We start from the raw sequence: 57,535 nt of genomic DNA on the forward strand, positions 1-57,535 counted from the left end.
CCCCCTCAAGATGAGATTTCCCAATTAGTAAGACCCCTTGAAGACGACGAGGTTGATAGGCCTGGGGTGGAAGTGCAGCAATGCATGGAGCTGACAGGTACTAATCGGTCGAGGGCTTATCCAAAAACAACTCCAAAAAGTGGCGTCAGGCTGAACAAGCCGATCTGAGCACTTGAGGAGACTAAAACGCAAATACGTTTCGTATCCAGTTTTCAGGTGATCAAACATCTGAACACGTTTGGTGGCGATGGCGGAGGGGTTCCACGCGTACCCATCCCGAACACGACCGTTAAGCCCTCCAGCGCCGATGGTACTTGGACCGAAGGGTCCTGGGAGAGTAGGACGTTGCCAAGCGAACTTTATTCCCTGATAGCTCAGTTGGTAGAGCACTCGACTGTTAATCGAGTTGTCACAGGTTCGAGTCCTGTTCGGGGAGCCATTTGCTCTCATAGCTCAGTAGGTAGAGTGCATCCATGGTAAGGATGAGGTCACCGGTTCGATCCCGGTTGAGAGCTCCATTTTCTTGACTGGCCCGTTGGTCAAGGGGTTAAGACACCTCCCTTTCACGGAGGTAACAGGGGTTCGAATCCCCTACGGGTCACCACCCTTCATTTAATAAAAGCTTCAAATACATATGGAGGCTTAGCTCAGCTGGGAGAGCATCTGCCTTACAAGCAGAGGGTCGGGGGTTCGATCCCCTCAGCCTCCACCATATTGTTAATGGGGATTAGCCAAGCGGTAAGGCAACGGACTTTGACTCCGTCATCCATAGGTTCGAATCCTATATCCCCAGCCATCTTTTTTCTTGTGATTGTATGAGCCATTAGCTCAGTTGGTAGAGCACCTGACTTTTAATCAGGGTGTCGAAGGTTCGAGTCCTTCATGGCTCACTTTTTGAAATGCGCGTGTGGCGGAATTGGCAGACGCACTAGACTTAGGATCTAGCGTCTTTGACGTGGGGGTTCAAGTCCCTCCACGCGCACCATTAATGCGGACGTGGCTCAGCGGTAGAGCATCGCCTTGCCAAGGCGAGGGTCGCGGGTTCGATTCCCGTCGTCCGCTCCATATTATGCGCCCTTAGCTCAGCTGGATAGAGCGTTTGACTACGAATCAAAAGGTCAGGAGTTCGAATCTCTTAGGGCGCGCCACTTTTCAATTTCATAATGGATAACCATCTTATTTCGGGACGTAGCTCAGCTTGGTAGAGCACCTGGTTTGGGACCAGGGGGTCGCATGTTCGAATCGTGTCGTCCCGACCATTATAAGGTGCGGGTGTAGTTCAATGGTAGAACTCCAGCCTTCCAAGCTGGTAGCGTGGGTTCGATTCCCATCACCCGCTCCATTTTATGACAGTAACATCATCCGGTCGATGATGTTTTTTGTTATAACCGGAGGTTTTTTTTAATCTTGCATTTTATTGCTTCACCGTGTTAGGGTAATTAGAGGGTTATCACTCGCAGTTAACTTAATGTTACCTATCCATTTCGCCGAGCAGGACGCCAAGCGTCTTCTTCTGGGGATTACTTCAATTGGAGCTGCGGCATGTACTCGTCAAGGCTCTTCCGCTTTCCTTTAAATTCCTTACAAATAAAGTGAAGATTTTCAGGGAAGTTTATTGTATTATGGTAGGAAAGCTTTTAGAGACGGAATAGGGATGAAATGGGGGAGAAATATGACGGAATTAACGGTAGCAGCCGGCAAAACAAACACCAATAACCTTCTTCGGCGCGATATACGTTTTTTGGGCAATATTCTAGGAGAGGTCCTGGTTCATCAGGGCGGCAATGAACTCTTGGATATTGTCGAGAAGATTCGTGAAGCCAGTAAATCATTGCGTGCCGTATTTTTGCCGGAACTCCACGAAGAGTTCAAGGGAATGATCAATTCCCTCGAGCCGGAAATCCGACACCAAGTAATCCGAGCATTCGCCATTTATTTTCAATTGGTTAATATTGCTGAACAGAATCACCGGATTCGTCGGAAACGGGATTATGAGCGTTCCGCGGGCGAAGCGGTACAAACCGGATCCATCGAAGCCGCGGTGAGAGACTTGAAAGAGCAGGGCTTTTCATTTAGTGAGGCGCAGGAAATTTTGGAGAGCATGTCCCTGGAGCTCGTCATGACAGCTCACCCCACGGAAGCGATGCGCCGTGCGATCTTGGATATTCATAAGCGGATTGCCGACGATGTGATGCAGCTCGATAACCCGACACTGACGTTCCGCGAGCGCGAGCAGCTTAGGGAGAAGCTATTGAACGAAGTCATCACCCTTTGGCAAACCGACGAGCTGCGTGATCGTAAACCGACCGTGCTTGATGAAGTGCGAAATGGGATGTACTATTTTCACGAAACTTTATTTCATGTCTTGCCCGAGGTTTATCAGGAACTGGAACGCTGCCTTTCGAAGTACTATCCGGAGCACTTGTGGCACGTACCTACGTACCTGCGGTTCGGCTCGTGGATCGGCGGGGACCGGGACGGTAACCCTTCTGTAACGGCGAACGTAACCTGGGAGACGCTGAAAATGCAGCGTAAGCTTGCGATCCGCGAGTATCAAGGTCAACTGTCGGAACTGTTCAAATACCTCAGCTTCAGCACTTCCATCGTGGACGTAACGGATGAGTTGCTTGCTTCGATTCAAAGAGACCGACTGCAAGTCACGCTGAAGAAAACGCCGCAATGGAACAATGAGAAGGAACCGTATCGCATCAAACTTACCTACATGACGGAGAAGCTTCACAACGTGCTGGATGAGGCGAAGAAAAATACTTCCGAACGTTACGCCGATGTGAACGGATTAATTGAGGATCTGAAAATTATTGACCGCAGCTTGCGTCATCATTATGCGGATTACGTTGCGGATACGCACATCAAGAAGTTGATCCGTATGGTGGAGCTGTTCGGATTCCATACCGCTACCCTGGATATACGTCAGCACAGCAAGGAACACGAGAACGCCATGACGGAAGTTTTGGCAAACATGAATATCGTCAGCAACTATGCGGAGCTGGGGGAAGAGGAGAAGGTGGCACTGCTGGAACGTCTTTTGAACGATCCGCGTCCGTTGACCTCCCCTTATCAGGAATACAGCGAGAGCACGACGGAGTGCTTGAATGTTTATCGGACGGTTTTCGAGGCGCAAAGAGAGTTCGGCAAGCAGTGCATCACAAGCTACCTGATCAGTATGGCCGAAGCGGCCAGCGATATTCTGGAGGTTATGGTATTCGCGAAGGAAGTCGGACTATTCCACAAGGAAGCCGATGGCACGGTCGTATGCACGCTGCAATCCGTCCCGCTCTTTGAAACGATCGACGATCTGCATGAAGCGCCAGGTATTATGCGCCGACTGTTCAATATGCCGATCTATCGCCAATCCGTAGCGGCTATGAATGACTTGCAGGAAATTATGCTTGGTTACTCCGACAGCAACAAAGACGGCGGCGTAGTGACCGCGAACTGGGAGCTTCGGGTTGCTTTGAAGCAAATTACGGCAGCGGCAAAAGATTTCGGCGTGAAGCTGAAATTCTTCCACGGCCGGGGCGGTGCGCTAGGACGCGGCGGAATGCCGCTAAACCGCAGTATTCTGGTCCAACCTCCCGAAACGATCGGCGGAGGTATCAAAATCACCGAGCAGGGCGAAGTGATCTCCTCCCGTTATTCGTTGAAAGGCATTGCCTACCGCAGCCTCGAAACGGCCACATCGGCGCTGATTACATCGGCGATTCAGGCCAAGCTGCATACGGACCATCATCCGGAAGAGGATAAGTGGGACGCGATTATCGCCGGGATCTCGGAAACCTCGCTGAACAAATATCAGGATTTGGTATTCCGTGAGCCGGATTTCCTGAAGTTCTTTAAAGAATCGACACCGCTTGGGGAAGTCGGCGAACTGAATATCGGCTCCAGACCGTCCAAACGCAAGAATAGCGACCGCTTTGAGGATTTACGGGCTATCCCATGGGTTTTCGCCTGGACGCAAAGCCGCTACTTGTTCCCGGCCTGGTACGCTGCCGGAACAGGTTTATTTAACTACTATCAAGGCAAGGAAGAGAACCTGAAGGTGCTTCAGGAGATGTACCAAAATTCCACGTTCTTCAAATCCTTGATCGATACGTTGCAATTTGCCCTGATCAAGGCCGATCTGGTCATTGCCAAGGAATACGCCAAAATGTGCAACGATGCGGAGGCGAAGGAACGGATTTTCGGGCAGATCGAACAGGAATTCCTCCTTACCAAGGACATGATTCTAAAGATTACCGCGGTATCGGAAATTCTGGACAACAACCCGGCGCTGCAGGAATCCATTAAACAGCGGAATCCCTATGTTGACCCGCTAAGTTATCTGCAAGTACAGCTGCTTCTTGAACTGCGCGCCATTCGCGATGCGGGGCAGGATGACCCGGTATTGCTTCGCGAGGTGCTCCTTACCATTAACGGAATCGCCGCAGGGCTCCGGAATACGGGCTGATCCTCTCCAGGGCGACTAGAGGGAATTTAAAAGCAGGCAAGCCGGTCCTTTCCGATAGGAGAGGATACGGCTTGCTTTTTTTATCTTCGATGATTTTGATAATGGCGAGATGCGGGAATAGTATTGCAATTTACATAGAGTTGAATTAACATTTGAATGAAGTGCCGACGGCCGGAGTTACGTTAAAGGGCTCGGGAAACGGAAGGCCGGATAAGCAAGTGTCCCGAATACGCCCATCCAAGGATTTGGGGGAACATATGGTGGTGGACCATTTCGAAGCGAGACTGGTAAAGCTGGCCCGTAAAGGTGATCAGGGCGCTTTTGCCGAGCTCGTTGATTTATATAAGGATAAGATTTTTCATTTGGCATACCGGATGTTGTCCAATCGGCATGAAGCGGAGGACATCGTTCAGGAGGCTTTTCTTCGCGTTTACAAAAATTTTCACCGGTACGACGACAAACAGAAATTCTCGACATGGATTTATCGGATAGCAACCAACCTGTGCATTGATCGCTTGCGCAAAAGAAAGCCCAGCTACTATCTGGACGCCGAGGTCAACGATCAGGAGGGGATGGACGGCTATACGTTGATTCCCGGAGACGAGAGAACGCCGGAATCGGAGTATTTGCTTTCCGAGACGCAACAGATGATTCATCAGGCGATTGAAGGCTTGCCCGCGAAATATAAGTCGGTCATCGTGCTGCGGTATTTGCAGGATCTGTCGCTGCAGGAAATCGGGGACGTATTGGACATGCCGGTGACAACGGTAAAAACCAGAGTTCACCGCGGGCGCGAATTTTTACGGAAGAAGCTTGAACACAAGATGAACTGAGGGGCTCGTTTAATTTAACTATTGTTGCGATTTTTTTATGAAACGCTTTGTTCGGTCGAACGTAATGTAAGATAGGACGACTATGCCAATAGAGAGTATTGGTTATCCATAGATTGAACTGAAAGGATTGGCGGATATGGATTGCAAACATGCCTCTTCCATGATACATGATTATCTGGACGACGATTTAACGCAGGAACAGGCCCTGAAGCTGAAAGGACACCTATCAGGCTGTTCGGCGTGCAGTGCACGGTTTCATGAGCTGGAGCAAACCGATATGATGTTGTTTGCAACCCTCAGACACAACGCTGTTTCCGCATCGGATGAACTCGTCGACCGGATCATGGGGAACATTCCGAAGCAGCGAAAGCAAGCGGCCTGGATCGGCTGGATACGCCGGCACCCGGCTTTGACGTCTGCGGCCATATTCCTGGTAGTGATGCTCTTCAGCGCGATTTCTTTATGGGATAGCGATGATCAGTTAGTTGTGAAGACTGCGGATCTGGATCAAGTGATTATTAACGGAGATACGGTTACCGTACCGAGCGGTTCAACCATTGCGGGAAATCTGACGGTAGAGAACGGGAAGGCGGAAATTTACGGCGATGTGCAGGGCAATTTAACGGTCATTGACGGTTCTTATTATCAGGCCTCTACGGCACATATTGCCGGAGAGGTCAAGAGCATTGACCAGGCTTTGGACTGGATATGGTACAGAATTACCAATCTGTTTACGGAAGTCGCCTACAAATAGCGGTAAGGACGCAAGCGGCGCCTCCCTTAAGGGACGGGGGGCCGTTTGTTTTTTTAACTTTAGGAAAAAATTTCTTGTAGTGACGAATCATTCTAATTTTCTCGGGTGCTTGCATCTGCTTGGGGAACGTTATAACCTAGAAGTTAAGGGGAACATATAAAGACGAGGTAACAAAGGGATGTACATAAACGTTTCTTTTTCGACGGGTCGTCAAACGGAAACTTTTTGGGGGTTGCACCATGGATTATTTTGCAAACTTAACGTGGCAGGATTACATCAAAGACATTATCGATATCCTGATCGTTACCTATATAATATATCATTTGATTTTATTGGTTAGGGGAACCAGGGCGATTCAACTGCTCAAAGGGATATTAGTCCTTGTGGTCATTTGGGCGGTAAGCACCTGGTTTGATTTGTATACGTTGAAGTGGCTCATGAATCAAATGTTTACGTTTGGCGTCCTGGCAATCTTTATCATTTTCCAGCCGGAGCTGAGAAGGGCTCTTGAACAGCTGGGACGGGGCAAACTATTCGGCCGGAGCACCGCGGATGAGGAGGAATTCGGCAAGCAAATCGGTGAGGTCATTAAGGCAATAAACTTTTTATCCCGTAGAAAAATCGGGGCATTAATTGTATTTGAGCGTAACACGGGACTGAACGAATACACCGAATCAGGTATAAAAATGCAATCGATGATCTCCTCCGAGCTCTTGATCAATATTTTTATCCCGAATACGCCGCTCCATGACGGAGCCGTTATCATTCAGGGGCACCGAATAGCGGCCGCGGCATGCTACCTCCCCCTGTCGGAAAACCCGTTTATCAGCAAAGAGTTGGGGACCAGACACCGTGCGGCTATCGGGATCAGCGAAGTGGGCGACGGCATTTCAATCGTAGTGTCTGAGGAAACCGGGCAAATCTCTTTAGCGATAGAGGGACAAGTGGTTAGAGATATTAATGAAGAATCGCTGATTTCCAAACTTTATGAGGAGCTCGGCCCGAATTCGGGACAGAACGAAAAGCGCAAGCCCTTCTGGAAGAAGAAGGGGGGCTTGAAGTAATGGATAAGTGGATCAACCATAACAATTTTGCCAAAGTGATCGCTCTTATTATCAGCGTTATTCTTTGGGCTATGGTTCATATCGATAGCGGAACACCGGTTGCTCCCACCACTATGATCAAATCCAAGGTGATCGATAATGTGAAGATACAGGTGACCGGCTTCGACAGTGATAAATATGTACTCTATGATCTGGAACCGGACAAAGTCAGGCTGGAAGTCAGCGGGAAGCGGACGGACTTAACCACCAATTTTTCTGATTATAAAGTGAAGCTGAATTTGAAAAATATAGGACCGGGGACGATTACCCTTCCATTGACCCATGAACTTCCTCCCGGAGTTGAGCTGATTTCCATGGAGCCTTCCATTATAAAAGTAACGATTGAAGCCAAGGAAACCAAAGAGGTCCCGGTGACGATCGTAACCAAAGGGAGCCCGGGGGGAGGCGTGCAGGCCGGCATTCCGTTAGTCGAGGGAGCCGGTACGGTTCAGGTGACGCTGCCGGAAAGCGAAATCGGCGAGCTTCAAATGGTGCAGGGAACCGTGGATATCACCGGGCTTACAGCCCCGTTAAAAGGCAAAAGCGTCAAGCTCACTGCATATGATAAACAGGGGCAGGTCATGAAGAACGCGGAAATATCGCCGGGCTCCGTGGATGTGAGTGTCCCGATTAACAAGCTTTACAAAAATGTGCCTCTGGAGATTCGGGAAGTCGGGAAGCTGCCCGACGGCTATGTCCTGGCCAGTGTGAATTCAAATGTGGAAGGGGCTGCAATTTATGGGTCGAAAGAAATGCTTGAGGGCATTTCTTCCTATCCGGTCACAGTAGATTTGAGCCAATTTCAAGGCACTACGGAGACCAGGTACAAGGTGGACTTGACTCCTCCAGACGGTTTTGAGAAAATCGAGCCGAGCTCTGTTGAGATCACCGTCAAAATTGAACCTGCCGGGCAGAAGCTGATCGAGAACGTTCCGGTCACCTTGCTGAACGTGAACGATACACTCACGGAGAAGTTCCTTCATCCGGCCAATGCGAAGGTTTCGCTGACGGTTTATGGAGCGAAGGAACTGCTGAGTAAGCTGAGTGCCGAGGATCTTACGGCGACAGCCGATCTATCCGGGCTGGGCCAGGGAGTCCATACGGTTCCCGTCATCGTGAAGCTCCCGCAGTTTTTGGAGTTGTCGGAACCGGGGAAATCGTTGACGGCTAAAATTGAGCTGTCGCCGAAGGGGAAGCCTGCAACGACAGTGCCGGAGGAAGAGAAATCCACAGGGACTGAGGCGCCGGAGATTCCGCCTCCAGCGGAGGAGCAGCCGGGGCAGAACAGCTCGGGCGGCGACGCGGGGAATTCTTCCGGCAGCACCGGCGGAAGCAGCGGTGAGACCGGAAATGCCGGGAATGCGGGGAACTCCGGGAATGCCGAAAGTACAGGAAGTGCGGGGAACAGTGAAAACGGTGATAAAACGGAAGCGGACTCATAAAATTCGAGCAAGTCAATCCGAAATACCAGGCAGAAAATAAAGAACCAGCGGGAAGAGAAAAACCATGAAGCTGCCGCTATACAACAGAAACGGGCGAAGCTTCAGAACATGTCGAAGGAGTGAAATCATGGGCAAGTATTTTGGCACGGATGGAGTAAGAGGAATCGCAAACAAGGAATTAACCGCAGAGATGGCTTATCAAATCGGCCGCTGCGGGGGCTATGTTCTGGCTGGTCAGGTGCCGAAGCCAAAAGTCGTTATCGGGATGGATACCCGAATCTCCGGGGTCATGTTTGAATCCGCTCTGGTCGCCGGGCTGCTTTCCATTGGCGCGGATGTCATTCGTCTGGGGGTCGTTACAACGCCTGCGGTGGCATATCTGACCAGACTGCTGAAAGCGGACGCCGGCGTTATGATCTCGGCTTCGCACAATCCGGTAGAGGATAACGGGATTAAGTTCTTCGGCAGCGACGGGTTCAAGCTTTCCGACGAGACTGAATTGCGGATCGAAGAATTGATGGATAAAGAGGTAGACGAGCTTCCTCGTCCGGTCGGTGGGGGATTGGGTACGGTAACGGTAGATAATGACTCTAAATTTAAATATCTGGCTCATCTGAAAACCACGATTAGCACTTCCTTCGAAGGATTGAAAATCGTGCTGGATTGCGCCAACGGCGCAGCTTATGAATTGGCACCGAAATTATTCCGGGAATTGGGCGCCGAAATCCATACGATCGGGGCGGAGCCTAACGGCTTGAATATCAACGACCATTGCGGCTCCACGCATCCGGAGAAGCTCAAAGAGGAAGTGATCCGGCTGGGAGCGGATTTGGGGCTCGCTTTTGACGGGGATGCGGACCGTCTGATCGCGATTGACGAAAAGGGAGAGGAAGTCGACGGTGACTATATCCTCTGCATTTGCGGCGACGCCATGAACCGGGCGGGCAAGCTGAAGGACAGCACCATCGTATCCACAGTGATGAGCAATTTCGGTTTCTATAAGGCGACGGCCAAGCTGGCGCTGAATACGCAGCAGACAGCTGTCGGCGACCGTTATGTCATGGCTGAAATGATCCGTGGCGGCTATAACCTCGGGGGAGAGCAGTCCGGCCACGTGATCTTCCTGGATTACAATACGACGGGCGATGGCATTCTCACGGCGATTCAATTGGTGGACACGATGAAGGCGGCCGGAAAACCGCTTAGCGAGCTGAAAAAAGTAATGAGACAGTATCCGCAAGTGCTCGTTAATGTGCGCGTTCAGGATAAGAGCCGGTTTGCGGGCAATACGGCGATTGAAGAGGCCATTGCCAGCGTGGAGCGGCAACTTGGCGACAACGGCCGTGTTCTGGTGCGTCCATCCGGTACGGAGTCGCTGATCCGCGTCATGGCGGAAGGCCCTGAAAAGGCGGAGCTCGAGCAGCTCGTGGCCCATATCGCTTCCGTGGTGGAGAAGGAACTGTCCAATAAGGATGAATCGGTTGTTCTGTGACTTTTTGCATAATTTCAAAAATAAGCCGCTGGCACTGGGAATTTCCAGTTTCAGCGGCTTATTCTTTGGGTAAGCCTGAAAAGGGCGGGTCATGTTGATCAGGACAACATGATCATTGCCAAATGTCTCAAGGATGCATATAATAAGCATATTCAATAAAAGAAAGTGAGGGCAGTGAGGTTGTCGGAAGTGAAAAGCGCCAGAGCTTCATTTCGCGCGAGAACGTTCTCCGGGTAGCGGCAGGTAGGCAAGTTGCCTGTAACTGCGGGAAATCCGGAATCAGGGCGAATCGGCAAAGGGAAGCTGACGAGGTGGAGGTGTTCGAGTTGTTCGGCGGGGGCCTCCCGGTGATGCATCGCACCGTGACCGCAAGGGCAAAAGGAATGGGCGACCGTTCTCACAAACCTTACGGGCCGATGTTAGGATCCATAGTTGGATCCATCGAGTCGTTTATTCATGAGTGTTTGCAGGAGACGCGGAAATATCGCGGTGAACGGAGAAGCATGGACATTCATGAAAGTAGGCATTGTTACGTGTAACTTTTCTGATTTTTCATAAAAATTGAATAGTTCTTTCTCTGTGGAGCCGCGCTTATCTCTCCGCTTGTTTTCTCCTGCCCTAAAAAATTTGGGTGAGATGAAACGGAGGATATATATATTATGTGTGGTATCGTTGGATATATCGGGAAGAGAGACACGCAGACGGTTTTGCTGGAAGGACTTAAGAAGCTGGAGTACCGCGGGTATGATTCGGCGGGGATTGCGGTGTTTACGCAGAACGGACTGCAAATTGCCAAATCGATCGGCCGCCTGGCTAACCTCGAGTCCAAGCTGGAAGGAGCTCCATTGGTAGGTACGGCCGGAATCGGTCATACCCGTTGGGCAACGCACGGCAAACCGTCGGATGTCAATTCGCATCCGCATACCGACCATAGCCAGAAGTTCTCGGTCGTGCATAACGGCATTGTCGAAAACTACCTGGACCTGAAAGAAGAGCTGATTTCCCAAGGTTATGAGTTCGTTTCGGAGACGGATACGGAAGTCATTTCCCATCTCGTGGCTCGCGAATACGAGGGGGATATCGTCAAAGCGGTTCAGAAAGCGATCAGCTATATGCGCGGCGCTTTTGCTCTGGGCGTATTAACGGAGTACGAGCCGAATAAACTGGTAGCCGTACGTCAAGCAAGCCCGTTGATTATCGGTCTGGGCGAAGGGGAGAACTTTATCGGTTCCGATATCCCGGCAATTCTGAACTATACGCGGAATGTGTATATTTTGAATGATGGGGAAATGGCCGTATTGACCGAAGACGCTGTCGAATTGATGACCATTGAGGGGAATTTTATTTCTCGGGAAATGATTTCTGTCGATTGGGATGCCGTCACTGCAGAAAAAGGCGGGTATGACCATTTCATGCTGAAGGAAATCCACGAGCAGCCGAATGCTTACCGGAACACGATGCTGGGCCGGATCGACGAAAGCGGACGCAAGGTCGTATTCCCTGGTCTGAATCTGTCCGATGAGAAAATCCGCTCCATCAACAGTATTCATGTTATCGCGTGCGGTACGGCTTATCATGCCGGTCTCGTTGGCGGAGCTGCTATCGAACGTCTGGTTCGCATTCCGGTGGCGTTTGATGTCGCTTCCGAATATCGCTACCGTTCGCCATTGATTACGCCGGAAACGCTGGTTATCGTCGTGAGCCAATCCGGTGAAACGGCAGATACACTGGCTGCCCTCCGTGAAGCTCATGCGAACGGCGCTCATGTTCTGGCCGTCACCAACGTGGTCGGCAGTTCGATCGCTCGCGACGCGGACGATGTTATCGCAACGCTGGCTGGTCCGGAAATTGCCGTGGCTTCGACCAAAGCGTATACTTCCCAGTTGATTGCATTCTACCTGTTCGGCCTTTACCTGGCGCAAGTACGCGGTACGCAAACCGAAGAGGAAATTGCCCATGTGATTGCCGCTATGCAGGCACTGCCTGAGCAAGTGGAGAGCATGCTGGAGAACTCGGATGCGATCAAAGCCTATGCCGAGCAAATTTCCACGCATGAGCATCTGTTCTTTATCGGCCGCGGTCTGGACTTTGCCGTTGCGCAAGAGGGTTCGCTCAAGCTGAAGGAGATCTCTTACATTCACTCCGAAGCTTATGCGGCCGGTGAGTTGAAACATGGTACGCTGGCGCTGATTGAAGAGGGAATTCCGGTCATCGCTCTGGCGACCCAAGAATCCGTCCTGGAAAAAATGGTCAGCAACATCAAGGAAGTGAAGGCGCGCGGCGCCGACGTTATGGCAATTACGCATGAAGAGCATGTCGCCGGCTTGCTGAAATCCGTCGATCAAGCCTTCGCCATTCCGAAGACACTGCCGCTGTTGACACCGGCTCTGTCCGTCGTGCCGCTGCAGCTTCTGGCTTACTACGCTTCCCTGGCCCGCGGCAACGATGTCGACAAGCCGCGCAACCTGGCGAAGAGCGTGACGGTTGAGTAAACGTTAGAAGTCGTAAAAGACAGGGAGCCCGAGCGTTCGATTCGTGGCTCCCTTTTAAAATGCTAAAAAAACATTATACATACTTTATAATTGGTGGTGAAAATGTTGAATGACATTGGCCATAAAATAAAATGTATCCGTAAAGAAAACAATTTAAACCAAGTTCAATTTGCAAAAAGCATAGGAATTTCTCAAGGGAACCTGAGCGAGATTGCTTAAGCGATACGGTATAAAGGCTAGTATGTCCAGAAAGGGAAACTGCTGGGATAATGCCTCCATGGAGAACTTTTTCAGCCATTTTAAAACCGAGTGTTTCCATCTCCACTCTTTTCACTCTGCCAAGCAGGTGAAGCATGCTGCCCAGCAATACATTCGCTTTTACAACCATGCACGTTTCCAGACGAAACTAAACAACCTGAGTCCGTATGAATACCGCACTCAGGCTGCTCTTTTTTCATTTGCGCCCTTTTCCGTCCAAAGAAATAAACTATACACTGAGAAAAGAAAGTATTAGACAGGAGGAAACACTTCATTAAGTCCGCTTCAAGGAGTACGGATTGAGAGGTAATACTGGTCAGATAAAAACAACTATGTCGAATCAAGAACCAAATGGGGTATGACTATTTTTGAATAGATCGACGATGTGAGTCAGGTAACTACATAAAAAATGCCCCGGATTTTCACCGGGGGGCAATAAAATTAATCTTCGAATAGCTCCTCCATTAATTCGCTGATTTCTTCTTTACGTGACTTTGTATCCTCATTATCAATCGTGATCTTGTTCTTTTGGAATATAAGAGAATCACCGGCCTTAACCTCTGCAGGTAACTCTGACTTCAGGATATCTTCGGTTTTTTCGGTCAATCTCAATAACAGCATATTCACCTTCGAAGCGATCAATTATGCCCTTCCGCATTTCTTTGGCCCCCTCATTCAATTAAATATGGTTACAATGTGTAGAACTTAGATAAGGTAGCTAGCAAAGAGCAGTAAAGGTCTGAACCCGGAAGGAAAAGCGGAATTTAGAACTCTGCTGCTCTTTTTTAAATATCGTTAGATTGAACAAGCATTTTAGGAATTTACGGATATCATGTAAGAAGTGGATGAAATCACGTTGAAATGAAAGGATTTGACCTTTTTTGTGGTTTGACAATCTTTATTGGGTAGGCTTAACATGTAATTAATTAAATAAATTACCATAATAGGGATGTTAAGGCTGGGATGTAGTGATGTCTGAGACTGTTTTTGAATGCCAGGAGAAGGTGCGAAGACTTGCCGTTAAGATTGTGAAGCATTATCGCGGAAAAGGTCCGGAGAATGTAAAGGTTAGGATGGAGGATGACTCCTTAATCATTATAGAGATTCGTGGAATTCTCTCCAGTTTATCTGAAATTTTGCTCAAAGAAGGTGCAGTACATTTAGTTACAGAATACTGGAAGGTGCTGAAGCCTTATTTGGAGAGAGAGTTTATGGCAGAAATCGTAGAAACGCTTGGCAGCCCGTTTACATATACCTGGAAGATCGAAGACCCGAATCCAGGGGATAGGGCAATTATTATTCAATTGAATAAATCGGTTTGATTAGAGAGAATGGACGTTTGCTCCTTAGCTTTTTAATAAGCCAGTACATTGTGTATTTCTGATTATACCTTGTATTGGCTTATTTTTTTGTTGCTATAATTGTGCAAAAAATCACAAGTAGAGGTGAGGAACTATGGAGAATAAAGTGCTGACTGTATGTCCGTATTGTGGAAGTGGTTGTCAGATGAATTTAATAGTTGAGGAGGGGAAAATCGTAGGCGCTGAACCAGCGGATGGAAGAACGAACGAAGGGAACCTATGCCTGAAAGGTCATTATGGATGGGATTTTCTGAATGATCCGCAGATTCTTACCGCCCGAATCCGCAAGCCGATGATTCGTAAAGCAGGGTCACTGGTAGAGGTATCTTGGGACGAAGCTATTCAGTATACGGCCGAGAAACTAACAGCAATCAAGGAAAAGTACGGACCGGATGCAATCATGGGAACCGGTTCAGCCCGTGGCCCGGGAAATGAAGCCAATTATGTCATGCAAAAATTTATGCGCGCTGTTATCGGAACCAATAATGTTGACCATTGCGCTAGGGTATGTCACGGGCCGTCCGTAGCAGGGCTTACCTATTCGCTTGGGGATGGCGCAATGTCCAATTCAATTCCTGAAATTGAGGACACGGATCTGTTGTTTATTTTTGGATACAATGCAGCGGTTACCCATCCCATTGTGGCGAGAAGAATTGTGAGTGCGAAGCAGAAGGGCGCAACGATCATCGTAACCGATCCCCGCAAGACGGAGTCGGCCCGTATTGCAGATACTTGGCTGCCCCTTAAAGGCGGCACGAACATGGCGCTTGTCAATGCCTTTGGTCATGTGTTAATTGCTGAGGAGTTATACGACAAGCAGTATGTTGAGAAATATGTGGAAGGTTTTGCGGAATATAAAGCCACTGTACAGAAATATACACCTGAATATGCGGAGAGCATTACAGGTGTGCAAGCGGCTGAAATCCGCAAAGTAATGAGGCAATATGCGAGTGCGAACAAGGCGATGATCCTGTACGGTATGGGGGTATGTCAATTTGCCCAAGCCGTGGACGTTGTAAAGGGCCTGGCTTCACTGGCGCTTCTGACCGGTAACTTAGGCAGACCTGGCGTCGGGATTGGTCCGGTCCGCGGCCAAAATAATGTACAGGGTTCCTGCGATATGGGGGCATTGCCAAATGTCTACCCGGGGTACCAGTCTGTTACGGATGACAAGATCCGCAAAAAATTTGAAAAGGCCTGGGGAGTGGCTTTGCCCCGCAAAGTCGGGTATCGGATTACCGAGATTCCTCATCTCGTTCTAAAGGAAGACAAGGTGAAAGCCTATTATATTTTTGGCGAAGATCCGGTGCAGAGCGATCCGAATGCTTCAGAAGTGAGAGAGACACTGGATAAATTAGAATTTGTAATTGTCCAGGACATCTTCATGAACAAGACGGCCCTGCATGCCGATGTGATTTTGCCGGCCACCTCCTGGGGTGAGCATGACGGGGTCTACTCTTCAGCCGACCGTGGATTCCAGCGGATTAGAAAGGCGATCGAGCCGCCGGGTGAAGTGAAACCCGATTGGCAAATTATCAGCGAGCTTGCCACAGCGATGGGCTACCCGATGTCCTACCGGAATACGGAAGAAATATGGGATGAGATGAGGGGGCTCTCCCCATCGTTTGCCGGAGCCAGTTATCGGAAGATGGAAGAGCAGGGCAGTGTTCAGTGGCCATGTCCGTCTGAAGACCATCCGGGCACACCGTATTTATATGAGGGTAACCGGTTTACCACTTCCAGCGGTAAAGGACAGCTGTTTGCCTGCGAATGGAGGGCACCGCTGGAGCAGCCGGATCAGGAATATCCGTTGTCCTTGTCCACCGTGCGTGAGGTAGGGCATTATTCAGTTCGGACGATGACCGGCAACTGCCGTGCCCTCAGTCAACTGTCGGATGAACCTGGTTTTATCCAAATGAGTCCGGAGGACGGGTCAAGCTTAGGGATTGAAGACGGCCAGCTTGTACATGTGGTATCCCGCCGGGGCAGAGTATTAGCCCGGGCACAGATCAGCAACCGTGTAAAAACCGGGGCCACCTATATGACCTACCATTTCTGGATTGGGGCCTGCAATGAGCTGACGGGTGACTATCTGGACCCGGTATCCAAAACCCCGGAATACAAGTATTGTGCGATCCGTATCGAGAAAATTGCAGATCAGCTGCGTGCGGAACAACAGGTTCAGCAGGAATATGAAGCGCTCAGAGCGCAGATGCATGTGGAGGCGAGACCGGTATGAATAATGTACAGCCGAATCCGTTTGTCATTGCCGAAGCGGGCAAATGTATAGGCTGCAAGGCGTGTGAACTGGCATGTTTCGCGGTTCATAACGATCACAATGGGGTTGGGGCGGCGGTGGGTACCGTTACGGTACCGGTTATTCCCCGCCTGCATGTCGTTCGAACAGAGAGCTTCACATTGCCGGTCCAATGCCGCCAGTGCGAAAATGCGCCCTGTGCGGAAGCTTGTCCGGTTCAGGCGATTCGGCGGGTGGAGGGGACGATAGTTATTCATGAAGAGAGCTGCATAGGCTGCAAAGGCTGTGCTATGGCTTGTCCGTTTGGAGCTATCAGTCTGAACAAAGCATTCAGCAACGGCAAGGTAGTCCCGCAGATTCACCTGAAGGAGCGGCAGCATAATGCGATGGTACATAGCGCCAAAGTGATCGCTTATAAATGTGACTTATGCCGGACCAGGGACCAAAGGGATGGAGCTTTGGGAAACGTTCCGGCTTGTGTAGAGGTCTGTCCGGTAGAGGCACTGTCACTGGTTTATCCGGATACCAGTGTATCCAGGTCGCGGACAGCTGCGGCTATGCGACTGTAATACCACTTCAATTCAGAAAAGAAGGTTGCGCTATGTCGTATAAGGATCCAATCATTCATATTGACGAGCAATTATGCACCGGCTGTAGACGTTGCGCGGCTGTATGTCCTGTAGACGCCATTATCGGCGAACCGGGCCAACCGCAGACGATTGATGCTCATCGCTGCGTCGTTTGCGGACAGTGTGTGCAGATTTGTACCGCTTATGCTGCGGACAACGAGTTGACGGCAGCCTCACGGGCGGTAAAGTTACAGGAAAGAGGGCAGCTCCCCAACGTGAGTGAGCCTTTGTTCGCTGCTTATTCGTCAGGCGATATCCAGAGGGTTAAAGCTGTTTTGGCTGATCCGAAACGGTTCAAGGTGGTGCAGTGCGCCCCTGCGATCCGGGTATCTCTGGCGGAGGAGTTTGGGCTGCCCTTCGGCACTTTAACCCCGGGGAAAATGGCGGCGGCACTGAGACGGCTGAAGTTTGACCGGATTTATGATACGAATTTTGCTGCGGATTTGACGATTATGGAAGAAGGCTCAGAGCTGATTGGCAGAGTGATGTCAGGAGAGCGGCTGCCCATGTTCACCTCCTGCTGTCCGGCCTGGGTGAAGCATGCTGAGACGGTCGCACCGGAGCTGCTGGAGCATTTGTCCAGCTGCAAGTCCCCGATGCAAATGGCCGGAGCCTTATTCAAGACCTACGGAGCGGAGCTGGATGGAATTGCACCTTCGGATATTTTCAGCGTCGCGGTTATGCCCTGTACCTGTAAAAAATTTGAATGCAGCAGAGAAGAAATGAATGTGGATGGTTGCCGTGAAGTGGATGTAGTTATTACTACAAGGGAACTGGCCAGCTTAATCAAGGATCAAGGCATCGATTTCATTCATCTTCCCGACGAGCCGTTTGATTCACCGCTGGGCAAATACTCAGGAGCGGGCTCAATCTTCGGCGTCACAGGCGGTGTGATGGAAGCTGCGATACGAACGGGGTATGAACTGATCACCCATGAGCAGATTCCCAATCTGCAATTGGATTTTGTCAGGGGAGAGGAAGGCATCCGGACGGCAGAAGTTCAGATTGGCGAATTGGAGCTTAAAGTGGCAGTAGTTGCAGGACTGAAATATGTGGATGCTGTTTTGGCAAAAGTTGCAGAGGGCACCTGCCCGTATCATTTCATTGAAGTGATGGCTTGTCCCGAAGGCTGTGTCAGCGGCGGCGGACAGCCCAAGCTCCTGTTGGAAACGCAACGGAAAATTGCTTATCAGGCCAGAAAGAGCGCCGTTTACCGCCACGACTCTCATCAGAAGGTCCGCAAATCTCATGAGAATCCAGATATTATCAAATTGTATAAGGACTTCTTAGGTGAACCGTTAGGCCATACTTCACATCATTTGCTGCATACCAAATTTGTTGACAGAAGTCTTAAGGAGGAGATGTCATGAACCGATTTGTCATTGCCGATCCCGATAAATGTATAGGTTGTCATACTTGTGAAGTGGCCTGCGTAGTAGCACATGCCGGGAATAATATGTTCCTTCAGGAAGAGAGCGGGGCTGACTTCTATCCAAGGCTGACTGTCGTCGAGACTGATGAAGTTACCGCACCGGTGCAGTGCAGACATTGCGAGGATGCTCCTTGTGCCAATGTGTGTCCGAACGGGTCTATTACGAACAAAGAAAATAGCATTTTCATCAACCAGGATAGCTGCATTGGTTGCAAGACCTGTATGCTGGTATGTCCTTATGGGGCGATTACAATGGTTCCGGCACATAAAGGTGGCCAAAAGCAGCTTCAATCCGGGCTTTGTTCCAATACAGCGGGTTCATGGAGCCGCAAGGAGAGAATTGTGGCGAACAAATGTGATTTGTGTGAAGACAGCGGCAAGGGTCCGGAATGTGTGCGGGTATGCCCCACAAATGCACTCCAATTCATCGTTCCAAGCCAGATTGAGGATTCCATTTCCCGGAAAAGACTGGCCAGTGCCCAGTCATTACAGCAATTCGGCGGTTTTTCGCGCCTCTGATTCAGTCACTATACGCAGAAAGCAAGGTGGAGCGTTTGTCCGAGATCTTGGTCGATCACTTTGGTCGTTTACATAATTATGTACGTATCTCCGTTACTGAGCGCTGCAACTTGGGCTGTCAGTACTGCAATCCGGGCAGAGTAGAAAAGGCTGTGGAGGGTAACCCGCTTACCTTTGACGAAATTGAACGGATTGTAAGTGTACTCGCTGAGATGGGGGTAACCAAGGTGCGTCTTACCGGAGGAGAACCGTTGATGCGTCCGAACCTGGAAGAATTGGTTGCCAGGTTAAGGGCTATCTCCGGGATTGAACGTGTCGGTCTGACCACGAATGGACTGCTGCTCGCTCCCAAAGTACAGAAGCTACATGATGCCGGGCTTACAGATCTCAACGTCAGCCTGGATTCTCTAATTCCAGAACGCTATTCCAGAATCACTGGGGGCGGCGATGTCAGCAAGGTGTTGCATGCTTTAGCAGCTGGTTTTAAGGCTGGCTTCGAGATACTGAAGCTGAATATGGTCTTGATGAAAGGTGTAAACGATGATGAAATTGAATCCTTTCTGCAGCTGACTCAGAAATATCCGCTGCACGTCCGCTTTATTGAATATATGCCCATGGGTCATGATATCAACGGATGGGAAGCGGAATATATGCCTTTGGATGGAATACTGGAGCGCTGTGTCAAGGCTGGTTTTAGTCTTGAAGCAGGTCCAGACTCGGGTAGGACAACTGATGAGCCGATTGAAAAAGCAGCAGATTCCGGCCCGGCCCTTTATTTTCGCATCCAAGGTGCGGCAGGGCAATTTGGCTTGATTCATCCGGTCAGCCAGCATTTTTGTAATTCATGTAACCGGCTGCGTATTACAGCAAACGGTCACGTTAAGCCGTGTCTCTTCTGGAACGAAGAGCTGTATATCCGGCCTTACATCGCTCAATCAGAGCTGCTGAAGCAATTGTTTCTGCGCGCCTTGGAAGCCAAACCTGGTCAGCATATAATGATGGACCAACCGGGTACCAAGCCACCCTTGAAGGCCACAATGCGCCTGATGTCTCAAATTGGGGGGTGAAAAACAATTGAACGACGATCCAATGTTTCGGGTGGAATCGGATGCTCTAGGGAGTGAAACGGTTCCTAGTGGGGCTTATTATGGAATTCACGCGGTAAGGGCGCGGGATAATTTTGCGGTCAGCGGTCGGCCGGTGAATCCGCGGATCACGCGGGCCATTGTAATGGTGAAGAAAGCGGCAGCCAAAGTAAATGGCAAGCAAGGGGCTATTTCCGAGCAGGTGGCATCGAGTATTTTATCCGCTTGCGATGAAATTCTGCAAGGCCAGATGGATAAACACTTTATTGTGGATGCGTATCAGGGCGGAGCGGGAACGAGTACGAACATGAACGTTAACGAGGTGATAGCCAATCTGGCCATCGAGAAACTTGGTGGACATAAGGGGGATTACCGGCTGATCCATCCAATAGATCATGTGAATCTCTATCAATCTACCAATGACGTGTATCCCACTGCCATGCGAATTGCGATGATTCCGTTGCTTCGCTCGCTTAGTGAAGAGTTTGCCTCTCTTCAGGAGGCATTGCAGGAGAAGGAGCGGGAATACGCCGATGTGTTAAGGTTAGGACGGACGGAACTCATGGACGCACTGCCCATCATGGCCGGACAAAGCTTTGGTGCTTATGCCAAAGCGGTTGCACGGGACAGGTGGCGGCTGTACAAGGCGGAGGAACGGCTTCGGGAGATTAACCTTGGAGGAACGGCAGTGGGCACAGGAATGAATGCCCCCCTTGCTTATATTTATGCCATTGCAGAGGAGCTGCGGGAACTATCCGGAATGGGGCTGTGCCGCAGCGATTTTCCGATGGATGGCACACAGAATATGGATGTATTTGTGGAAGTTTCAGGTTTGCTCAAAGCTGCTGCGGTGAACTTGCTGAAGATATCCGGCGATTTCCGGCTGCTTAATGCCGGGCCCTCCGGCGGAATTGCAGAATACATCCTGCCCCCTATGCAGGTAGGTTCTTCGATCCTGCCCGGTAAAATGAACCCGGTCATCGCAGAGATGGCCGGGTCAGTCGCTATGAAGGTGATCTCCAATGATACAGCAGTCACTTTAGCGGCGGCCAGCGGACAGCTGGAGCTGAATGCCTTTGCCCCTTTAATCGCAGAATCTCTACTTGAATCTCTTGAAATTCTTACTGAGGCTGTACGGCTCTTTCATGAGCGATGCGTGCGTGGGTTGAAAGTCGATACTGCGCATTGTCTCGAGCATTTGGAACGCTCCGGCGTCATGGCTGCCGCAGCGGTGACGTATCTGGGTTATGACGCCGCAGCTGAACTGGCTACGTCTGCGGTGGCCTCGGACCGGCCGTTAAAAGAGATTTTGCTGGAACAAGGACTGATGACGAAAAAGCAGATCGATGCCATTCTGCACCCGCTGGAGGTTACCAAACCAGGCATCCCTGGAAGATCAAGTGATTTATAAAGGTTCTAGGATAACGAAGGAGCGCATGTTATGAGCTTAAATAATACCCCGCGTGGAGAACGAATGCACATTGCAGTCTTTGGACGGCGTAATGCCGGCAAATCCAGTGTGATTAACGCTTTAGGCGGTCAGGAGACGTCCATTGTTTCTCCGGTAAGCGGGACAACGACAGATCCGGTTTATCAACCGATGGAGCTGCTGCCGGTGGGGCCGGTAGTGCTTATTGATACCGCCGGATTGGATGATAGCGGAAGTTTGGGCGAACAGCGGATTCGCAAAACAAATCAGATCCTGACCAAAACCGATCTGGCGTTGCTGGTGATAGACGCTGTCCACGGAGTAGACGAATTGGAGCACAAGCTTTTACTGGACCTGTCAGTCAAGAAGATTCCGGTCATCCTACTATTGAACAAAATAGACTTGCTCGAGGAACATGGTAACGGTGAGGAACACACTGTAGTGGCGGCAAAAGCAAGGGTAGAAGAGCAGCTTCATTTGAAGCCAATGTTATTCAGTGCGCTCAGGAAGACTGGGATTACGGATCTTAAAGCCGCAATCATTAGGGAGCTGCCGAGGGACGAAGACCGGTTCCGGCTAGTGGGAGACCTGCTGAATCCCGGAGACTTGGCTGTTCTGGTAGTGCCGATCGATAAGGCAGCACCTAAAGGAAGACTGATTCTGCCCCAGCAGCAGACCATTCGTGACATCATGGAATGTGATGCAGTTGCTGTTGTCACCAAGGAACAGGAGCTTGGACACACGCTCAAGATGCTGGGGCGCAAGCCAAATGTGGTCATCACGGATTCACAGGCATTTCTTAAGGTTCAGGCAGATACCCCAAAGGATATCCCGCTCACGTCCTTTTCCATATTGTTTGCCAGGTATAAGGGGGATCTTCCTCAGCTTGTACGCGGGGTTCGCGCTATTGGTCGTCTGCAGGACGGAGACCGGGTGCTCATTGCGGAAGCCTGCACGCATCACCGGCAATCCGATGATATTGCTTCCGTGAAGATTCCCCGCTGGCTGCGGGAACTGACAGGCAGGCAGCTTCAAATTGAACATGCCGCAGGCAGCGATTTCCCCGCAGGACTCGGCGGTTATTCACTGATCATTCACTGTGGAGCGTGTATGTTGAACCGCAGGGCGATGCTGGGAAGGCTTGAAGAGGCGGAACAAGCGGGTGTTCCGATTGTGAACTATGGTGTATTTATTGCCTACGTGCAGGGGGTGTTCCCAAGAGCCATCGAAATGTTTCCGTCTGTAATGCTGGCCTGGGAGGAGGGGGTATGCCATTAATACGTATATTAAAGCGGGGGGTGTTCCAAAAGCCATCTGAATGGCTGCTGGAACACCCCCTTTTTGTGACAGCGTACATGGGGTGCGGCCTAAAACCGTAGATCTCGTTCGCCGTTATGGATACGCTGAAGTTGCTTTAGGGTCGCTTTTTTGACCGATTCCTTGGGGATGCGCTCCAGATTGTCATGAATCGTCTGCTCTCCAATGGCCCGCATCTCCTCATCGGCGTAATCCAGCAGGTATTCCTGAAACGTCATCAGGGAGTTCGGCTGACAGACATTATGGATTTGGCCGGATTTGGCCAGCTGCATGAAACGGTCTCCCGTGCGGCCTTCCCGGTAACAGGCGGTGCAGTAACTCGGCACATACCCGTCCTGGCAGAGATTTTTGATAATTTCCATAGGGGAGCGGTGATCGCCTACCATGAATTGCGGTTTGTCATCTTTATCTTTGTTCACACTGTATGCGCCAACACCTGTGGCGGAGCCTGCGCTAATCTGGGAAATGCCGAGTTTGATGATCTGATCACGAAATTCAGCGTCTTCGCGTGTAGAGAGTATCATTCCTGTATAGGGAACGGCTATGCGCAGAACGGCGACGATTTTGGCGAAATCCGGATCGCTGACCAAGTAAGGGTAATTGTCCAGATTCACATTCTCCGCTTCGCGCAGGCGGGGGACGGAAATCGTATGCGGTCCGCAGCCATAGGTCTGCTCCAGATGTTCGGCATGCTTTAACATGGCTATCGTTTCATATTTATAATCATAAAGCCCATACAGAACACCAATGCCGACATCCTCGATACCGGCTTTCATGGCCCTGTCCATGGCGGTCGTATGCCAATCATAATCGCTTTTGGGTCCTTGCGGGTGGTATTGCTTATAGCTAGGTCTATGATAAGTCTCCTGAAATAAAATATAAGTTCCGATTCCCGCCTCAGCCAGCTTGATATAGTCATCGACAGTGGTTGCGGCGATATTGACATTGATCCGGCGGATACTGCCATTGTCCAGCTTCGTATCGTAGATGGTCTTTATGCAGTCGAGAATATAGTCGATGGAACAATTGCGGGGATCCTCTCCCGCTTCCAGCACAAGCCGTTTGTGTCCCAGAGACTGCAAAACGGTAACTTCCTGGGCAATTTCATCTGAGGTTAAGCGGCTGCGTGTGAATTCTGAATTGGAATGTTTGTAACCGCAGTACACGCAATTATTGACACAATAGTTGCTGACATAGAGTGGTGCGAACAATACAATCCGGTTGCCGTAGATCCGTTCCTTGATATCTCTGGATACCTGATAAATCTCATGGAGTGTTTCCTGATCTTCCACATTTAAGAGAACAGCTGCTTCTTGTGAGGTCAGCCCTTTGCATTGTCTGGCCTTCTCAAGAATTGCGGACACCTTGGCCCGATCCGATCCGGCTGTTTCTCCAAATTGCAGCGCTTCTTTGATCTCTTCGTCCTGAATGAAATCCGCCGGACGACTTTCATTTACTCGGCTCACGAACATCCACTTCTTTCTGGTTCATTATTGGATTGACAAGCAGACTTGGACTTTGAAGTTGTGATCTGACCTTACAACTCGATTGCGAGATAACAACAGGCTGATTCAGTGGCTTCCTTAAAGAGGGATATGCTGTGCAGAAGAGCGGGATAGATGATTCAGACTATCTCCCCGGCCCATATCCACATGGAATCCGGCAGCTTCAATCCGCTGTTCCAGGCAGAATCTGCATTGGGCGGATTCGTCACCCAGACAGATTTTGTTATTGTAGAGCGTATATTGCGCTCGTACATTCAAAGGAGAGAGATTTGGCATGACCACATTGGCACCTGCTTGTAACGCCAGCTCCCGGCCGTTCGGATGAGCGGTTCCCATGGCTGTTGTAGCAGGGATTAGAGCATTCGGCACGAAGAGCCGGGCCAGAGCAATCATATCAAGTGTGTTTATAACGGTTCCGGCTGGCTCGTTCTTTAAAGGTGTGGCCTGATGCGGCAAAAAAGGGCCAATGCCGATCATATCCGGGTCAAGCGCCTTTAGGTACAGCAGGTCTTCAGCTAAATCCCCGGGAGTTTGTCCTGGTAAACCGACCATGAAGCCTGCACCCACCTGATAGCCGAGGGACTTGAGCGCCTTCAACCGATTCCGGCGGCTGTCAAAGGTCATGGTCGGGTGCAGGGCTTGGTACAGCTTACGGGAGGCTGTCTCATGGCGCAGCAAGTAACGGTCAGCTCCGGCCGCGAGCAGTGCAGCGTAAGTCTCATCATCCCGTTCACCAATCGACAGTGTTACCGCGGTATCCGGATAGAGTGTTTTAATGCGTGTAATGAGCTTGGTCAGCTTCTCAGTGGTGTACCAGTCGTCTTCTCCGCTCTGCAGAACAAAGGTACGATAACCCAGCTCATACCCTTCCCGGCAGCATTCCAAGATTTCTTCAGGTTGGAGCCGATAGCGGCGGACTGTCTTATTGCCGGAGCGTATGCCGCAATACAGGCAGTTCTGTTTGCAAATATTGGAGAATTCGATCAGCCCGCGCAAAAATACACGGTCGCCATAACATTCCATTCTTTTCAGATGGGCCAGATGATGAAGCCGCTTTTTTAGATTCTGGTCCGGGTTCCTCAGCACAGCAATGATCTCTTGAGCTTCCAGTGATTCTTCTTCATATAATCGATCCAGCAATTGTTCCGTTGACATCACTCCCTATCCTGGAGAGGATTAAACCAGATAACCAAAAAATAACAATTGCGATTACCTAGAAAAAATTGTAACAAAAGTAAAAATAGAGAACAGTGAGTTTTGTACTTGAAATTTGAGGTTCATGGAGGGGGGAAAGCGGGACAACCGGAGATACGATCCGGACGGGTATACACATTACATGAATTCTGACGAATGAAACCAACGGTGGTGATGCCCAGCTGCTCAGCCAGCTCAAGCGCTAGTCCGGTGGGGGCAGATTTGGACAAAATCATTTCACAGCCTATTTTGGCTACTTTCAATAAAATTTCCGAAGAGATCCGTCCGCTGAAAACAACAATTTTGTCATTGAGTTTCAAATGTTGCTTCAGGCAGTAGCCGTAAATTTTGTCCAGTGCATTATGACGCCCAATGTCGCTGCGGGCCAGCAGCACTCCCCCGGCATCGCAAATTGCAGCAGAATGGACGCCACCGGTGCGGTGGAACAGCTCTGATCCGGTTTGCACTTCCTCCATTAAGCGGAAACAATCGTCGAAAGAAAGTGACACATGTACCCCGTCCGCAATTTTGGCCGTTCTGGCATCATTAATGTAGACGAAGCCATGCCGGCTAGACCCGCAGCAGGAAGTTACATATCGCTTGGCAAACAGCTGACGGTGCAATGGGCTTAAGTGGTCTATAGTTACGTGGACGAAACCTTCTTCTTCCTGACTCCAAATCGCCTTGATATCCTGGAACCCTCTAATGATTCCTTCGGATGCCAAATAACCGATAACCATGTCCTCGATATATTCAGGCGTGCATACCAGAGTGACGAATTCATCACCGTTTATTTTGATTGTGATCGGATGCTCCGTAACGATAATATCCTCTTCCATCGTGATATGGCCGCTGCGGTAACGTATGATTTCCCCATGCCGCTCGGATCCGAGTTTCAATGCAATCATCCTTTTTCGTTAGAAATTGAATATCTCAACATTTCCTTTAAATGATAAATAATACCATCTTAAAACACGTTATTACTACATCACTTTTTATAAAAAGTGTCAATTTAATATCTCACATATAGCCTTTGCGTTCTTCATGAATCAGAGCTATTTTAGGAGTTGAACGCTATTAAACTATGAGTATCAAAATGAACGGACTTGAAGGGGAATATTATACGGGCAGGGGAAGATTGAACTATGGGACAAGGAAGTTTCAAAAAAGTTGAAATGATTTATTGAAATCCAGATGAATTCGGCTCAAAGTTCATTTTATTAGGTCATAAATGGTTTCCAATATTCTTTTCATGGTGATTTTTAGTGGTTCCACACTTTCTTTTTTTAGTGTTTATCACGTGTTGCTGCAAGCCCAATAGAACAAGCTTAACCATTTTGCAGCCATGTTTATCGCACCGGCGCTGGCACATCCGCCTTGCGTAGGTTCGCCGTATTTATCGACGCCGGCATAAGTTGGAACATTACCTTTCAGACAGTATTGTTCTTCGCCTTTTCGGCAATTCTCGCGTTCGCCGCAGGAGTCGACCATACATCCTACTCCCACCCGGTCACCGACCTTGTATTTGGTGACGTCAGGTCCCACATCACTCACTGCCTTCCTTATATGGGCTTTCCGAGAACCCTGAATGCACTCCATTGCTTGAACGAAATCATTCCTGAAAGTAGATGATGAAATGAAGAACGAACAATTAGCCGTTTTAGGAATTGTAGTCACTATTCGATTATGATAAATTCTGCTGGTAAAATAAACTGCTATTTTTGGAGGAATGTAAACGCATGTCGAACACAGCCTTGCTTGTCATTGACTCACAAGTCGGAATTATCGAGGGGCCAACGGACGGACCGGTTTATAACAAGGATGAAGTTCTGAAGGTGATGGTACAGGTGATCGAAAAAGCCAGGGCCTTAGGACTTCCGGTGATTTATGTACAGGATGTGGGAGTTGGCGAGAAAGGATCGGAACAACAGGACATCCACCCGGCTATTGCTCCATTGCCGGGCGATCCGGTCGTGCAGAAAATCGCGACAAACAGCTTTCTGCAAACAAATCTTCAAGAAACGCTGGACAACTTCGGCATCGTTCATATCGTCGTCATCGGTGCAAAAACACAGTACTGTATTGACACGGCCTGCCGTGCGGCCACTGCATTGGGCTATGACGTGACCCTGGTTGCGGATGCCCACTCGACCACCGACAGCAAGGTGCTGAGTGCGGCGCAGATGATTGCCCATCATAATCAAACGCTGCACGGATTCGACAACATCGACCACTTTGTTCTGGTCCGGAATTCAGCGGAGAACATTTTTGAACATAAACATATGGAGTATAAGATATCGATTCGATAAGAGAGCCGCATACCAGATATAGGGAGCCTTTACGACGTGATGGAGGATAGGAACCATAGTAGTGTTGTCCACATTTGGAAAGACAAATTGAAGCAAAACGTCTACTGTGTGAGGACATCTTCCCGGATGGACGGATAATTAAGGCTTGCATAACAGGATGCACCTGTGTTATAAAGTACCAATAAGAAATACCCGGCGTTGACCAAAGACATGATTTCCTTCACGAACTGTCCAGAGAGAGAGGCGCAAGCTGAAAGCTTCTCCAGTTACGGAGGCGAAGTTACCCCTTTGCAGCCGTGGCGTTGAACCCGCTAGAGTCATAGAGACCATCGGTCCGAGACCGCGGCAGTATGCGTCACCGGAATGATCCCCGTTACCGGATCCGAATGAGGATCTTCCATCCGCGGTTATGGCTGTTATGGCCTTAGGTGCCGGACGGGAAGGTCGAATTTAGGGTGGAACCACGAGCTGAACGCACTCGTCCCTTCTGGGAAGAGATGCGTTTTTTTGCGTTCAGATCACTATAGAGAAGTGGAGGCCCGAAACATGGAAATTCTAATTACTTTACCGGACGGCAACATCAGGAGGTTCCAGCAAGGGACCACGATACGGCAAGTGGCGGAGTCGATCGGCAGCGGTCTGGGGAAAAATGCGATCGCAGGCAAAATCGACGGGGTACCGGTCGACCTCAATGTCCCGATTGAGCAAAATTGCGCCGTGGAAGTGCTGACCCTCGACAGCAAGGAAGGCCTGGATATTTACCGGCACAGTACGGCCCATCTTATGGCTCAGGCGATCAAGCGCATTTACGGCGAGAAGGCCGTCAAGCTGGGCATCGGGCCGGTGATTGAGGACGGTTTTTACTATGACGTCGATATGGAGACACCTTTATCCGCCGGGGATCTGGCGGCCATTGAGAAGGAGATGGAGCGGATCGCCAGGGAAGATCATCCTATAATCCGGCGCGTCGTAAGCCGGGAAGAGGCTATCGAGCTGTTCGCCAACCTGGAGGAGCCGCTGAAGATGGAACTGATCCGCGATCTTCCCGAGGCGGCCGAGATCAGCATCTATGATCAGGGCGAGTTCTTCGATCTGTGCCGGGGACCTCACCTTCCGTCCACGGGCCGGATCAAGGCGTTCAAGCTGCTGAATGTGGCGGGCGCTTATTGGCGGGGGGATGCCAAGAACAAAATGCTGCAGCGGATATATGGCACAGCTTTTCCGAAAAAGGCGCAGCTGGATGAACATCTGCACCTGATCGAGGAGGCCAAGAAGCGCGATCACCGCAAGCTCGGCAAAGAGCTGGAGCTGTTTATGTTTTCCGAGGAAGCGCCGGGCATGCCGTTTTATCTGCCCCATGGGATGACGATTCGTACGGAACTGGAGGATTTTGCGCGTGAGCTTCAGCGGAAACGGGATTACGAGGAAGTGCGTACCCCGCTGATGATGAATAGCCGGATTTGGGAACAGTCCGGTCATTGGGATCATTACAAGGACAATATGTATTTTACGAAGGTCGACGATTCGACCTTTGCGCTCAAGCCGATGAACTGTCCGGGACATATGCTTGTGTTTAAGAACAGCCTGCGCTCTTACCGCGATCTGCCTCTCCGTATATCGGAGTTCGGCCAGGTGCACCGACACGAGTTCTCGGGCGCCCTGAACGGCATGATGCGCGTGCGCACCTTCTGTCAGGATGACGCTCATCTGTTTGTGATGCCGGGGCAGATCGAGGAGGAAATCGGAAAGATCATCGACCTCATCGACGAGATGTACAAGATCTTCGGCTTCCAATACAAAATCGAGCTGTCCACCCGGCCGGAAGATTCCATGGGAGATCCGGAGGTTTGGGATCAAGCGGAGTCGGCGCTGCAGCGTGTACTGGAGAAACGCGGTTTTGAGTACAGCCTCAATCAAGGCGATGGTGCGTTTTACGGGCCGAAAATCGATTTTCATATCCTCGATGCTCTCAAACGGAGCTGGCAGTGCGGAACGATTCAACTGGACTACCAAATGCCCGAAAAATTTGACCTTGCTTATATCGGCGAGGATAATCAGAAGCATAGACCCGTAGTCATTCATCGTGCGGTTTACGGCTCGATCGACCGTTTTATCGGGATGCTCACCGAGCATTATGCGGGGGCGTTTCCCTTGTGGCTTGCGCCGGTTCAAGCGAAGCTGCTGCCGGTTTCCGAAAATTACGTCGATTACGCCTACGAGGTGAAGAAGCAACTGGAGGAGGCCGGCATCCGCGTCTCCGTCGACGCGAGGAACGAGAAGCTGGGATACAAGATTCGGGAAGCTCAGCTTGAGAAAGTCCCTTACACGCTCGTTCTCGGAGAAAAGGAAAGAGCCTCCGGCACGGCGGCCGTCCGGAAACGCAACGAAGGCGATGCGGGGACACTGGCGATAGAGCAGATCATTACGACACTAGTTGAAGAAATTCGCAGCAAAAAATAAGCCAAAAGCGGAGGGAACGGGTGTGCGGATATTGGTGCTTGGCGCCGGCGGAGTCGGTGGCTATTTCGGAGGCCGTTTAGCGGAAAAGGGAGCGGACGTCACGTTTCTGGTGCGCAGCCGGAGAAAACAGCAACTGGAGAGAGACGGCCTGGTCGTGCGTAGTGTTCATGGGGATGTGACGATCCGTCCCAAGACGATTACGGCAGAGAATCATACAAATGCGCCATATGATTTGGTGCTATTTTCTTCGAAAGCTTACCATCTTGAGGAGGCGGTCCGGGATCTTAAGCCTTATGTCGGCGAGCGGACGGTCGTGCTCCCGCTGTTGAACGGGGTTGCGCATTATCCGCTGCTGCAGCGGGAATTTGGAGCGGACCGGGTGATCGGGGGCTTGTGCTTCATCGAAACTATCCTGAATCAGGAAGGACATGTCCTCCAGACCAGCAAAGACCATTTCGTCCGATTCGGGGAATTCGGGCAAGCCCAAACGGAGCGGATCCGCGAGATTGAGCAAGCGCTCGGGGGGACGAAATCCTCGTTCCTCCTTAGCGATCATATCGAGCGGGATATCTGGCATAAATACCTGTTCATTGCCGCGATTGCAGGCGTTACGACCTTGATGCGAGCCCCGGTCGGTCCGATTCGCGAGACCGCCGGCGGAGCGGATTTCGTTCGCGGCGTTTTCCGGGAAACCGAGGCGATTATGTTAGCGCACGGGGCTCCGCTGGACAAGGACATCGTTGAACGTCATATGGAGACGACGCACCGGATGTCGTTTGAAATGAAATCCTCCATGCTCCGGGACATGGAGAAAGGCTATGCCGTGGAAGGCGAGCATCTGCACGGCTATTTACTCGGGCTTGCTGAGCAGCACGGTTTGGAAGCCCCCCGCCTTCAGGCGATTTACCATAACCTGAGGGTGTATGGGAGGGAGAACTCATGAAGGAATTGCTTACTGAATATTGCTTAAGCAAAAAGGGGGCCGCGCCCGATTATCCGTTTGGGCCCGAACCGCTCGTATGCAAGGTGGGCGGGAAAATGTTCGCGCTGATCTCCGTCGACGGCAAGAACGACCAGGTGCATATCTCCTTGAAGTGCGATCCGGTCATCGCCGTCAATTTACGGGAACAGCATGCCTCCGTTCAGCCCGGCTACCATTTAAACAAGAAGCATTGGAACACGGTGATCGTGGACGACAGCCTATCCATCGAGGATTTGCAACAAATGATCGACCACTCGTATGATTTGGTGTTCCGCAGTCTGACCAAGGCGGCTCGCGAAGCGATTTCAGCCCTTATCCGATAGAGGAGGCGAGAAGCAGATGATTCCCGAAGGCAATTCGAGAGAGAATATCGAACGTTTTTCCGGGTTTGCGGAGCTCTATGACCGCTACCGTCCCGAGGCGCCGCAGTTTGTCGTAGAGCTGCTCGGCAACTATCTGGGCCGGAAACCCGACCTGGTCATGGACCTGGGCTGCGGCACGGGCCTTTCCACCCTGATCTGGAGCGGCCACGCGGAGCGCGTGATGGGCGTTGAACCGAACGCGGATATGAGGAACGAGGCAAACCGAAAGCTCAAGGGAGCGGCCGTGCCGGCGGAGCGGATTTCGTTCGTTCCGGGTTATTCCAATCATCTGGACACCTCCGATGAGTCGGTCGATATCATCACGTGTTCACAGTCGTTCCACTGGATGGAACCCGTAAGCACATTGAAGGAAGCGCATCGCGTCCTGAAGCGGGGCGGTGTCTTTGCCGTCTATGATTGCGACTGGCCGCCCGTGCTGAACTGGCAGCTGGAGAACGAATATCTCGAGCTGGTCGGTAAAGCGGATGCCCTGGTCGAACAGGCCATGGATCGAGCCAAGCAGGCTGTGAAGCGGGACAAGAACGGCCATCTGGACGCCTTGCGGGATAGCGGGGCCTTCCGTTTTACCCGGGAGATTGTATTTCACAACGCGGAACATTGCGATGCCGAACGATTTATAGGCCTCGCCTTGAGCCAGGGCGGCATTCAGACCGTGTTTAAGATGGGGCTCACCACCCTGGATTCCGAACTGGAGACTTTCCGCAAACACGTGGAAGACTTTTTCCACGATGGTTCCCGGGAAATTTGGTTCAGCTACCGACTTCGCCTCGGCATTAAATAAAGTACTTCGTTTTGGTTAGCCGCGGCATAGCTTGCCTTCCCTTTGGAAAACCTAGGAAAAAGGGGGTGAGCCTATGGATGTCGCACTCAACGCCGACCAGGTTCTCGAACGTATTCGGCAATTGCAAGAAACAGGAGTCTCCATCAGCAAAAAGCAAGTGAAGCAGAGCGATCCCGAGTTGATGAGGAGCGCCTTGTTCTACTTCCCCAGCTGGGAGCATGCCTTAAAGAACGCCGAAAGCGTATAGCCTATAATCGCGAAAGGTTGAACCACGTGCAGACGAATTGCCAAATGATTACCTCATAAGCCGTCAGAATCCATAAGTTGATTCTGACGGTTTTTTTCGGGTGGAAAGCCGGAGTTAAGGAAAGGTATAATCAAAGAGATAGAATTATAGTCGAAAGAAAGGTAACTGGGGGAGCTATGATTCAATCCGTCGTTCTTTTTATATTGGCCGGGCTTGCCGAAGTCGGAGGAGGATACATGATTTGGCTCTGGCTCCGCGAAGGAAAGTCTTACGGCTACGGTATAGTCGGAGCCATCGTGCTGATTTTGTACGGAATTCTTCCCACTCTGCAAAAATTCCCGTCTTTTGGCAAAGTTTACGCGGCTTACGGGGGGCGTGTTTATTGTTCTCTCGCTTCTTTGGGGATGGGCTGTGGACAAAAAAACGCCCGACCTGTGGGATTGGGCCGGAGCCGTTCTATGCCTGATTGGCGTTTCGATCATGCTGTGGTGGCAACGGCACTCATGAGACCATGGATTTCGAATGTGCATGAATTCTGAACATGAATACGAGAGGAGAGAGGTCCCATGTCTGAACAACAAGTAACCTTACGCCCTTTTGAGAAAGAAGATATCAAGGAGCTTCACCGGTGGACGAATGACCCGGTATCCATCGCAATGGCCGGAAGAATTCCAAAGACCTACGAGCAGATGGAACAAGAGGTGGAGAAGAAGAGGCGGAACGGCGATTTTCTGATGGCGATCGAAAATGAAGAGAACCGGCCGATCGGCTGGATTTTTCTGCAGGACATCGAACCGGAGCACGGACGGGCCTGCATCGGCATCCTGCTTGCGCCGGAGGCGCGCGGGAAAGGCTACGGAAAACCGGCGATGGAACAAATGATCGAATGGGGCTTCCATCAGCTTCGCCTGAATAAAATTTATCTGACCACAAGAGGGATTAATGAGCGTGCGATCGCTCTGTACAAGAAGATCGGTTTTGTAGTGGAAGGTCAATTGAGAAAGCATGCTTTCGTGAACGGGGAATATTTCGATACTTACATGATGGGATTGCTGGAATCCGAATGGAGACAAAAGGGCGAGAAATGAGCATAGACAGCAAAACACGATTTTTTGAGCGAAAACAACAAGAGCTGGGCATTGCCCTAAACGAGATCCAGAAGCAGGCGGTCCTTCATACCGAAGGAGCCGTCCTGCTTCTTGCTTCTCCGGGGTCGGGGAAAACGACGACGACGATTATGCGGATCGGATACCTGATTGAGGAAAAGGGCGTAAAGCCCTCGCGGATCAAGGCGGTCACCTTCAGCCGGGCTTCGGCCAACGATATGAAGGAACGGTATCGGCGTTTTTTTCCGGAACTGACGCCGGTGGACTTCTCTACGATTCACAGTCTGGCCTTTGAGGTGGTGAGGGAGCACTTCCGCAGGGCGGGATTGGCTTACCAAATTATCGAAGGCGGCGGAGATGCCGGCCAGGAAGGGAGCGAAGATCCGGACCGGGCCCCCTTGCACAAGCAGGCCATTCTGCGGCAGATCTTCAAATCGGTCACCGGGGAAAATATGACGGATGATCAGATGGACGAGTTGACGACTTATATCAGTTACGTCAAGAACAAGCTGCTTCCGCCCGAGCGATGGGGGACCGTGAAGGCCGGCGTGGCGGAGGCCGAACGGATATTGCGCGAGTACGAGGCATTCAAACGGTCCCGGCCGGACAAGCTGCTCCTTGATTTTGACGATATGCTGACGCTCGGCAACGAGGTTCTGGAGCAAGACGTCTTCCTGCTGGAAAAATACCAGCGAAGATACGATTACGTACTGACCGACGAAAGCCAGGACACCTCGCTCGTTCAACATGCGATTATCGAAAAGCTGGTGCGGCGGCACGGCAATCTTTGCGTGGTCGCGGATGACGACCAGTCGATCTACAGCTGGAGAGGGGCCGAGCCCACTTATTTGCTGAATTTTAGCCAAGTTTATCCTCAGGCCAAAATCCTGTTCATGGAGCAGAACTACCGTTCCGTCCCGGCCATTGTTCACGCGGCCAATCGGTTTATCCGGCGAAATCCGAACCGTTACGATAAGAACATGTTCACCGCTCGACCCGAGGAGGAGAAGGGGGGCGTCAGCTTCCGCCCCTTTCCGGATTACAAGGCGCAGACGAAGTATGTCGTCGGGGAAATTCAAAAATCGGAGCGGCTGGCGGAAATTGCGGTGCTGTACCGCAACAACTCCTCTTCCGTCGCTCTGATCAACGCGTTGGACCGGGCGGGGATTCCCTTCTATATGAAGGATACCGATAACCGCTTTTTCTCCCATTGGGTGGTGGAGGATATTTTGAATTTTATGCGGATGACCTTTACCGATAAGCGGCCGGATATTTTGGAGAAGATTCATTTGAAATTCAACGGGTACATCAGCAAGCAGCAAATGGCCGCATTAAAAGAAATCCGCAACAACGAATCCGTCTTCGACAATCTGCTTCAATACGTGAAGCTCCAAGATTATCAGTTGAAGCCGCTGCAAGCCAGCCGGGACACCTTCCGCGAGATGAAGGGCATGCCGCCGCTGCAGGCGATCCGCGTGATCCGGGAGCGGCTCGGTTACGAGAAGGCGCTCGATAAAATGTGCGAATGGATGGGGTTTCGCAAGGAGTTTTTGATCGGAATCCTCAACACGCTGGAGGAAATCGCGGAAACGCTGGAAACGATGGAGGATTTCGCGCGACGTTTGAAGGTGTTGGAATCGGCATTAACCTCGTCCAAAAAGCGAAGGGGAGAGAACGCCGTCACGTTATCCACATTCCACAGCGCCAAAGGTCTGGAGTTTGAAAAGGTGTTTATGATCGACCTGGCCGATGGCGTAATCCCTTCCTCGGAGGACATCAAAAAGCACGCCGGCGGAGAAGATGCCTTGATGGAAGAGGCGGTCCGGCTGTTTTATGTCGGCATGACCCGGGCGAAACGGGAGCTGGAACTGCTGACTTATCAGGAGCGGGACGGGGAAAAGGTCGCCGAATCCCGATTCGTCTCCCACGTCAGATCCATCGTGCAGCCGGAGAGCGATCAGGCGGCGGCCGGCGCGGGGCACGCGGCAGACGGTTTGGCCCTCGCGGCCGGGGATGCCGTCCGTCATCGGGTGTTTGGCCGGGGGGAAGTACGGGCGCGGAACGGGGATCTGGTCGATATCGCTTTTGCCGGGGGAACCAAAACGCTGTCCTTGCATACCTGTGTACAAATGGGACTGCTGGAACGCGAAATGTTGTGAAAAAAAATGAATTTGGGCACAACCTGATCCGTAAAGGAGGGGTTGTGCCCAATTTTTGCGCGTTTTATGCACATTATTCACAACTATGTTTGTGGACAGCTCTCGAATAACTGCATAACTCAGAATAACATCTGGATAACTTTGTGGATAACTTGGATAACCGATGGGTGGTTACCGATCCGATCCCTCCCGGTTTCGCACGTGCTTGTAATATTGGCTGGGGGAGATGCCTTCATATTTTTTAAATACCTTGCTGAAATAAAAAGGATCCTCCAACCCGCTCAAATATCCGATTTCGCTAAAGCTGAGGTGGGTCGCTTCGATCAGTTCCTTGGCATGGTTGATCCGTACCTGGTTCACGTACCGCATAATGCTCTGGCCTGTCATCCGCCTAAAGATCCGGTTGATATAATCGTAGTTTCCGCCAAATTCCCGCTCGATGTCGCGGCTCGTAATTTTGCCGGTGTAATGTTTGTGGATATAGTCGAGCAGAGCGTGCACCTTCATGACGGCCCGCGAGCTGCCCTTTTCCCCGCTTTTCAGGGTGTCGATAAAGTACTCGCGGGAGATTTCGATGAGCCATTCCGTCAGCTTCAGCGCGGACAAACCGCGGTTGAAATAATGGCGGCGGTACAATTGAAGCATTTCATTCAACGTATGGAACGAGTGAGGGAGATTCTTTTTCGGCAACCGATAGTATTTGGGAAAATAACATACCGGCGGGTCCTGCACGGCCGGTTCGGCGCCCTCCTTGACCATCAGGCTCCGGGCCAGCGCCGGGAGGTCGTCCACTTGGGCGGCCTTCAAATCCGGATGCTCAAAGTGGATGTAGTAATAGTCGCAAACGTGCTTCTCCGTCCCTTCATGTTCGAGGTTCGGCTCGAGGAACAGAAAATCCCCCTTTTTTAAGCAATAGGAAACCCCGTTTTCCCGAAGATGCAGTTCACCGCTTTTAACAACGTAAAGGATGTGTTCCGATGTCGTTCTCCGGAAATGCATCCAGGGGTGGGTGTAAGATACGAACCCCATCAGTTTGATTCTCGGCAGCAGCTCCGCATTCATGGCCAGCATATTTCAACCCTCCCCGGACAAACTGAAAAAGTCGTTTTTGTACAAAAAGTGTATGTTTTCGCCATTCCCGTTCATTGTAACACGTCCTATACTGTAGGAGGAATGCAAACGTTTTAATATCGTGTTTTCGTGCGGTTAGAGTCCGTGAACAGGAATAGGGGGATTTAGTCAGTGTCCAAGATTAAAGTTACGGTATGGAATGAATACCGTCATGAACGCCATAATGAGCAGGTCAAGGCGATATACCCGGAAGGCATTCATACGGCGATTGCCAATCATCTTAAGGGCTTCGGGGATTTGGAAGTGAGAACCGCGGTGCTGGATGAACCGGAGCATGGCTTGACGGACGAGGTATTGGAGCAAACGGACGTGCTGCTCTGGTGGGGACATGTAGCGCATGATGAAGTCAGCGATGCGGTCGTCGAGAAGGTCCGGCAAAAGGTACTGGACGGGATGGGCCTGATCGTGCTTCATTCCGGGCATGCCTCCAAGATTTTCCGCAGCTTGATGGGGACGAACACCGGAGCGCTGAAATGGCGGGATGACGGGGAAAAAGAACGCATCTGGGTCATTGAGCCGAGTCATCCGATCGCGCGGGGGCTTGGGGAGTATATCGAGATCCCTAAGGAAGAAATGTACGGCGAACGGTTTGAAATTCCGGCCCCGGATGAGTTGGTGTTCATTTCCTGGTTCGAGGGCGGCGAAGTTTTCCGCAGCGGCTGTTGCTATAAGAGAGGGCTGGGCAAGGTGTTCTATTTCCGTCCGGGCCACGAAACCTTCCCGGTGTACCATCACCCCGAAGTGCTTCAGGTGATTGCGAACGGCGTTTATTGGGCGGCCAAGACCGAAAGCGCCAAAGTTTCGTACGGACGGGTGGCCCCGCTGGAAGCGGTGAAGGCGCCAACGCTGTAATTTTTTGAGCTGGATGGAGCGGGTTTTACGCGCTCCGTCCGGCTTTTTTATTTCCCTTGGGAATGGATCGGCCGGACACTGCGTTGCCTCACCTGTCCAGGTCAGAGATTAGAGCGGATTTGATTGGCTAAGGTTCATCGAGGCGAGTATACGGGAAAACCTCCCGTTAATTTGGACCAAGCGGCCAATGAATACAAAATAGCTGGAATTCCTCCAGCTAATCTCGGGATCAGGGCGCGAAGCGCTTCCTTTTGGTCAAATTAGCGGGAGGAATTCCCGTTAACGTTAATCATATTCAGCGTCTGATTGGGATTGTCAGCCGTCATGGGCCCTCCCGGCTTTGCCTTTACAACATCTCGATGGCAGCCTATGATAAATGCATTCGCTGTACGATGTTAAACGAAAGGGAGGAACGGCCTCCATGGCGCACCTGATTTTGGATCCGGCCGCCTATACGGTGACCGTAGGAGCGGAAACCGTCGAACTTCTGGCGAAGGAATTCGCGCTGCTGCAGTTTCTATATGAGCACCGCAACCAGGCGTTTTCCCGCGAACAGCTGCTGGACCGGGTGTGGGCGTTGGAATACCCGGTGGAGCGGACGGTGGATGACCATATTTACCGGCTTAGAAAAAAGCTGGCCCGCTGGAGTCATATCCGCATTAACACGATTCGGGGATACGGCTACAGCTTGACCGTCGAGGAGCCGCGCAAAATTGAAAATCCTTCGATTCATGATAAGGAAATGCAGTCGGCGGTGCGGGGGTTGTTTGAGAAATATCATTTGCTCGGACAGGGCAAATCCATCGTGGCGTTAGCCGCTCAGCACGAGGTGCTGGGATTTGAGGTCGATGTTTTTTACCGCCGGTATATCCGGTTTATCCAAGGGAATTTCCAATGGTTTTTGGAGACGGATGAGGTTCCGGCAAACGAACGCTTATACTGGATGCTCCTGCTTTACGGGGGCATTGCAGCGGATTCAGCATTGGCGCTGGAGTATTGCGAGACCGCGCTAAGCCAAAAAATGATGACTCCCGAGCAGCACCGGGAAATGGAGATTTTAAATATCCTTGAGGTATATGCCGATGCCGGGCAGCCGGAGAAAGCGATCGCGCGTTTTCCCCATACCCGCCGCGTCATGGAGAGTGATGGTTTAACCGGATTCATCATGCCCGTTGCCATCATGGAAATGTATGTTCACCTGACGGCCGGGAACTGGGCGGAAGCCGACCGGACCGCGGCGCGTTTGGAGAGATTATTGCAAAGCGATCCTTATATTCGCGAGATCGGCCGATTCCACATCATGAAAGGCCTGCGGCTCTTGGCCGACGGGGCGGAGCGTGAAGCGGAGGAGCGACTCGACGAGGGGCTCGAAGTGCTGGGAATGGCTCTGCATATGCCGTTGTATTTCGCGGCCGTTCATCAGATCCGGCTGTTTCTGCACAGGCATCGACCCGAGAGCCGGCTCCGGCATAAATACGCCGCTCTGTATGATTCGCTGGACAAAAAGCACCGGTTTTCCGAAGTCCGGCCGGAAATGGAGCGCCACATCGAGTCGCTGCTGAACGGCGGCGATTGTTTCGTCTGATCTTCCTCTGATAAAGTCCTGATAAACTGCCGAAAACAGGACTTTATAGGTTGGAGGGAATTCATATCATGTCATTCACGCCCCGCTCCGGGCTGTGGTCGATCCGCGGCTACAGGAGCATGTTCACCGCATATGCGCTCGCCTCGTTCGGCGACTGGTTCGACGCCTTGGCGGTTCAGGTGCTGGTCGCCTACCGCTGGGGGGCCGATCCGTTGATGATCGCCTTGATTCCGGTCTCCATGGCCCTGCCGTCCGTGCTGTTCAGCTCCTTTGCGGGAACGCTGGCGGATCGCGTGCAGCAGGCCAGACTTATGATGGTTTGCGATTTATTAACCGTCATCCTCTCCGTCGCCGTTTTGTTCGCCCCGAATATGTATTGGCTCCTGCCTTTTTTGGCGCTGCGTGCCCTGGCCGGCGTGTTTCACGTGCCCGCTCAGCAGGCGCTCACCCGCCGGGTGGTGCCGGCCGATTTGCTGCTGCAGGCCACTTCGTATAACGGCCTCGTCAACCAGGGTTCGAAGGTGGCCGGGCCGCTGCTCGGCGCCGTTACGCTGGTGGCGCTGTCCCCGCAGGCCTGCATTGTGATTAACATGGCGGCCAGACTACTTTCGGCGCTGCTGCTGTTGGGTTTGCGCCATTTGCCAAAAGCGGCGTCGCCGCAGGACACGGAATCGCCCGGGGCGCCAGCGCCTTCCTCCGGTGCCGGTGTATTCTGGACCGAGTGGAAGGAAGGCTGGGTTTACCTTTGGCATCACAAAAAGGTCTTGAATACCGTCATCTTCGGCTTTATCGGCATGACAGTGATCCTGATGATCGATTATCAGTTTCCGACGCTATTAAGGTCCATCTCTCCCGCGGATGAAGCCTTGACCGGCCAGGTCGTGGCGGCGATCGGCGCGGGGGCGGTGGTGGTGCTCGTGCTGCTGAACCGCTTGAACCGGATCGGCTACGGCTGGGGGCTCGGCGGCGGAGGCGCGCTGATCGGCACGGGAATCGCCCTGCTCGGCTTAAGTCCTCCCGGAAGCCGTTCCTTTCTTCTTTGGGGACTGGGCTTTCTGATCGGCATCGGCAACGGGATGTACATTCTTACCCAGAACTATATCCTGCAAAAAGAAACAACCCCGAAACTCGTCGGCCGGGTATTCGGCATCCAAAACATGCTGACCAGCCTGGTCATGCTGGCGGCTCCCTTGGCGGGGGGGTTATTGATTCGGGCGGCTTCGGCGGGCCAGGCCTTTTTATGGATCGGTTCGGCCATGACCTTGATCGGCCTCAGCGGGCTTCTGTTTCGCCAAAGGCTTTGGGAACAGGACAATTTTTGTTTGTCAAGGCAGGAATTCACAAAGAAGGGATGGAATAATCAGTAAAAGGTAATTTTGCGAAACTGAGGGAGTAGGAAAAGTGCAGCTTATTTATATCCTAATGTTCCTGTCGCTCTGGTCTTTGGGGCTGTTCGTCTTATTTCACAGGACAAGGTCCAATATTTGGATCGGGTTAACGATCTTGCTGGGCGGTTCGGCGAGCTATACGTTCAGCATGCATCTTTCCATTATACCGATGTTGGGAGACGCGGCCTGGATGCCGGAGTTTTTTAGCCGGGCGCTGTATGTATCGACTGTGGTGAGCATGAATATTTATTATTTTGTTCTGCCTTACGTATTCAGTTTGGGCGGGCTGTGGCTGAACGAGCGGATGTCCTCCCGCTGGAAATGGATTTGGTCGGTGCTGCTTCTTCCGGCCGCGGTGCTATTGGTTCTGGATCGTGCGCGGCAGGGCTCCTGGCATATTTTCGAGATGGCTGAGTTTCGCTGGTGGGACGGGATGTATGTCGCGATCGGTTGTTTCTTTTATATCCTGGCTTATTTCGGAGAGAAGAACGAGTTAAGCCGGCGCGGCCAACGGAGAACCTTGCTCTTCCCGCTTGTCATGATTTGGGCCTATACCTCCGATTACTTGGGCTTTAATTATCTGGGGCTCGGCTGGTGGTCTTTCGACTTGCGCAGCAACGGGATGTGGCAGGCCAACTTTATCGTCATCCTCGGAACGGTCGCCGCCGTTTTGTTCTTTACGATCCGGTACGGCTTTCTCGGTATCAAGCTGCGGATCGAACGGGAGCGGATCGATTATTCGATACGCACGCTGACGATGGGCGTGTCCATTCTGAACCACTCCATCAAGAACGAGATTCAAAAGATCGATTACCTGGCCGAAAAGAGCCGTTCCCTCATGAAAGCCGGTCATACGGAAAGGGCGATCCAAACGATGAGCCAGGTGCACGGCTTGACGGATCATCTGCTGCACATGGTCAACCGGATCAAGGAGAAGGCCGAGGATGTGCAGCTTGACGAAAGCGAGAACGAACTGCGCGAGCTGCTGGAGGACGTCATTTCCTCCTCGCGAGGGATTACGGAAGCCGAGGGGATCGCTTTATCCGCTTTTTACGGAGCGGAGGGCAAGCTCATTTGTGATGAGGTTCATGTAAGAGAAACGCTCTCCAACCTGATTCGCAACGCCATCGACGCTTTGCCTCCCGAAGGGGGGATGATTGAACTGGCCACGTCGGTGACCCGGAAGGAATTCATCATTGAGGTGAAGGATAACGGGGCCGGAATCCCGCAGGAGTATCTGGCCAAAATATTCGAGCCTTTTTTTACGACGAAGAAGAACGCGTTGAATTACGGGCTCGGCCTGTCTTACTGCACCAGTGTGATGAGCAAGCACGGCGGAAGCTTGTCGGTGGCCGAGAGCGTCCCGGGCAAGGGAACGACGATCGTTCTGCACTTCCCGAAATCCCGCTTCAAGCCGGCATCTCCTGTAAGGAGCCGGTTCAAATGGTCCAGGGAGGGGCGTTTGGACCCTCCGGCTAATCCATTTTGAAATGGGTCAGCTTGTTCTTGATGCTGCGCAGTTGGGATTTTATCGTATTCGTCGACTTGTGAAGCCGTTCGGAGATTTCCCGCTTGCTCAGCCCGTCCCGGCGGAGCTCGAAAACCTCCCTTTCGGTCGGTGAGAGCTCCATGAGCTGCACTTCGCTCCGCATGGCCCGGGCGGCGTCGGGATGAATGGACGCCCGGCCGCTGTGGGCTTCGCGGATCGCATGCAGGATATCCTGGTAGCTCGATTTATTGATATAATTCATCGCCCCCAGGCGAAAAGATTTCATAATCACTTCGGACTCCGTAATAGAGGTCAGCATAATGACCTTTACGGAGTTGTTTTTTTCCTGCCGTAAAATTTCCTCGGCGGCGTCCAGCCCATCCAGATGATTCCCCGTCAGATTGATATCCATCAGAATCACATCCAGATCCAGACGCGTTGCGAGCTCAACCGCTTCTTCCTTCGTGGAGGCCACGCCGTCGACCGCAATATCGGCCTCATCGGCCAAATCCGCACTGATATGCTCCCTCCAGAAGGGATCGTCCTCCACAAGCATGACACGAATTCGCTCCATCTTTATAACTCCTCACACCTTGGAAAAGGTTGCATTTAGCCCTAGTATATCAAGGTTTACCCCGTAAAGGTAGGATGAAATCCCTTCACCCCGGGTGAAGAAAGTTCATCCTGTTCGCCGTTTTGGGCCTGCTCTATAATCCGAAATGTGGCCGGAGAGACCGGCTGGAAACTATGAAAACGGAAGCGGGGGATTTAGCACTTAAGCACTGAGTTTTTCGGTATGGACGGTTTGCCGGCCGGCTGAAGGGAGTGATGGAGTATGTCGATAGCTGGAGAGATCAGCGGTTTGACGGAACTGATTCAAGCGAAGTTTCCGGCGGTGACGGTTCACCGTTTCCAGGGTCCCGCCCTACCTGTGGCAGGGGAATTCGTCATTGAACTCAAGCAGGAGACGCGGCGGAGCGATTCGCGCAGCCATACATTGGCGGAAAGACAGTACGCGGTCGTTTATTACGCGGAGCAGGTAGAGGAAGTAGTCCTTAGCCTGGAAGCGCTGAGCCGTTACCTGATGAATGAGCGCGCGGAAGCGGACACCGGGAAAACCGGAGGGGCGGGGAGCATCCGGGCGGAATCGTTTGCGATTTCAACCCCGGAGAAGCTTGAAGGCGGACTGCAAAAAGGCACGGGCACCGTGGTGATCAACACGCGGGAGCCGGTGGCGATCCGGCAGTACGAGAAGATCAACAAAGTGGAGTATCGCACGACCATTAATTTGAAAGGTGGCATGAACGAATGAGTGGATCATGGGAACCAACCAGCCTGCCGGTGCGTCCGGGGCTGTACATCAGATTTGAAGAGGCCGCAGCGGCGCAGATCAAGGGCGGTGCGCGCGGAACGGTAGCATTGCCGCTGTTCAAGTATAAAAATGCGGCGGATGCCAAGAAGTTTTTTGCGATTGAAAAAGTGAAGGAAGCCGCCGATTGGTTCGGGGAAGAAAATATCGATCCGATCCGGCTGATTCTGCTCGGCGGAGCGAAGGAAGTGCTCGTCTACACGGTTCCGGCTCCACCGGCACCCGCGGAAGGGAAAGAGGCCGCGGTGGACTACACGGCGATTCGGGATGCTTTCAGTACGCGTCATTTTAATGTGTTCGTGTATCCTGCGGAAATTCCGGCTGCGGAGCAAAAGGCCCTCAAAGAGTGGTGCGCCAGCAATCGTGAGGATGAAGGCAAACACTTCATTACCGTGATCGGGGGAACCGCCGACGAAGATCAGAAGCCGGAGACGGGCAATACCCGCAGTGTTTCGGTCAAAGACGATTACGTCGTCAACCTGATTACCGGCGTTGAGATCGACGGAAAGCCGTACAACTCGGCCCGCTATGCGCCCTATGTCGCCGGTCTGATCGCAGGCACCGCCATCAATAAATCGATTACGTATGCGCCGGTTTACGCCAACGATGTCACGAAGCGCCTGAGAAAGACCGAAATCAATGCGGCGCTGGAAAAAGGTTCGTTGGTACTTGTTCATGACGGCGAAAAGGTGAAGGTGGAGCAGGGGCTGGTCACCAGCGGCAAGAAAATCCGCGCCATGCGGGCCCGTCAAGCCATTTCCACGGATATTACCAAGGCCGCTGCCGATTCTTATATCGGCAAGCTGGACAATAACGACGACGGGCAAGCGGCGTTGATCTCCGCGATCAAAGCCTACCTGGAGCGGTTGCAGTTGAACAATGTGCTGACCGACATCGTCGTGACGCTGGATCCGGACCGGAAGTCCGAAGGAGATCGAGTTTACCTGCTGGTCGCCTTCACGGAAGTCGACAGCATGGAACGGATTTTCCTGACGATCCGGGTGTAAGAACAAGAACGATTTCAACATTACTAGGAGGGATTTTTAGTGCTGGATTCAACCCGCGTTATCAATGGGACTTACGGATATGTGTATTACGATGGCAAATGGCTGACCAACGTCAAGTCGGCCGAGGCGAATGTGGAAATTACGAAAGAGGAGATCAAGCGGTCCGGCACGCGCTGGACGGCCCATAAAGTGACCGGCCTCAGCGGCTCGGGCACGATGACGGGGTATAAAGTGACTTCCGAGTTCGTTGAACTGATCGGTCAGATCGCCGACGACAAGAAGGGAACTTTTACGACGGAGCTGATCCTGAAGCTGGAGGACCCGGAATCGTACGGAGCTTACCGCGTGCGGTTGAAGGGCGTGACCTTTGACAAAATTCCGCTGATGCACTTCGAGGTGGGAGCGATCGTGGAAGAAGAGCTTCCCTTTAACTTTACCGGCTATGAGCTGATGGATAAACTCGTGGCTGAATAATCACGCTTCCCCGGAAATGGCATGGCATGAACCCGGCTATAACAAGGCGCTTTTGTCCGGGTTCCATGTCATTTCTGTTTCATGACCGAAAACCAAACGAATAAACCCTAAGGAGAGATGAATCACATGGCAGTTACCGATAACCGACAAATTAGCGTGCTTCAGGCGCTTTTGAGCGCGGACAGCAAACCGACCAAGGATATTCCGATGAAGCGCCTTGGCGTCGATTTTCAAATTCAGGCGCTGGACGGCAAAACGATCAACAAAATTCAAGAACAGTGCACGCACTATACGGGCAAAGGAAGCAAACGGGAAAAAGTGATGGACGAAGAGCAGTTCGGTGCTCTGGTCATCCAAAAAGCCTGCCTCATTCCGGACTGGTCCGCCAAAGAGCTAACCGAGAAATACGGCACACCGACGGAAGCGATCCTCGGCCTGCTGCTGGCCGGCGAAATTGCCAAGCTGTCCGCGGAAATCCTCGAAATCAGCGGGTTCGATAGCGATGAAGAAGAAATAAAAAACTAATCAAAGCGGGCGGAGAGGCCTTTCTGGTGCACCTTATTTTTCAGCGGCATCATATTCCTCCGGATGAGGTGTACAACAAGGACGAGAACGTAAAGCGGTTCATGTATGCCTCCATGATGCTGCAGTTGGAAGAGGAGGAGAGGGCGCGGAAGGAGCAGGAAAGGGCCGCCCGCAGGATGAGGTCGTAGAGTCGCTTTTAGCCAGGAGGTGAGGAAGCTGAGCAACTATCACAATAAGAACAATACGAGTGACTATATTACCAGCAAAAGTTTGAACAATTTGAAAAGATACAACAAAGCGATGGGCGAGCTTCAGGCCCGCACCAAAGCTATCCATGATCTGAACAGCATGGCGAAAGCGAGCGAGCAGATGTGGAACGCTGGCAGCCTGGGCAGAATGATGGCGGGACTTTCCAAACTGGAGGGTGCGGCCGGTTCTGCACTATCTATGGTCAGCGGCGGGTTTAAGAAAGCTTGGAGTTCGGCCAAACAAAGCGCGGGCAGTGCGCTTACGGTAATTGGCGGCAAATTGACAAAGTGGAAAGGCGCGCTGTCCGGATACATCACCAAGTTGAGGGCGCCTTTAGGGAAACTGGCGACCGATCCGATTCCATTTAGGAAGAAAGAGGATCCGGCGGCCGCAGGCGCGGGTACGCAAAATGCCGCCCAAGACGGCGGTGGTGGTGGCGGCGCCATGGAACTGCTGACTTCGGCTAAAGATAAAATTATGGAGGCGGCCAAAACCTACAGCGATGCTTATGGCGTGCTTAGAGCCACTTCGGGGGCCTCCAGGCAGGAACTGGTCAAACTTGCCCAGTCTTTTCGGACCGTCGGGGGGCAGGTACCCCAAAGCTTGAGTGAAGTCGGCAAGGCGATGGGGATTTTGAGCCGGGAAACCTCCTTAACCGGAAAAGATCTGGAGGGTTTGACCAAGATGCTCCTGGATGCTTCAAGATTAACCGGCGGCGATAGCGCCCAAGCCGCGGAATCGGCCACATCGGCCATGTCTGCATGGGGGTACACGGCCAAGCAAGGCGAGGTGATGCTGGAGCAATTTTTTGCCGCCAGCCGGGCGGGAAAAGTGGATATGGTCGAGTTGATGAAGCAGATGGGTCAGTTTGGTGAACCGCTGAAAGACATGGGCCTCGGATTTAATCAGTCGATGGCTCTCATGGCGAAGTGGCAAAAAGACGGGCTGAATCCGATCGGAGACGTGCTTAAGGATCCCAAGAAGCTTCCGGCCGGCGGGTTCACGGAGATTGCCGCAAAAATCCGGGATGCCAAGACAGCTACAGAAGCCATGCAGTATGCCACGGGGATTTTCGGGAACAAAGTCAGTGAAGACCTCGTAACGGCACTGAAAGGCGGAAAGGTAGAGTTTAATGGCATTCTCGCCTCCATGAATCAGTGCAAGGAAGGGATGTTGAGTCAGGGGCAGGTTCTTGAAACCTTTGGCGACCGCTTTGGAGCCTTGCAGAATCGGATAACGATTGCGCTCGCTCCGCTTGGGGATCTCCTGCTCCCGTTTATGGGAGCGATGGTTGGGGCGCTTGAGTTTTTTATGGAGTATGCGGATATTATGGGAGCCTTTTTACTCGGAGTGAGTGCCGTATTGCTTACTGTTTTTGCACCTGCTTTATATGCTACGGCAATAGCGCTGAAGGCTAACGCCGCTGCGGCTATCGCCCTTGCCGCACCGTTCGCTCCCCTTATTCTGGCCTGCTTGGCCGTAGGGGCCGCCTTTGCCGCAGTTGCTTATTTGGTGAAGTATCACATGGATGATATTAAACAGCTCGTTACTTCGGCATGGGATTACATTATGGGTAAGATTGAAAAAGTTAAAGCCTTCTTTTCCGGCACGAATGAGGCTTCCGTCAATTTAAACACGAAGACCACGAGTCAGGTGACATCCGCAGGGGGCCCTCCGTCCAGCCACTACCACGGTCTCGACTACGTCCCTTATGACGGGATGATGGCCCGGCTGCATAAAGGCGAACGCGTGATGACGGCGAGCGAGAACCGGGAATATTCCGGCGGCGGAGGCGGGGGCGCCTCGATTTCGATTACGGGGAACACGTTTCACGTGCGCCAGGAGTCGGATATCGACGACATTGCCCGGGCGCTGGCCCGCGAGATCAAAGCGGCGGGAGGTTTGATGGCATAATGGCGTCTCTGCAATTTTGGCTGAAGACCATGGACGAAAAAGACTGGTTGCGGCTGCCCGTCAATCCCGAGCAGATCTCGGTAAAAAGCTCATACGGCTACGAAGACGTTCAAGTCACCCAGCTTGGCGAGTATACGGTGATTGGTGAGGCCGCGCTGCGCGAGTTTTCCCTCGGCTCTTTTTTTCCGCGCGACTATCATCCCGGTTATTGCGAATACGAGGATTTCCCAACACCTTGGGACATCGTAGGGAAGATTGAGAACTGGCGGAAGCTGCGAAAACCCCTCCGTCTGGTGATTACCGGCACGCCTATTGAATGCCCGGTTACGCTCCGGTCTTTTCAGTATAGTGAACGGGCGGGCAATCCGGGGGATGTCTTCTATGAAATGGAGCTCAAGGAGTATAAGGAAGTCAAGTTCCGCCAGGTGGAAACCTCCGGTTCGGGAAAGGCCATGGTCATCACAGGGGAGCATCGTCCGGATACCAAGGTTCCCCCGGCATTTTATATCGTGGTGCCCCGGGATACGTTGTGGAAAATCGCCCAGCGCACCTTAGGCAACGGCGATCGGTGGAAGGAAGTTTATGCGGCCAACGAGAAGGTGATCGGCAAAAACCCGGATAAACTGATTCCCGGCCAGAAGCTGGTGATTCCTTCATGAGCTGGAGCGTGACGTACAAAGATCGAAATCAGAACGTGTACCTGGATCCGATCGTGAAATCGATCAGTTGGTCCGGCGATATCAAGCAGGCGGCCCGGAAGCTTGTCGTGGAAGTTTCCAACACGGGTGATCTTCGGGATCTGTACATGGTGTTTGAAAAAGGAGCGGAGCTGCGGCTCATTCTGAATGGGAAGCAGGAGCTGTTTCGGGGCGTTTTGTTTGCGGACCAGATCAACTCCAAGGGCCAAATGACTTTAACGGCCTACGATGAGAACATCTATTTGACCAAAAACAAGGATACGAAAATATTTCGGAATCAGTCCGCCTCCGCGATCATCAAGCGGCTGTGTAATGAATTCTCCATTGAGGCGGGGGAAATCCATGATACGGGCTATGTGATTCCGAAGCTGGTTTTTCGCGAAAAGACATTGTTCGAGATGATGGTGATGGCCCTGACCGAAACCCAGAAGCAAAATGGGCAGCATTTTTTGATTACCTCCAGGGAAGGCAAGTTGCAGCTGCTGGCACGAAAAGAGCAGGAAGGGAAATGGGTCCTGGAAAACGGGGTGAATCTGCTCGATGCCAGCTATTCGCAATCGATTGAAGAAACCCGCACCCAGATCAAGGTGATTGGCGGGGACGTGGAGAAGAAGGCGATTTCGGCGAGCGCCAAAGACGGGGAGCTGATTAAGCGATTCGGAATCATGCAGCATGTGGAGAAGCCGGACAAAGATATGACTCCATCCCAGATGGAGCAGCGGGCCAAGCAATTGCTCGAGGATCTGGCGACGATTGAGGATCAGGCCCGGATCGAATGTCTCGGCATTCCGGATGTCGTGTCCGGTTCGTGCGTATATGTCAAAGAATCGGTGACGGGGATTCTAGGCGGATACTACATTTCCGCCGATGAACACCGGTTCGAGAACGGCAGCCATACGATGTCGCTGACCTTGTCGGCGACGGATGATATTCCGGAGATGGAATACAACGAACAGAAGGGGGCCAAATAATGGAACGCATTGAAGGCTCGGGAGCAAGTCAGCTGGTTCAGCTGATCCGGGCCATCGGGTACAATTCCGAGATTACTTTTGAGTTGGCCACGGTGACGTCCGCACCGCCTCAACTGAAAATCAAGGTGGATCATATGAACGTGGAGCTGGAGAAGGACGACCTGATCGTGGCACAGTCGCTGGCGAAGCATACGCGGAAGGTGAATTTGAAGAGTGAGGGCGGGACAAAGATTTTTGCGGATATCAAGAAAATTAAAACCCCTCCCTACCAGTTTAGTCTTAGTCATTTGTTTGGTGGTACAGGAAAACTGGAGTTTTTCGGGATAAATATGGCTGCCGCCGATCAAACCATTGAAGAAGCTGACTTGGAATTTACCGACGAACTCAAAAAGGACGACCGCGTCATCGTCGTCGGTATTAACCAGGGGCAAACCTATATGATTTTGGATCGGGTGGTGATGTATTAATGGCATTGTCTCCGCTGCGAAGCAGGGAAGAACGATTTGTGGAGGTGAAGCCCGCCCCGCTTCCTTCCCGGACTTATTTGCTTGATTTCGAATCGGGCCAGGTCAAGGAGAAAATCATTGACGGTCAAGAGGCGATCAAGCAGTCCATTCAGAAGGCGATCCTAACCGCCCGTTATCGCTATTTAATCTATAACAGCCAATACGGCTGTGAAATTGAAACTTTACTGGGACAGGACATTTCTCCGCAATTGCTGCACAGCGAAATCACCCGGGTGATTACCGAAGCGCTTAAGGAAGATGACCGCATCCAGGCTGTCGAACAGTTTCAGATCGAGAGGGAGAGCGATAAGCTGTTCGTCACATTTACAGTGATAACGGCCGAAGGAGCTATTGAGCAGGAGGTGAGCATTTAACATGTTTGAAAATCAGACGAAGGAAGCCATTTTGGATCGGATGCGGAACGCCTCGCCGGAAGGCATCGATACGCGGCAGGGCTCCATCACCTACGACTTGCTGTCGCCCGCGGCCATCGAATTGGCCCATGCTTATATAGCGTTGGAGAATGTGCTGAAATTCGGTTTTGCGGGTCCCGAACAACCGTCCGGATACCTGGATCTAAGGGCGGCTGAAATGGGAATCACACGGCGTCCCAGCGAGAAAGCGGCAGGGGAAATTGTGTTCAAAGGAGACGACAATACCGTCGTTCCCAAGGGGACATCCGTTTCCACCGACGAGGAGGAGGCTATTGTATTTGTAACGACCGAAGCGGGCGTGATCGATCAAGGAACCGCTAAAGTGAAGGCTGAGGCGGCGGTAGGCGGCGTACGGGGAAATGTCGATGCCGGACGGATCAAGCTGATGCTGGGAAATTTGACCGGCGTTGTTTCGGTAACGAATCCGGAAGAGTTTAAAAACGGGGCCGAAAGGGAGTCCGACGAGTCGCTTCTGGGCAGATACTACGATCGGGTCCGGAGACCGGCGACGAGCGGGAACGCCTGGCATTATCGTCAATGGGCGCTGGAGGTTTCCGGTGTGGGCGATGTGAAGGTCTTTCCTACCTGGAAAGGGGGAGGCACCGTAAAGTTATCGATCTTGTCCGAAGACAAGCGGGAGCCCAATGATGAAATTATCGGAAAGGTACAAGACGCAGTGGACGAACGCCGTCCGGTGGGAGCGGATGTTACGGTTAGCGGAGCGGAGGAAGTGAAAATCAACGTGTCCGCAAGTTTAAAACTAGCATCGGGAGCGGATTTGGAAGGAATCAAGACGTTGTTTGGCAAAAAGCTGGAACACTTTTTAGCCGGTATTGCTTTTAAAACAACGACCGTTTCTTATAATCAAATATTCGGTCTTCTGCTGGATATTGCCCAAGTGGAGGATTTCCAGGAATTGAAGATTAACGGGGAAAAAGGCAACTATAAAATCAAAGAAGACCAGGTAGCGGTGGCCGGGGCGGTGGAATTCATTGTTTAACGATTTGTTTGAATTCAAACGTGATCTGGAAAAAGATATGGCCGACTACCTGCCGAAATACTACGCCCTTCATGACAACGAGGGCCAGCCTGGGATTACCAGCAATCTGATCACTCAGGAAACGAAAGAACTCCTCGGACTGAACCAACGAATCCTGGACGTTCTCGAGCAATTTTTTGTAGAGCGCGCCACCTGGGGACTTGCTTTTTGGGAAAATATCTGCGGGATTCTCGCCGACGAGAACAAACCTTGGGACCAAAGGCGATCGGTCATCAAGTCAAAGCTCAGGGGAGCCGGAACGGTAACCCTGGCGGTCATCAAGAACGTAGCGGATTCGTTCGAAAACGGGGAGATCCGGGTAGAGGAGATTTTTTCCGAGTACAAAGTAGTCATCACGTTTATCGGTACGCGGGGCAAGCCGCCGAACGAACCGGATATGCGTCAGGTCCTGCGCGAAATTATCCCGGCCCATCTCGAATTGGAGTTCCGGTACACTTATTTGACATGGGATGAACTGGATGCGGCGGATTTAACATGGGATGAGCTTGAGGCGTTGAACATGACTTGGGATCAGTTGGAGGTTTGGAAGCCTAACACGCCCAAAGAAGGGAGAGATGAAACATGAAGAAATTGCCCAGCGGGCTGAACGCTTTTGAGCCTTCTGACGCAGTCAGGAGAGAGGCGCAGAATGCAAATATTGAAGTACTTGATAGGCTGTTTAACAATAATGAAGGCCACAGGCATACGGGGAAACCGGGAGATGCTCCTCCGATCGGTAGGGAAGGAATCGAAAGCGGAGCCCTTGAACGGCAGCATTTTAAAAATGGAAGAATAAGTGAAAATGTGGCTAAGTTCAAGCCGGTTACAGTAACGGATGGGTCTATTATAGGGCTGCCAACGGCACCCTATTATAAGCCGAGGGCAGATTCGGCCGAGATGAACTGTTGGTACCTTGCCCCATCAGGTGAATATCCGGCAAGTCTCACAATAAATTTAGAAGGCTTTTACGATATTGAGGCAATCGCATTGGAAATAACACCAGTAACACCGCTTAAGTGTAAACTTGAAATAAGTACAAACCAATCGGAATGGAAGTTAGTTACGGAACGAACTTTTGAAGGAGAAAGGTTTGTCTCCCTTCCAAAGCCGGAAAATGCAAGCTATGTTCGGATAACCGTCATCGAGCCTGCCGTGTCTGTGACAAGAATCACTAGACTGGCAGTATATAGTTCACAGACTGATGGGGTGGAATATGAGCCATTGGAAGATCGAAGAGCTTGGGGACTGGTTGCTCGGCTACAGGGGCTAATAACGATTTCTTCTAATCCAATTATCGATAATGAAGTTTCCGTAACACTCTCAGGACATGTGTGGATTATGAACCCGATAGCCAACGCATACTTGACGGTATACGCCGGAACATATCCATTGGTGAATAATGAATATTTGTATATCGATCTGCCCTATTTTGGTGACAATACTCAAGGTATATATCCTAAAGTCGGCAAGCCTGATTACAATAAACCTCTCGGTTTCTATGCGCATCGCGACCGATTGATTTTAATGTACCGTGGGGGAGACAAACAGCTCTATTTGAATTTCCCTCTGAATACGAAACTGCAGAGAACCGGGGGCATTCCGATGTTCTCAATAGCTGGTGCTAATTTATTAGATGCTGATATGAATATTGAAGATAGCATGCGCTATGCGGACGAAACGTTTACGGGAACGATGGCCCGTTTGAAGGCGGATAAGGACAGCATCGCGGCGGATGGGTCGGATGTACTGACGGTCGATTTATCGATTACGGATTGGCAGGGAAACATTCAAGAGGATTTCAACGAAGATGTACAACTGGAAATGAACGGGATCCAGCAAGCCATCAGCGTTTCCAAGGGCAAGGCTGCCCTAACGGTCAGCAGTGAAGAACCGGGGGAATTCCGGCTGAGCACGCTCGGACTCGATCGGAACGCCGGGTTAAAGGTGGTGGTAACGGATGGCAAGTAAAAAACCGCTCCCGAAAACCGCGCATTTTCATATCCCCACGGACCCGCTTCGGGTCAAATCGGAGGAGCTGCGCGCCCGTCACAGCGAACGGAAAGAGCTTAAAGCGGCTGAGGCAACCAACGAACTGCTGTACGAAATGCTCTCGGACCTGCTGGAACGCCAGGAGCTGCTGGAAGATAAGCTGGATCAACTGCTGAGAACAATGCCGCGCCGTTAGTGAACTGGGGTACCCTGGCTTGGTCCCGCCCGCTCTGTCCTGATTAACGGGAAAACCTCCCGTTAATCAGGCGGAGGGACGGCCGCGGGAGGAGATTAGCTGGAAAAACTCCCGCTATATTGCGTCCGGAAGGCCGATTCGCGCCGAAGAGGCGGAAATTGCTGGAGAAATTCCAGCTAATGCGTAAGATCGCGCAAATAGCACCGAATTAACGGGAGAAAATCCCGTTAATTGGCGGGGGAGCTATAGGCGTAGTGCATCCGTACCTGTGAACTCGAGGGGACAGGCGGTAAACAGTAAATGGAGGAAAGGTAAACAGTAAAATTCACCCCCTGACCAGCCGAGGAGAAAACGAAAACATGAAAGCTGCTGACCTGTTCAGCGGCTTTTCTTGTGAATCGAGCAGTTGTTTGGGGAACGCTTGACATTTTATCAGTTTAGAACTAAACTGAATGCAATCCTTGAAATGGGGGAAAAGAAATGAATGACAACGAAACACGCGACCCCGACCAATTAGAGGAAAAACATGCGGAAAAGCTCGGGGTATTGGTATGGTACCGCATTTCACGCATATATAACCGGAGTCTGCGGGCGTCCAACCAGCACTTAAAGGCCTGGAACCTGTCGGTCGCTCAATTCGACGCGCTGGTCCAGATCGGGGCCCACAAACGGCTCACCCAGCAGGAATTGGCCGACAAGCTGCTCGTGTCCAAAGGCAATATCACCCAGCTTCTGGCGAAGATGGAGGAGTTGGGCTGGATTCGCAGGGAACAGGAATGGAAGAAGAAGTGGCTGTCGCTAACCGACGTCGGGCGGGAACTCTACCGCCAGGCCGTGCCGGAGCAGGAGCGGTTTCAGGCGTCTCAATTCGAAGGGCTAAGCCGCGAGGAGAAACAGCAGCTTCTGGCGCTCCTGCGCAAGATTGAAAAATCACAATAACGAACGGAGGGTTCCTCATGAACTTGGAATTCAAGGGTATTCATCACGTTTCCGCCATCACCAAAACCGCTTCGGAAAACTTTAAGTTTTACACGAAAGTTCTCGGACTCCGTCTGATCAAAAAGACCGTGAACCAGGATGATATCTCGGTATATCATTTATTTTACGGCGACGAAGTCGGCAATCCGGGAACCGAGCTCACCTTCTTCGAGCTTCCGAATGCCGGGCGCAATGTCGACGGCAACAACAGCATCTCCGCGCTTTCGCTTCGCGTGCCGAGCGACCGGGCATTGGAGTACTGGTCCCGGCGTTTGGCCGAGTTTGAGGTCGAGCATGAGGAAGTGAAGCAGCGGGCGGGGCGGGCCACACTGGCTTTCAAGGATTTTGAGGGGCAGCGGCTCGTCCTGGTTTCCGATGAACATAACGCGGGCGTTCCCGGCGGCAAACCGTGGGACCGCAGCCCGGTGCCCGCCGAATATGCCATTGTCGGCCTGGGCCCCGTTCAATTGACCGTGAGCGAGCCGGAGCTGACAATCGCTGTACTGACGGAGCTGATGGGCTTCCGCCGGAAAGGGCAGTACTCTTCGCAAATCGAAGGGCAGCCGGATATTCTGGTGTTCGAGACCGGCGAAGGAGGAAGTGGCGCCGAGGTCCACATTGAGCCGAGAACCGATCTCCCGCGGGAACGGCTGGGGCGGGGCGGCGTCCATCACGTCGCTTTCCGCGTTGCGGACGAGGAAGAGCTGCGCGCCTGGATCAAACGCATTCGGAGCGTCCGTTTGCCGAACTCCGGCTTTGTGGACCGCTTCTATTTCCGGTCCCTGTACTTTCGCGAGCCGAACGGCATTCTGTTTGAACTGGCGACCGATGGACCGGGATTCGCCACGGACGAGGATATCGAGCATCTCGGCGAATCCCTGGCGCTGCCTCCGTTTCTCGAGTCGAAACGGGCGCAAATCGAGGCACATTTGAAACCGCTGGATACGGTGCAGTAAAGCCATCCCATTAGAATAGCGGGGATCCTTCCCGCTTAAGGCCGCCGGAGCCCTAAACTCCGGCGGCCTTTCTTGATTTCCATCAGATTGTCGATTATTTAGTCCGGGAATCCGGGCCCGGCTATAGTATAATGGGGTCACCCGGCTTAGAAGAGGTGAAGTGGATTGTTTGGCGCAGAACTTAGCGTTGTGGATTTTTTTACGGAACAAAATATAGAGCTTTTCCTGGAGCGCTTCCGCTCTCTGGGTCCGCTGCCCGGCATCCTGCTGACGTTTATGAAATCCTTCGTCCCGCCTCTGCCGACGATCGTGATCGTGGGTGCCAACGCCGCGATTTACGGCATGTGGCTGGGCTTTTTATATTCCTGGATCGGACTCGTGACCGGGAGTCTGCTGACCTTTCTGCTGATCCGCAAGGCGGCCGAGGCCCCCGTGATGCGGCGCTGGGCCGCCAAGCCCAAGGTGAAGAAAGCGATGTTGTGGGCCCGCAGGAACGGATTCAGCTTCGTTTTTCTGCTCAGCATGCTGCCCGTAGGCCCGTTCGTCGTCATCAACATGGCCGCGGGACTGACGCGGATGCCGCCCGCCTCCTTCGGAGCGGCGGTGGCGCTGGGCAAAGCCGTCATGGTCTTCTGCGTGTCCTATATCGGCACGCATCTGTCCGACTTTGCCGCGCAGCCCGCCAAGCTCCTCGGCGTCGCGGCGTTCATCGCAGCTTCCTTGTGGTTGAACCGGAAGCTGCAAAGCTACTTCACGGCGGCTGCGGCCGAGCCCGAGCCCGCCGAATGAACCCGGCGGTGCCGCCCCCTATTCCAGGGGCTCAGCACCGCCGGTATAGGGCCGCGACCGCCTCGGCCTCGGCCCGGAGCCGCTCGCGCAGCTCCGGCGGCCCGAGGACCGCGGCTTCCCGGCCGCAGGCCAAGACCAGCTCACACGCCGATTCCAGCGTGTGAAACTCCACCTCCGCCCGGACCCATCCCGGTCCGTCCGGCTCGGTGCGGAGCACTTTCGCGTAGCGTTCCCGCTTCAGCCGGGCGAGCCGCGGCTCCGCCACCCGCAGCTCGGCCGGATACTTCGGCAGGCGGCTTTTGAACTCCGCGGTGGACCGCTCCCAATACGCCCCCAAGGTGAAGCCGGGCGGCCGCTCAAAGCGCTCCTCCAGCACCGAGGCTTCCATGATCCGCGAGATCCGGAACGTCCGAAGCTCCCCGCGGTCCTCCGCCACCAGGTACCAGACGTTCCGCTTGGCGACCAGCCCCAGCGGATGAACGATCCGGGAGTCTCCGCTCGCATCTTCGTCCGATTTCCGGTAGGTCATCTCCAGCTTACGCTCCGCCCACACGGCTTCCTGAACGACGGAGAGCCATTCGAATTTTTCATCCGAGGCATGCCAGCCGGCCCCGTCGATATGAATCCGCTGGCGGATCATTTCGGCATCCCGCCGCAGTGCCGCAGAGGAAGAGGCCATCAGCTTCTGGCGAGCGGTCTCCAAGGACTGCCGGCCGATCCCCAAGTCGCCGAGCAGGGTCCCGTGGCTCGTAACCAGCAAAGCCAGCATCTCTTCCCGCCCCATGCCGGTTAAGCCGGTCCGGTAATTTTCCGCCAGCATCCATCCCCCCAAAGACCCGCGTTCCGCATAGACGGGGACACCTGCCGCACTCAAGGCATCCATGTCCCTGACGATCGTCCGTTCCGAGACCTCCAGCTTTTCCGCGAGCTGGCGGGAGTTTAACTTTCCGCCGTTTTGCAGGAGCAGCAAAATCGATAATAGCCGGTCCGCCCTCATAG

The 57,535-nt window shown here is 52.1% G+C and carries 53 protein-coding genes, 11 tRNA genes, 2 rRNA genes and 2 pseudogenes; 59 read left to right on the top strand and 9 right to left on the bottom strand.

The window, feature by feature from the left end:
• From V4U84_RS21815 to glmS, 20 genes are all read left to right on the top strand, one after another.
• Positions 1–124: ribosomal RNA gene (locus V4U84_RS21815) — 23S ribosomal RNA — on the top strand; the annotation flags it as partial.
• A 113-nt stretch (positions 125–237) separates the two neighbouring features.
• Positions 238–354: ribosomal RNA gene (gene rrf, locus V4U84_RS21820) — 5S ribosomal RNA — on the top strand.
• A 9-nt stretch (positions 355–363) separates the two neighbouring features.
• Positions 364–439 (top strand) — tRNA-Asn (locus tag V4U84_RS21825).
• A 3-nt stretch (positions 440–442) separates the two neighbouring features.
• A tRNA-Thr gene (locus V4U84_RS21830) sits at positions 443–518 on the top strand.
• Positions 519–529: 11 nt separating this feature from the next.
• A tRNA-Glu gene (locus tag V4U84_RS21835) sits at positions 530–604 on the top strand.
• A 32-nt stretch (positions 605–636) separates the two neighbouring features.
• Positions 637–712: transfer RNA gene (locus V4U84_RS21840), tRNA-Val, on the top strand.
• Positions 713–721: 9 nt separating this feature from the next.
• Positions 722–796: transfer RNA gene (locus tag V4U84_RS21845), tRNA-Gln, on the top strand.
• A gap of 21 nt (positions 797–817) precedes the next feature.
• Positions 818–890: transfer RNA gene (locus tag V4U84_RS21850), tRNA-Lys, on the top strand.
• An 11-nt stretch (positions 891–901) separates the two neighbouring features.
• Positions 902–985, top strand: a tRNA-Leu gene (locus V4U84_RS21855).
• A 5-nt stretch (positions 986–990) separates the two neighbouring features.
• Positions 991–1,065, top strand: a tRNA-Gly gene (locus V4U84_RS21860).
• A gap of 6 nt (positions 1,066–1,071) precedes the next feature.
• Positions 1,072–1,148: transfer RNA gene (locus V4U84_RS21865), tRNA-Arg, on the top strand.
• A gap of 34 nt (positions 1,149–1,182) precedes the next feature.
• Positions 1,183–1,259: transfer RNA gene (locus V4U84_RS21870), tRNA-Pro, on the top strand.
• Between the two features lie 9 nt (positions 1,260–1,268).
• Positions 1,269–1,342: transfer RNA gene (locus V4U84_RS21875), tRNA-Gly, on the top strand.
• Positions 1,343–1,672: 330 nt separating this feature from the next.
• Positions 1,673–4,468 carry a phosphoenolpyruvate carboxylase gene (gene ppc / locus V4U84_RS21880; protein ID WP_334077974.1) on the top strand — a complete coding sequence of 932 codons (2,796 nt, stop codon included), beginning with the start codon at positions 1,673–1,675 and terminating at the stop codon, positions 4,466–4,468.
• A 257-nt stretch (positions 4,469–4,725) separates the two neighbouring features.
• Positions 4,726–5,301 carry an RNA polymerase sigma factor SigW gene (gene sigW, locus V4U84_RS21885; protein WP_211373383.1) on the top strand — a complete coding sequence of 192 codons (576 nt, stop codon included), beginning with the start codon at positions 4,726–4,728 and terminating at the stop codon, positions 5,299–5,301.
• Positions 5,302–5,437: 136 nt separating this feature from the next.
• Entirely contained in the window at positions 5,438–6,055 is a 618-nt protein-coding gene (locus V4U84_RS21890) for a zf-HC2 domain-containing protein (RefSeq protein WP_334075420.1), read from the top strand.
• 239 nt (positions 6,056–6,294) lie between these two features.
• Positions 6,295–7,119, top strand: a complete 825-nt coding sequence (cdaA, locus tag V4U84_RS21895) for a diadenylate cyclase CdaA (protein ID WP_334075421.1) — start codon at positions 6,295–6,297, stop codon at positions 7,117–7,119.
• Entirely contained in the window at positions 7,119–8,600 is a 1,482-nt protein-coding gene (locus tag V4U84_RS21900) for a CdaR family protein (RefSeq protein WP_334075422.1), read from the top strand. Before cdaA ends, V4U84_RS21900 begins: the two co-directional genes overlap by 1 nt.
• 127 nt (positions 8,601–8,727) lie before the next feature.
• On the top strand, positions 8,728–10,092 hold the full coding sequence (gene glmM / locus V4U84_RS21905; RefSeq protein ID WP_334075423.1) for a phosphoglucosamine mutase: 1,365 nt from the start codon (positions 8,728–8,730) through the stop codon (positions 10,090–10,092).
• Between the two features lie 659 nt (positions 10,093–10,751).
• A complete protein-coding gene (gene glmS, locus V4U84_RS21910; protein WP_334075424.1) occupies positions 10,752–12,584 on the top strand; it encodes a glutamine--fructose-6-phosphate transaminase (isomerizing) in 1,833 nt (610 codons plus the stop codon).
• Positions 12,585–12,657: 73 nt separating this feature from the next.
• Here the strand turns inward: glmS and V4U84_RS21915 are convergent, their stop codons facing one another.
• Positions 12,658–12,972 carry a hypothetical protein gene (locus V4U84_RS21915; RefSeq protein WP_334075425.1) on the bottom strand — a complete coding sequence of 105 codons (315 nt, stop codon included), beginning with the start codon at positions 12,970–12,972 and terminating at the stop codon, positions 12,658–12,660.
• Between V4U84_RS21915 and V4U84_RS27005 the strand changes: the two genes are divergently transcribed.
• Positions 12,862–13,098: an IS3 family transposase gene (locus tag V4U84_RS27005; protein ID WP_416367286.1), complete on the top strand. Its 237-nt coding sequence runs from the start codon at positions 12,862–12,864 to the stop codon at positions 13,096–13,098. The two genes, V4U84_RS21915 and V4U84_RS27005, sit on opposite strands and share 111 nt — an antisense overlap.
• A 185-nt stretch (positions 13,099–13,283) precedes the next feature.
• On the opposite strand, the gene V4U84_RS21920 is transcribed toward V4U84_RS27005, so the two are convergent.
• A complete protein-coding gene (locus V4U84_RS21920; RefSeq protein ID WP_334077975.1) occupies positions 13,284–13,454 on the bottom strand; it encodes a DUF3006 domain-containing protein in 171 nt (56 codons plus the stop codon).
• A 359-nt stretch (positions 13,455–13,813) separates the two neighbouring features.
• On the opposite strand from V4U84_RS21920, the gene V4U84_RS21925 reads away from it, so the two are divergent.
• The 8 genes from V4U84_RS21925 (at position 13,814) to hydF (ending at position 22,832) form a co-directional block, all read left to right on the top strand.
• Positions 13,814–14,164, top strand: a complete 351-nt coding sequence (locus V4U84_RS21925; RefSeq protein WP_334075426.1) for a Na-translocating system protein MpsC family protein — start codon at positions 13,814–13,816, stop codon at positions 14,162–14,164.
• A 133-nt stretch (positions 14,165–14,297) separates the two neighbouring features.
• Complete coding sequence (gene fdhF / locus V4U84_RS21930) at positions 14,298–16,442, top strand: formate dehydrogenase subunit alpha (RefSeq protein WP_334075427.1); 2,145 nt, start codon at positions 14,298–14,300, stop codon at positions 16,440–16,442.
• Positions 16,439–17,029 carry a 4Fe-4S dicluster domain-containing protein gene (locus V4U84_RS21935; protein WP_334075428.1) on the top strand — a complete coding sequence of 197 codons (591 nt, stop codon included), beginning with the start codon at positions 16,439–16,441 and terminating at the stop codon, positions 17,027–17,029. Before fdhF ends, V4U84_RS21935 begins: the two co-directional genes overlap by 4 nt.
• Before the next feature lie 32 nt (positions 17,030–17,061).
• Positions 17,062–18,459 (top strand): [FeFe] hydrogenase, group A, encoded by a 1,398-nt coding sequence (locus V4U84_RS21940; protein ID WP_334075429.1) that lies wholly within the window; start codon positions 17,062–17,064, stop codon positions 18,457–18,459.
• Positions 18,456–19,040, top strand: coding sequence for a 4Fe-4S dicluster domain-containing protein (locus tag V4U84_RS21945; protein WP_334075430.1), 585 nt, complete (start codon positions 18,456–18,458; stop codon positions 19,038–19,040). The genes V4U84_RS21940 and V4U84_RS21945 overlap by 4 nt, the downstream gene beginning before the upstream one ends.
• Positions 19,041–19,066: 26 nt before the next feature.
• Positions 19,067–20,107, top strand: coding sequence for a GTP 3',8-cyclase MoaA (moaA, locus tag V4U84_RS21950; RefSeq protein ID WP_416367287.1), 1,041 nt, complete (start codon positions 19,067–19,069; stop codon positions 20,105–20,107).
• Positions 20,108–20,129: 22 nt separating this feature from the next.
• A complete protein-coding gene (locus tag V4U84_RS21955) occupies positions 20,130–21,536 on the top strand; it encodes an aspartate ammonia-lyase (RefSeq protein WP_334075507.1) in 1,407 nt (468 codons plus the stop codon).
• Positions 21,537–21,566: 30 nt separating this feature from the next.
• Positions 21,567–22,832, top strand: coding sequence for a [FeFe] hydrogenase H-cluster maturation GTPase HydF (hydF, locus tag V4U84_RS21960; protein ID WP_334077976.1), 1,266 nt, complete (start codon positions 21,567–21,569; stop codon positions 22,830–22,832).
• Positions 22,833–22,921: 89 nt separating this feature from the next.
• On the opposite strand, the gene hydG is transcribed toward hydF, so the two are convergent.
• From hydG to V4U84_RS21980, 4 genes and pseudogenes are all read right to left on the bottom strand, one after another.
• The gene (gene hydG / locus V4U84_RS21965) at positions 22,922–24,337 is read right to left on the bottom strand and encodes a [FeFe] hydrogenase H-cluster radical SAM maturase HydG (protein WP_334075433.1); all 1,416 of its coding nucleotides are present in this window, start codon (positions 24,335–24,337) and stop codon (positions 22,922–22,924) included.
• 117 nt (positions 24,338–24,454) lie between these two features.
• Positions 24,455–25,531: a [FeFe] hydrogenase H-cluster radical SAM maturase HydE gene (hydE, locus tag V4U84_RS21970; RefSeq protein WP_334075434.1), complete on the bottom strand. Its 1,077-nt coding sequence runs from the start codon at positions 25,529–25,531 to the stop codon at positions 24,455–24,457.
• Positions 25,532–25,653: 122 nt separating this feature from the next.
• Positions 25,654–26,409, bottom strand: coding sequence for a formate dehydrogenase accessory sulfurtransferase FdhD (gene fdhD / locus V4U84_RS21975; RefSeq protein WP_334077999.1), 756 nt, complete (start codon positions 26,407–26,409; stop codon positions 25,654–25,656).
• Positions 26,410–26,941: 532 nt separating this feature from the next.
• A pseudogene (locus V4U84_RS21980) lies at positions 26,942–27,124 on the bottom strand (alcohol dehydrogenase catalytic domain-containing protein); the annotation flags it as partial.
• Between the two features lie 185 nt (positions 27,125–27,309).
• Here V4U84_RS21980 and V4U84_RS21985 point away from each other — a divergent pair.
• The 9 genes and pseudogenes from V4U84_RS21985 to V4U84_RS22025 all read left to right on the top strand — a co-directional run bounded on the left by V4U84_RS21985 (position 27,310) and on the right by V4U84_RS22025 (position 35,997).
• Positions 27,310–27,879, top strand: coding sequence for a cysteine hydrolase family protein (locus V4U84_RS21985; protein WP_334075436.1), 570 nt, complete (start codon positions 27,310–27,312; stop codon positions 27,877–27,879).
• A 546-nt stretch (positions 27,880–28,425) separates the two neighbouring features.
• Positions 28,426–30,339 carry a threonine--tRNA ligase gene (thrS, locus tag V4U84_RS21990; RefSeq protein ID WP_334075437.1) on the top strand — a complete coding sequence of 638 codons (1,914 nt, stop codon included), beginning with the start codon at positions 28,426–28,428 and terminating at the stop codon, positions 30,337–30,339.
• A 22-nt stretch (positions 30,340–30,361) separates the two neighbouring features.
• Positions 30,362–31,282, top strand: coding sequence for a ketopantoate reductase family protein (locus tag V4U84_RS21995; RefSeq protein ID WP_334075438.1), 921 nt, complete (start codon positions 30,362–30,364; stop codon positions 31,280–31,282).
• Positions 31,279–31,644 (top strand): MmcQ/YjbR family DNA-binding protein, encoded by a 366-nt coding sequence (locus V4U84_RS22000; RefSeq protein WP_334075439.1) that lies wholly within the window; start codon positions 31,279–31,281, stop codon positions 31,642–31,644. The genes V4U84_RS21995 and V4U84_RS22000 overlap by 4 nt, the downstream gene beginning before the upstream one ends.
• Before the next feature lie 16 nt (positions 31,645–31,660).
• On the top strand, positions 31,661–32,485 hold the full coding sequence (locus tag V4U84_RS22005; RefSeq protein WP_334075440.1) for a class I SAM-dependent methyltransferase: 825 nt from the start codon (positions 31,661–31,663) through the stop codon (positions 32,483–32,485).
• 73 nt (positions 32,486–32,558) lie between these two features.
• Complete coding sequence (locus V4U84_RS22010) at positions 32,559–32,732, top strand: hypothetical protein (RefSeq protein WP_334075441.1); 174 nt, start codon at positions 32,559–32,561, stop codon at positions 32,730–32,732.
• A gap of 176 nt (positions 32,733–32,908) precedes the next feature.
• Positions 32,909–33,239 (top strand): annotated as a pseudogene (locus tag V4U84_RS22015) (YnfA family protein).
• A 59-nt stretch (positions 33,240–33,298) separates the two neighbouring features.
• Positions 33,299–33,820: a GNAT family N-acetyltransferase gene (locus V4U84_RS22020; RefSeq protein ID WP_334075442.1), complete on the top strand. Its 522-nt coding sequence runs from the start codon at positions 33,299–33,301 to the stop codon at positions 33,818–33,820.
• A 2-nt stretch (positions 33,821–33,822) separates the two neighbouring features.
• Positions 33,823–35,997, top strand: coding sequence for an ATP-dependent helicase (locus V4U84_RS22025; RefSeq protein ID WP_442951907.1), 2,175 nt, complete (start codon positions 33,823–33,825; stop codon positions 35,995–35,997).
• A 171-nt stretch (positions 35,998–36,168) separates the two neighbouring features.
• On the opposite strand, the gene V4U84_RS22030 is transcribed toward V4U84_RS22025, so the two are convergent.
• On the bottom strand, positions 36,169–37,068 hold the full coding sequence (locus tag V4U84_RS22030; protein WP_334075444.1) for an AraC family transcriptional regulator: 900 nt from the start codon (positions 37,066–37,068) through the stop codon (positions 36,169–36,171).
• A gap of 171 nt (positions 37,069–37,239) precedes the next feature.
• On the opposite strand from V4U84_RS22030, the gene V4U84_RS22035 reads away from it, so the two are divergent.
• The 4 genes from V4U84_RS22035 (at position 37,240) to V4U84_RS22050 (ending at position 42,442) form a co-directional block, all read left to right on the top strand.
• The gene (locus V4U84_RS22035) at positions 37,240–37,980 is read left to right on the top strand and encodes a ThuA domain-containing protein (RefSeq protein ID WP_334075445.1); all 741 of its coding nucleotides are present in this window, start codon (positions 37,240–37,242) and stop codon (positions 37,978–37,980) included.
• A gap of 421 nt (positions 37,981–38,401) precedes the next feature.
• Positions 38,402–39,565 carry a winged helix-turn-helix domain-containing protein gene (locus V4U84_RS22040; RefSeq protein WP_334077977.1) on the top strand — a complete coding sequence of 388 codons (1,164 nt, stop codon included), beginning with the start codon at positions 38,402–38,404 and terminating at the stop codon, positions 39,563–39,565.
• A 68-nt stretch (positions 39,566–39,633) separates the two neighbouring features.
• Positions 39,634–40,932 carry an MFS transporter gene (locus V4U84_RS22045; RefSeq protein ID WP_334077978.1) on the top strand — a complete coding sequence of 433 codons (1,299 nt, stop codon included), beginning with the start codon at positions 39,634–39,636 and terminating at the stop codon, positions 40,930–40,932.
• 34 nt (positions 40,933–40,966) lie between these two features.
• Positions 40,967–42,442, top strand: coding sequence for a sensor histidine kinase (locus tag V4U84_RS22050; protein ID WP_334077979.1), 1,476 nt, complete (start codon positions 40,967–40,969; stop codon positions 42,440–42,442).
• Here V4U84_RS22050 and V4U84_RS22055 read toward each other — a convergent pair.
• The gene (locus tag V4U84_RS22055; protein ID WP_334077980.1) at positions 42,429–43,016 is read right to left on the bottom strand and encodes a response regulator transcription factor; all 588 of its coding nucleotides are present in this window, start codon (positions 43,014–43,016) and stop codon (positions 42,429–42,431) included. The genes V4U84_RS22050 and V4U84_RS22055 overlap by 14 nt on opposite strands.
• A 261-nt stretch (positions 43,017–43,277) precedes the next feature.
• Between V4U84_RS22055 and V4U84_RS22060 the strand changes: the two genes are divergently transcribed.
• From V4U84_RS22060 to V4U84_RS22140, 17 genes are all read left to right on the top strand, one after another.
• On the top strand, positions 43,278–43,754 hold the full coding sequence (locus V4U84_RS22060) for a hypothetical protein (RefSeq protein WP_334077981.1): 477 nt from the start codon (positions 43,278–43,280) through the stop codon (positions 43,752–43,754).
• Positions 43,751–44,818, top strand: coding sequence for a phage tail sheath subtilisin-like domain-containing protein (locus tag V4U84_RS22065; RefSeq protein ID WP_334077982.1), 1,068 nt, complete (start codon positions 43,751–43,753; stop codon positions 44,816–44,818). Before V4U84_RS22060 ends, V4U84_RS22065 begins: the two co-directional genes overlap by 4 nt.
• A gap of 39 nt (positions 44,819–44,857) precedes the next feature.
• Positions 44,858–45,292: a phage tail tube protein gene (locus tag V4U84_RS22070; protein WP_334075452.1), complete on the top strand. Its 435-nt coding sequence runs from the start codon at positions 44,858–44,860 to the stop codon at positions 45,290–45,292.
• A 126-nt stretch (positions 45,293–45,418) separates the two neighbouring features.
• Complete coding sequence (locus V4U84_RS22075) at positions 45,419–45,817, top strand: phage tail assembly chaperone (RefSeq protein ID WP_334077983.1); 399 nt, start codon at positions 45,419–45,421, stop codon at positions 45,815–45,817.
• Positions 45,818–45,843: 26 nt separating this feature from the next.
• On the top strand, positions 45,844–46,005 hold the full coding sequence (locus V4U84_RS22080; RefSeq protein ID WP_334077984.1) for a hypothetical protein: 162 nt from the start codon (positions 45,844–45,846) through the stop codon (positions 46,003–46,005).
• A 91-nt stretch (positions 46,006–46,096) separates the two neighbouring features.
• On the top strand, positions 46,097–47,980 hold the full coding sequence (locus V4U84_RS22085) for a phage tail tape measure protein (RefSeq protein ID WP_334077985.1): 1,884 nt from the start codon (positions 46,097–46,099) through the stop codon (positions 47,978–47,980).
• Positions 47,980–48,639, top strand: coding sequence for a LysM peptidoglycan-binding domain-containing protein (locus V4U84_RS22090; RefSeq protein WP_334075456.1), 660 nt, complete (start codon positions 47,980–47,982; stop codon positions 48,637–48,639). Before V4U84_RS22085 ends, V4U84_RS22090 begins: the two co-directional genes overlap by 1 nt.
• Positions 48,636–49,649 (top strand): XkdQ/YqbQ family protein, encoded by a 1,014-nt coding sequence (locus tag V4U84_RS22095; protein WP_334075457.1) that lies wholly within the window; start codon positions 48,636–48,638, stop codon positions 49,647–49,649. The genes V4U84_RS22090 and V4U84_RS22095 overlap by 4 nt, the downstream gene beginning before the upstream one ends.
• The gene (locus tag V4U84_RS22100) at positions 49,649–50,116 is read left to right on the top strand and encodes a DUF2577 family protein (protein WP_334075458.1); all 468 of its coding nucleotides are present in this window, start codon (positions 49,649–49,651) and stop codon (positions 50,114–50,116) included. The genes V4U84_RS22095 and V4U84_RS22100 overlap by 1 nt, the downstream gene beginning before the upstream one ends.
• The gene (locus V4U84_RS22105) at positions 50,116–50,529 is read left to right on the top strand and encodes a DUF2634 domain-containing protein (RefSeq protein ID WP_334077986.1); all 414 of its coding nucleotides are present in this window, start codon (positions 50,116–50,118) and stop codon (positions 50,527–50,529) included. The genes V4U84_RS22100 and V4U84_RS22105 overlap by 1 nt, the downstream gene beginning before the upstream one ends.
• 1 nt (position 50,530) lies before the next feature.
• Positions 50,531–51,589, top strand: a complete 1,059-nt coding sequence (locus V4U84_RS22110) for a baseplate J/gp47 family protein (RefSeq protein WP_334077987.1) — start codon at positions 50,531–50,533, stop codon at positions 51,587–51,589.
• Entirely contained in the window at positions 51,582–52,214 is a 633-nt protein-coding gene (locus tag V4U84_RS22115; protein WP_334075461.1) for a putative phage tail protein, read from the top strand. Before V4U84_RS22110 ends, V4U84_RS22115 begins: the two co-directional genes overlap by 8 nt.
• Positions 52,211–53,596 (top strand): hypothetical protein, encoded by a 1,386-nt coding sequence (locus V4U84_RS22120; protein ID WP_334075462.1) that lies wholly within the window; start codon positions 52,211–52,213, stop codon positions 53,594–53,596. Before V4U84_RS22115 ends, V4U84_RS22120 begins: the two co-directional genes overlap by 4 nt.
• A complete protein-coding gene (locus V4U84_RS22125) occupies positions 53,586–53,813 on the top strand; it encodes a hypothetical protein (RefSeq protein WP_334077988.1) in 228 nt (75 codons plus the stop codon). The genes V4U84_RS22120 and V4U84_RS22125 overlap by 11 nt, the downstream gene beginning before the upstream one ends.
• A 480-nt stretch (positions 53,814–54,293) precedes the next feature.
• Positions 54,294–54,752, top strand: coding sequence for a MarR family winged helix-turn-helix transcriptional regulator (locus V4U84_RS22130; RefSeq protein WP_334075464.1), 459 nt, complete (start codon positions 54,294–54,296; stop codon positions 54,750–54,752).
• A 23-nt stretch (positions 54,753–54,775) separates the two neighbouring features.
• Positions 54,776–55,747: a ring-cleaving dioxygenase gene (locus tag V4U84_RS22135; protein ID WP_334075508.1), complete on the top strand. Its 972-nt coding sequence runs from the start codon at positions 54,776–54,778 to the stop codon at positions 55,745–55,747.
• 165 nt (positions 55,748–55,912) lie between these two features.
• Positions 55,913–56,536: a TVP38/TMEM64 family protein gene (locus tag V4U84_RS22140; protein ID WP_334077989.1), complete on the top strand. Its 624-nt coding sequence runs from the start codon at positions 55,913–55,915 to the stop codon at positions 56,534–56,536.
• 31 nt (positions 56,537–56,567) lie between these two features.
• Here V4U84_RS22140 and V4U84_RS22145 read toward each other — a convergent pair whose 3' ends face one another.
• Positions 56,568–57,533 (bottom strand): helix-turn-helix transcriptional regulator, encoded by a 966-nt coding sequence (locus V4U84_RS22145; protein ID WP_334077990.1) that lies wholly within the window; start codon positions 57,531–57,533, stop codon positions 56,568–56,570.
• Between the last annotated feature and the right edge of the window lie 2 nt (positions 57,534–57,535).

This window comes from Paenibacillus sanfengchensis (assembly GCF_036864765.1).
Taxonomy (GTDB): Bacteria; Bacillota; Bacilli; order Paenibacillales; family Paenibacillaceae; genus Fontibacillus; species Fontibacillus sanfengchensis.

Coding starts and splice junctions, on each gene's coding strand:
- ppc (WP_334077974.1), top strand. CDS start 1,673: ATGACGGAATTAACGGTAGCAGCCGGCAAAACAAACACCAATAACCTT.
- sigW (WP_211373383.1), top strand. CDS start 4,726: ATGGTGGTGGACCATTTCGAAGCGAGACTGGTAAAGCTGGCCCGTAAA.
- V4U84_RS21890 (WP_334075420.1), top strand. CDS start 5,438: ATGGATTGCAAACATGCCTCTTCCATGATACATGATTATCTGGACGAC.
- cdaA (WP_334075421.1), top strand. CDS start 6,295: ATGGATTATTTTGCAAACTTAACGTGGCAGGATTACATCAAAGACATT.
- V4U84_RS21900 (WP_334075422.1), top strand. CDS start 7,119: ATGGATAAGTGGATCAACCATAACAATTTTGCCAAAGTGATCGCTCTT.
- glmM (WP_334075423.1), top strand. CDS start 8,728: ATGGGCAAGTATTTTGGCACGGATGGAGTAAGAGGAATCGCAAACAAG.
- glmS (WP_334075424.1), top strand. CDS start 10,752: ATGTGTGGTATCGTTGGATATATCGGGAAGAGAGACACGCAGACGGTT.
- V4U84_RS27005 (WP_416367286.1), top strand. CDS start 12,862: ATGGAGAACTTTTTCAGCCATTTTAAAACCGAGTGTTTCCATCTCCAC.
- V4U84_RS21915 (WP_334075425.1), bottom strand. CDS start 12,972: ATGGTTGTAAAAGCGAATGTATTGCTGGGCAGCATGCTTCACCTGCTT.
- V4U84_RS21925 (WP_334075426.1), top strand. CDS start 13,814: ATGTCTGAGACTGTTTTTGAATGCCAGGAGAAGGTGCGAAGACTTGCC.
- fdhF (WP_334075427.1), top strand. CDS start 14,298: ATGGAGAATAAAGTGCTGACTGTATGTCCGTATTGTGGAAGTGGTTGT.
- V4U84_RS21935 (WP_334075428.1), top strand. CDS start 16,439: ATGAATAATGTACAGCCGAATCCGTTTGTCATTGCCGAAGCGGGCAAA.
- V4U84_RS21940 (WP_334075429.1), top strand. CDS start 17,062: ATGTCGTATAAGGATCCAATCATTCATATTGACGAGCAATTATGCACC.
- V4U84_RS21945 (WP_334075430.1), top strand. CDS start 18,456: ATGAACCGATTTGTCATTGCCGATCCCGATAAATGTATAGGTTGTCAT.
- V4U84_RS21955 (WP_334075507.1), top strand. CDS start 20,130: ATGTTTCGGGTGGAATCGGATGCTCTAGGGAGTGAAACGGTTCCTAGT.
- hydF (WP_334077976.1), top strand. CDS start 21,567: ATGAGCTTAAATAATACCCCGCGTGGAGAACGAATGCACATTGCAGTC.
- hydE (WP_334075434.1), bottom strand. CDS start 25,531: ATGTCAACGGAACAATTGCTGGATCGATTATATGAAGAAGAATCACTG.
- fdhD (WP_334077999.1), bottom strand. CDS start 26,409: ATGGAAGAGGATATTATCGTTACGGAGCATCCGATCACAATCAAAATA.
- V4U84_RS21985 (WP_334075436.1), top strand. CDS start 27,310: ATGTCGAACACAGCCTTGCTTGTCATTGACTCACAAGTCGGAATTATC.
- thrS (WP_334075437.1), top strand. CDS start 28,426: ATGGAAATTCTAATTACTTTACCGGACGGCAACATCAGGAGGTTCCAG.
- V4U84_RS22000 (WP_334075439.1), top strand. CDS start 31,279: ATGAAGGAATTGCTTACTGAATATTGCTTAAGCAAAAAGGGGGCCGCG.
- V4U84_RS22005 (WP_334075440.1), top strand. CDS start 31,661: ATGATTCCCGAAGGCAATTCGAGAGAGAATATCGAACGTTTTTCCGGG.
- V4U84_RS22010 (WP_334075441.1), top strand. CDS start 32,559: ATGGATGTCGCACTCAACGCCGACCAGGTTCTCGAACGTATTCGGCAA.
- V4U84_RS22020 (WP_334075442.1), top strand. CDS start 33,299: ATGTCTGAACAACAAGTAACCTTACGCCCTTTTGAGAAAGAAGATATC.
- V4U84_RS22030 (WP_334075444.1), bottom strand. CDS start 37,068: ATGCTGGCCATGAATGCGGAGCTGCTGCCGAGAATCAAACTGATGGGG.
- V4U84_RS22040 (WP_334077977.1), top strand. CDS start 38,402: ATGGCGCACCTGATTTTGGATCCGGCCGCCTATACGGTGACCGTAGGA.
- V4U84_RS22045 (WP_334077978.1), top strand. CDS start 39,634: ATGTCATTCACGCCCCGCTCCGGGCTGTGGTCGATCCGCGGCTACAGG.
- V4U84_RS22055 (WP_334077980.1), bottom strand. CDS start 43,016: ATGGAGCGAATTCGTGTCATGCTTGTGGAGGACGATCCCTTCTGGAGG.
- V4U84_RS22060 (WP_334077981.1), top strand. CDS start 43,278: ATGTCGATAGCTGGAGAGATCAGCGGTTTGACGGAACTGATTCAAGCG.
- V4U84_RS22065 (WP_334077982.1), top strand. CDS start 43,751: ATGAGTGGATCATGGGAACCAACCAGCCTGCCGGTGCGTCCGGGGCTG.
- V4U84_RS22075 (WP_334077983.1), top strand. CDS start 45,419: ATGGCAGTTACCGATAACCGACAAATTAGCGTGCTTCAGGCGCTTTTG.
- V4U84_RS22090 (WP_334075456.1), top strand. CDS start 47,980: ATGGCGTCTCTGCAATTTTGGCTGAAGACCATGGACGAAAAAGACTGG.
- V4U84_RS22095 (WP_334075457.1), top strand. CDS start 48,636: ATGAGCTGGAGCGTGACGTACAAAGATCGAAATCAGAACGTGTACCTG.
- V4U84_RS22100 (WP_334075458.1), top strand. CDS start 49,649: ATGGAACGCATTGAAGGCTCGGGAGCAAGTCAGCTGGTTCAGCTGATC.
- V4U84_RS22105 (WP_334077986.1), top strand. CDS start 50,116: ATGGCATTGTCTCCGCTGCGAAGCAGGGAAGAACGATTTGTGGAGGTG.
- V4U84_RS22110 (WP_334077987.1), top strand. CDS start 50,531: ATGTTTGAAAATCAGACGAAGGAAGCCATTTTGGATCGGATGCGGAAC.
- V4U84_RS22120 (WP_334075462.1), top strand. CDS start 52,211: ATGAAGAAATTGCCCAGCGGGCTGAACGCTTTTGAGCCTTCTGACGCA.
- V4U84_RS22125 (WP_334077988.1), top strand. CDS start 53,586: ATGGCAAGTAAAAAACCGCTCCCGAAAACCGCGCATTTTCATATCCCC.
- V4U84_RS22130 (WP_334075464.1), top strand. CDS start 54,294: ATGAATGACAACGAAACACGCGACCCCGACCAATTAGAGGAAAAACAT.
- V4U84_RS22145 (WP_334077990.1), bottom strand. CDS start 57,533: ATGAGGGCGGACCGGCTATTATCGATTTTGCTGCTCCTGCAAAACGGC.